Source organism: Streptomyces sp. NPDC006368 (genome assembly GCF_040612535.1).
Taxonomy (GTDB): domain Bacteria; phylum Actinomycetota; class Actinomycetes; order Streptomycetales; family Streptomycetaceae; genus Streptomyces.
The window spans coordinates 1-54,883 of sequence record NZ_JBEXQK010000028.1; the positions used below are offsets into that span (position 1 = coordinate 1).

The 54,883-nt window shown below is 72.8% G+C and carries 56 protein-coding genes and 1 pseudogene (1 of these 57 cut by a window edge); 25 read left to right on the plus strand and 32 right to left on the minus strand.

The genetic code is table 11. The features are described from left to right. Positions 1 to 289 precede the first annotated feature (289 nt). Complete coding sequence (locus tag ABZZ38_RS20380; protein WP_356741721.1) at positions 290 to 1,510, minus strand: phospholipase D-like domain-containing protein; 1,221 nt, start codon at positions 1,508 to 1,510, stop codon at positions 290 to 292. Between the two features lie 266 nt (positions 1,511 to 1,776). After that, positions 1,777 to 2,289 (minus strand): ATP-binding protein, encoded by a 513-nt coding sequence (locus tag ABZZ38_RS20385; protein WP_356741723.1) that lies wholly within the window; start codon positions 2,287 to 2,289, stop codon positions 1,777 to 1,779. A 255-nt stretch (positions 2,290 to 2,544) separates the two neighbouring features. On the opposite strand from ABZZ38_RS20385, the gene ABZZ38_RS20390 reads away from it, so the two are divergent. Beyond that, positions 2,545 to 2,991, plus strand: coding sequence for a PRC-barrel domain-containing protein (locus tag ABZZ38_RS20390; protein ID WP_356741726.1), 447 nt, complete (start codon positions 2,545 to 2,547; stop codon positions 2,989 to 2,991). Positions 2,992 to 3,215: 224 nt separating this feature from the next. Here ABZZ38_RS20390 and ABZZ38_RS20395 read toward each other — a convergent pair whose 3' ends face one another. Then, positions 3,216 to 3,530: a cupin domain-containing protein gene (locus ABZZ38_RS20395; RefSeq protein ID WP_356741728.1), complete on the minus strand. Its 315-nt coding sequence runs from the start codon at positions 3,528 to 3,530 to the stop codon at positions 3,216 to 3,218. 228 nt (positions 3,531 to 3,758) lie between these two features. On the opposite strand from ABZZ38_RS20395, the gene ABZZ38_RS20400 reads away from it, so the two are divergent. The 3 genes from ABZZ38_RS20400 (at position 3,759) to ABZZ38_RS20410 (ending at position 6,335) form a co-directional block, all read left to right on the plus strand. Continuing rightward, positions 3,759 to 4,076, plus strand: a complete 318-nt coding sequence (locus ABZZ38_RS20400) for a hypothetical protein (protein WP_356741730.1) — start codon at positions 3,759 to 3,761, stop codon at positions 4,074 to 4,076. A gap of 412 nt (positions 4,077 to 4,488) precedes the next feature. Beyond that, positions 4,489 to 5,673 carry a globin domain-containing protein gene (locus ABZZ38_RS20405; protein WP_356741732.1) on the plus strand — a complete coding sequence of 395 codons (1,185 nt, stop codon included), beginning with the start codon at positions 4,489 to 4,491 and terminating at the stop codon, positions 5,671 to 5,673. Further along, the gene (locus tag ABZZ38_RS20410) at positions 5,670 to 6,335 is read left to right on the plus strand and encodes a pyridoxamine 5'-phosphate oxidase family protein (RefSeq protein ID WP_356741736.1); all 666 of its coding nucleotides are present in this window, start codon (positions 5,670 to 5,672) and stop codon (positions 6,333 to 6,335) included. The genes ABZZ38_RS20405 and ABZZ38_RS20410 overlap by 4 nt, the downstream gene beginning before the upstream one ends. Before the next feature lie 303 nt (positions 6,336 to 6,638). Here the strand turns inward: ABZZ38_RS20410 and ABZZ38_RS20415 are convergent, their stop codons facing one another. Continuing rightward, a complete protein-coding gene (locus ABZZ38_RS20415; RefSeq protein WP_356741740.1) occupies positions 6,639 to 6,821 on the minus strand; it encodes a hypothetical protein in 183 nt (60 codons plus the stop codon). A 121-nt stretch (positions 6,822 to 6,942) separates the two neighbouring features. Then, positions 6,943 to 7,452, minus strand: a complete 510-nt coding sequence (locus tag ABZZ38_RS20420; RefSeq protein ID WP_356741742.1) for a hemerythrin domain-containing protein — start codon at positions 7,450 to 7,452, stop codon at positions 6,943 to 6,945. A gap of 612 nt (positions 7,453 to 8,064) precedes the next feature. Between ABZZ38_RS20420 and ABZZ38_RS20425 the strand changes: the two genes are divergently transcribed. From ABZZ38_RS20425 to ABZZ38_RS20440, 4 genes are read left to right on the plus strand one after another with little or no spacing between them, the layout of a single operon-like run. Beyond that, a complete protein-coding gene (locus tag ABZZ38_RS20425) occupies positions 8,065 to 9,570 on the plus strand; it encodes an ABC transporter substrate-binding protein (protein WP_356741744.1) in 1,506 nt (501 codons plus the stop codon). After that, complete coding sequence (locus ABZZ38_RS20430) at positions 9,567 to 11,285, plus strand: ABC transporter permease subunit (protein WP_356741746.1); 1,719 nt, start codon at positions 9,567 to 9,569, stop codon at positions 11,283 to 11,285. Before ABZZ38_RS20425 ends, ABZZ38_RS20430 begins: the two co-directional genes overlap by 4 nt. After that, positions 11,275 to 12,324 (plus strand): ABC transporter ATP-binding protein, encoded by a 1,050-nt coding sequence (locus tag ABZZ38_RS20435; protein ID WP_356741748.1) that lies wholly within the window; start codon positions 11,275 to 11,277, stop codon positions 12,322 to 12,324. Before ABZZ38_RS20430 ends, ABZZ38_RS20435 begins: the two co-directional genes overlap by 11 nt. Then, positions 12,321 to 13,010 (plus strand): dipeptide/oligopeptide/nickel ABC transporter ATP-binding protein, encoded by a 690-nt coding sequence (locus ABZZ38_RS20440; RefSeq protein WP_356741751.1) that lies wholly within the window; start codon positions 12,321 to 12,323, stop codon positions 13,008 to 13,010. The genes ABZZ38_RS20435 and ABZZ38_RS20440 overlap by 4 nt, the downstream gene beginning before the upstream one ends. A 24-nt stretch (positions 13,011 to 13,034) precedes the next feature. On the opposite strand, the gene ABZZ38_RS20445 is transcribed toward ABZZ38_RS20440, so the two are convergent. Then, positions 13,035 to 14,003, minus strand: coding sequence for a Rieske 2Fe-2S domain-containing protein (locus tag ABZZ38_RS20445; protein ID WP_356741753.1), 969 nt, complete (start codon positions 14,001 to 14,003; stop codon positions 13,035 to 13,037). 979 nt (positions 14,004 to 14,982) lie between these two features. On the opposite strand from ABZZ38_RS20445, the gene ABZZ38_RS20450 reads away from it, so the two are divergent. Beyond that, entirely contained in the window at positions 14,983 to 15,495 is a 513-nt protein-coding gene (locus tag ABZZ38_RS20450) for an SRPBCC family protein (RefSeq protein ID WP_356741756.1), read from the plus strand. A gap of 124 nt (positions 15,496 to 15,619) precedes the next feature. After that, positions 15,620 to 17,038, plus strand: a complete 1,419-nt coding sequence (locus ABZZ38_RS20455; protein WP_356741759.1) for a hypothetical protein — start codon at positions 15,620 to 15,622, stop codon at positions 17,036 to 17,038. Between the two features lie 137 nt (positions 17,039 to 17,175). Here ABZZ38_RS20455 and ABZZ38_RS20460 read toward each other — a convergent pair whose 3' ends face one another. Continuing rightward, a complete protein-coding gene (locus tag ABZZ38_RS20460) occupies positions 17,176 to 17,379 on the minus strand; it encodes a hypothetical protein (RefSeq protein WP_356741761.1) in 204 nt (67 codons plus the stop codon). 658 nt (positions 17,380 to 18,037) lie between these two features. Here ABZZ38_RS20460 and ABZZ38_RS20465 point away from each other — a divergent pair. Beyond that, positions 18,038 to 18,208, plus strand: coding sequence for a hydrophobic protein (locus ABZZ38_RS20465; protein ID WP_356741763.1), 171 nt, complete (start codon positions 18,038 to 18,040; stop codon positions 18,206 to 18,208). A 190-nt stretch (positions 18,209 to 18,398) separates the two neighbouring features. Beyond that, positions 18,399 to 20,111 (plus strand): sigma-70 family RNA polymerase sigma factor, encoded by a 1,713-nt coding sequence (locus ABZZ38_RS20470; protein WP_356741765.1) that lies wholly within the window; start codon positions 18,399 to 18,401, stop codon positions 20,109 to 20,111. 198 nt (positions 20,112 to 20,309) lie between these two features. On the opposite strand, the gene ABZZ38_RS20475 is transcribed toward ABZZ38_RS20470, so the two are convergent. The 4 genes from ABZZ38_RS20475 to ABZZ38_RS20490 form a co-directional block, all read right to left on the minus strand. Then, positions 20,310 to 20,813 (minus strand): hypothetical protein, encoded by a 504-nt coding sequence (locus ABZZ38_RS20475; RefSeq protein WP_356741767.1) that lies wholly within the window; start codon positions 20,811 to 20,813, stop codon positions 20,310 to 20,312. Between the two features lie 108 nt (positions 20,814 to 20,921). Then, the gene (locus ABZZ38_RS20480) at positions 20,922 to 22,430 is read right to left on the minus strand and encodes an FAD-dependent monooxygenase (protein WP_356741770.1); all 1,509 of its coding nucleotides are present in this window, start codon (positions 22,428 to 22,430) and stop codon (positions 20,922 to 20,924) included. A 268-nt stretch (positions 22,431 to 22,698) separates the two neighbouring features. After that, entirely contained in the window at positions 22,699 to 23,298 is a 600-nt protein-coding gene (locus tag ABZZ38_RS20485; RefSeq protein ID WP_356741772.1) for a hypothetical protein, read from the minus strand. Positions 23,299 to 23,479: 181 nt separating this feature from the next. Continuing rightward, a complete protein-coding gene (locus ABZZ38_RS20490; RefSeq protein ID WP_356741774.1) occupies positions 23,480 to 24,088 on the minus strand; it encodes a hypothetical protein in 609 nt (202 codons plus the stop codon). Positions 24,089 to 24,256: 168 nt separating this feature from the next. Here ABZZ38_RS20490 and ABZZ38_RS20495 point away from each other — a divergent pair, with 168 nt between their 5' ends. Continuing rightward, complete coding sequence (locus ABZZ38_RS20495; protein ID WP_356741776.1) at positions 24,257 to 25,492, plus strand: cytochrome P450; 1,236 nt, start codon at positions 24,257 to 24,259, stop codon at positions 25,490 to 25,492. 33 nt (positions 25,493 to 25,525) lie between these two features. Here ABZZ38_RS20495 and ABZZ38_RS20500 read toward each other — a convergent pair whose 3' ends face one another. From ABZZ38_RS20500 to ABZZ38_RS20510, 3 genes are all read right to left on the minus strand, one after another. Next, positions 25,526 to 26,017, minus strand: a complete 492-nt coding sequence (locus ABZZ38_RS20500; RefSeq protein WP_356741778.1) for a GNAT family N-acetyltransferase — start codon at positions 26,015 to 26,017, stop codon at positions 25,526 to 25,528. A 65-nt stretch (positions 26,018 to 26,082) separates the two neighbouring features. Further along, complete coding sequence (locus ABZZ38_RS20505; RefSeq protein WP_356741781.1) at positions 26,083 to 26,424, minus strand: STAS domain-containing protein; 342 nt, start codon at positions 26,422 to 26,424, stop codon at positions 26,083 to 26,085. A 468-nt stretch (positions 26,425 to 26,892) separates the two neighbouring features. After that, positions 26,893 to 27,744: an RNA polymerase sigma factor SigF gene (locus tag ABZZ38_RS20510; RefSeq protein ID WP_356741785.1), complete on the minus strand. Its 852-nt coding sequence runs from the start codon at positions 27,742 to 27,744 to the stop codon at positions 26,893 to 26,895. A 469-nt stretch (positions 27,745 to 28,213) separates the two neighbouring features. Here ABZZ38_RS20510 and ABZZ38_RS20515 point away from each other — a divergent pair, with 469 nt between their 5' ends. Further along, positions 28,214 to 28,777, plus strand: a complete 564-nt coding sequence (locus ABZZ38_RS20515; protein WP_356741787.1) for a hemerythrin domain-containing protein — start codon at positions 28,214 to 28,216, stop codon at positions 28,775 to 28,777. 224 nt (positions 28,778 to 29,001) lie between these two features. After that, complete coding sequence (locus tag ABZZ38_RS20520) at positions 29,002 to 29,565, plus strand: DUF6328 family protein (protein WP_356741790.1); 564 nt, start codon at positions 29,002 to 29,004, stop codon at positions 29,563 to 29,565. Positions 29,566 to 29,643: 78 nt separating this feature from the next. On the opposite strand, the gene ABZZ38_RS20525 is transcribed toward ABZZ38_RS20520, so the two are convergent. Together ABZZ38_RS20525 and ABZZ38_RS20530 are read right to left on the minus strand one after the other, a co-directional pair. Further along, positions 29,644 to 30,150, minus strand: coding sequence for a DUF6624 domain-containing protein (locus tag ABZZ38_RS20525; protein WP_356741792.1), 507 nt, complete (start codon positions 30,148 to 30,150; stop codon positions 29,644 to 29,646). A gap of 90 nt (positions 30,151 to 30,240) precedes the next feature. Continuing rightward, positions 30,241 to 30,765 (minus strand): annotated as a pseudogene (locus ABZZ38_RS20530) (transposase); the annotation flags it as partial. Positions 30,766 to 30,998: 233 nt separating this feature from the next. Here ABZZ38_RS20530 and ABZZ38_RS20535 point away from each other — a divergent pair. Both ABZZ38_RS20535 and ABZZ38_RS20540 read left to right on the plus strand, forming a co-directional pair. Beyond that, entirely contained in the window at positions 30,999 to 31,253 is a 255-nt protein-coding gene (locus ABZZ38_RS20535) for a DUF5133 domain-containing protein (RefSeq protein WP_356741794.1), read from the plus strand. Between the two features lie 203 nt (positions 31,254 to 31,456). After that, on the plus strand, positions 31,457 to 31,888 hold the full coding sequence (locus ABZZ38_RS20540) for a DUF6003 family protein (RefSeq protein WP_356741796.1): 432 nt from the start codon (positions 31,457 to 31,459) through the stop codon (positions 31,886 to 31,888). A gap of 131 nt (positions 31,889 to 32,019) precedes the next feature. Here ABZZ38_RS20540 and ABZZ38_RS20545 read toward each other — a convergent pair whose 3' ends face one another. From ABZZ38_RS20545 to ABZZ38_RS20555, 3 genes are all read right to left on the minus strand, one after another. Beyond that, complete coding sequence (locus ABZZ38_RS20545; protein ID WP_356741799.1) at positions 32,020 to 32,196, minus strand: hypothetical protein; 177 nt, start codon at positions 32,194 to 32,196, stop codon at positions 32,020 to 32,022. A gap of 207 nt (positions 32,197 to 32,403) precedes the next feature. After that, positions 32,404 to 34,020: a glycerol-3-phosphate dehydrogenase/oxidase gene (locus ABZZ38_RS20550; protein ID WP_356741803.1), complete on the minus strand. Its 1,617-nt coding sequence runs from the start codon at positions 34,018 to 34,020 to the stop codon at positions 32,404 to 32,406. Then, positions 34,017 to 34,616: a TetR/AcrR family transcriptional regulator gene (locus ABZZ38_RS20555; protein WP_356741805.1), complete on the minus strand. Its 600-nt coding sequence runs from the start codon at positions 34,614 to 34,616 to the stop codon at positions 34,017 to 34,019. Before ABZZ38_RS20555 ends, ABZZ38_RS20550 begins: the two co-directional genes overlap by 4 nt. 72 nt (positions 34,617 to 34,688) lie before the next feature. Here ABZZ38_RS20555 and ABZZ38_RS20560 point away from each other — a divergent pair, with 72 nt between their 5' ends. From ABZZ38_RS20560 to ABZZ38_RS20570, 3 genes are all read left to right on the plus strand, one after another. Continuing rightward, positions 34,689 to 36,299 (plus strand): FAD-binding oxidoreductase, encoded by a 1,611-nt coding sequence (locus ABZZ38_RS20560; protein ID WP_356741807.1) that lies wholly within the window; start codon positions 34,689 to 34,691, stop codon positions 36,297 to 36,299. Positions 36,300 to 36,363: 64 nt separating this feature from the next. Continuing rightward, positions 36,364 to 37,248 (plus strand): YegS/Rv2252/BmrU family lipid kinase, encoded by an 885-nt coding sequence (locus tag ABZZ38_RS20565; protein WP_356741809.1) that lies wholly within the window; start codon positions 36,364 to 36,366, stop codon positions 37,246 to 37,248. Between the two features lie 128 nt (positions 37,249 to 37,376). Then, entirely contained in the window at positions 37,377 to 37,685 is a 309-nt protein-coding gene (locus ABZZ38_RS20570) for a hypothetical protein (RefSeq protein ID WP_356741811.1), read from the plus strand. A gap of 262 nt (positions 37,686 to 37,947) precedes the next feature. Here ABZZ38_RS20570 and ABZZ38_RS20575 read toward each other — a convergent pair whose 3' ends face one another. From ABZZ38_RS20575 to ABZZ38_RS20600, 6 genes are all read right to left on the minus strand, one after another. Next, positions 37,948 to 39,177, minus strand: coding sequence for a cation:proton antiporter (locus ABZZ38_RS20575; protein ID WP_356741813.1), 1,230 nt, complete (start codon positions 39,175 to 39,177; stop codon positions 37,948 to 37,950). Positions 39,178 to 39,344: 167 nt separating this feature from the next. Further along, positions 39,345 to 39,854, minus strand: a complete 510-nt coding sequence (locus ABZZ38_RS20580; protein WP_356741815.1) for an ATP-binding protein — start codon at positions 39,852 to 39,854, stop codon at positions 39,345 to 39,347. A gap of 654 nt (positions 39,855 to 40,508) precedes the next feature. Continuing rightward, positions 40,509 to 40,736, minus strand: a complete 228-nt coding sequence (locus tag ABZZ38_RS20585) for a DUF5133 domain-containing protein (RefSeq protein ID WP_356741817.1) — start codon at positions 40,734 to 40,736, stop codon at positions 40,509 to 40,511. 532 nt (positions 40,737 to 41,268) lie between these two features. Then, entirely contained in the window at positions 41,269 to 41,685 is a 417-nt protein-coding gene (locus ABZZ38_RS20590) for a CBS domain-containing protein (RefSeq protein ID WP_356741819.1), read from the minus strand. A gap of 75 nt (positions 41,686 to 41,760) precedes the next feature. Beyond that, positions 41,761 to 42,267 (minus strand): hypothetical protein, encoded by a 507-nt coding sequence (locus ABZZ38_RS20595; RefSeq protein WP_356741821.1) that lies wholly within the window; start codon positions 42,265 to 42,267, stop codon positions 41,761 to 41,763. A gap of 295 nt (positions 42,268 to 42,562) precedes the next feature. Next, complete coding sequence (locus ABZZ38_RS20600) at positions 42,563 to 43,150, minus strand: hypothetical protein (RefSeq protein WP_356741823.1); 588 nt, start codon at positions 43,148 to 43,150, stop codon at positions 42,563 to 42,565. 341 nt (positions 43,151 to 43,491) lie between these two features. Between ABZZ38_RS20600 and ABZZ38_RS20605 the strand changes: the two genes are divergently transcribed. Continuing rightward, complete coding sequence (locus ABZZ38_RS20605) at positions 43,492 to 44,757, plus strand: MFS transporter (protein ID WP_356741827.1); 1,266 nt, start codon at positions 43,492 to 43,494, stop codon at positions 44,755 to 44,757. A gap of 60 nt (positions 44,758 to 44,817) precedes the next feature. On the opposite strand, the gene ABZZ38_RS20610 is transcribed toward ABZZ38_RS20605, so the two are convergent. The 4 genes from ABZZ38_RS20610 to ABZZ38_RS20625 all read right to left on the minus strand — a co-directional run bounded on the left by ABZZ38_RS20610 (position 44,818) and on the right by ABZZ38_RS20625 (position 48,329). Next, the gene (locus tag ABZZ38_RS20610; protein WP_356741830.1) at positions 44,818 to 45,261 is read right to left on the minus strand and encodes a DUF2267 domain-containing protein; all 444 of its coding nucleotides are present in this window, start codon (positions 45,259 to 45,261) and stop codon (positions 44,818 to 44,820) included. 808 nt (positions 45,262 to 46,069) lie between these two features. Continuing rightward, entirely contained in the window at positions 46,070 to 47,047 is a 978-nt protein-coding gene (locus tag ABZZ38_RS20615) for a TIGR03557 family F420-dependent LLM class oxidoreductase (RefSeq protein WP_356741897.1), read from the minus strand. A gap of 211 nt (positions 47,048 to 47,258) precedes the next feature. Continuing rightward, positions 47,259 to 47,450: a hypothetical protein gene (locus ABZZ38_RS20620; RefSeq protein ID WP_356741832.1), complete on the minus strand. Its 192-nt coding sequence runs from the start codon at positions 47,448 to 47,450 to the stop codon at positions 47,259 to 47,261. Positions 47,451 to 48,044: 594 nt separating this feature from the next. Next, complete coding sequence (locus ABZZ38_RS20625; protein ID WP_356741833.1) at positions 48,045 to 48,329, minus strand: hypothetical protein; 285 nt, start codon at positions 48,327 to 48,329, stop codon at positions 48,045 to 48,047. 355 nt (positions 48,330 to 48,684) lie between these two features. Here ABZZ38_RS20625 and ABZZ38_RS20630 point away from each other — a divergent pair, with 355 nt between their 5' ends. Further along, the gene (locus ABZZ38_RS20630; RefSeq protein WP_356741899.1) at positions 48,685 to 49,692 is read left to right on the plus strand and encodes a YihY/virulence factor BrkB family protein; all 1,008 of its coding nucleotides are present in this window, start codon (positions 48,685 to 48,687) and stop codon (positions 49,690 to 49,692) included. Positions 49,693 to 49,740: 48 nt separating this feature from the next. On the opposite strand, the gene ABZZ38_RS20635 is transcribed toward ABZZ38_RS20630, so the two are convergent. Next, positions 49,741 to 50,736 (minus strand): DUF3048 domain-containing protein, encoded by a 996-nt coding sequence (locus ABZZ38_RS20635; RefSeq protein WP_356741835.1) that lies wholly within the window; start codon positions 50,734 to 50,736, stop codon positions 49,741 to 49,743. A 127-nt stretch (positions 50,737 to 50,863) separates the two neighbouring features. Here ABZZ38_RS20635 and ABZZ38_RS20640 point away from each other — a divergent pair, with 127 nt between their 5' ends. Next, positions 50,864 to 51,730 (plus strand): ribonuclease BN, encoded by an 867-nt coding sequence (locus ABZZ38_RS20640; protein WP_356741838.1) that lies wholly within the window; start codon positions 50,864 to 50,866, stop codon positions 51,728 to 51,730. A gap of 65 nt (positions 51,731 to 51,795) precedes the next feature. Here ABZZ38_RS20640 and ABZZ38_RS20645 read toward each other — a convergent pair whose 3' ends face one another. Continuing rightward, the gene (locus ABZZ38_RS20645) at positions 51,796 to 52,275 is read right to left on the minus strand and encodes a hypothetical protein (protein WP_356741842.1); all 480 of its coding nucleotides are present in this window, start codon (positions 52,273 to 52,275) and stop codon (positions 51,796 to 51,798) included. Positions 52,276 to 52,527: 252 nt separating this feature from the next. Here ABZZ38_RS20645 and ABZZ38_RS20650 point away from each other — a divergent pair, with 252 nt between their 5' ends. Together ABZZ38_RS20650 and ABZZ38_RS20655 are read left to right on the plus strand one after the other, a co-directional pair. Then, a complete protein-coding gene (locus tag ABZZ38_RS20650; RefSeq protein WP_356741844.1) occupies positions 52,528 to 53,328 on the plus strand; it encodes a VOC family protein in 801 nt (266 codons plus the stop codon). Between the two features lie 52 nt (positions 53,329 to 53,380). Further along, positions 53,381 to 54,646, plus strand: coding sequence for a cation:proton antiporter (locus ABZZ38_RS20655; RefSeq protein WP_356741846.1), 1,266 nt, complete (start codon positions 53,381 to 53,383; stop codon positions 54,644 to 54,646). 202 nt (positions 54,647 to 54,848) lie between these two features. Here the strand turns inward: ABZZ38_RS20655 and ABZZ38_RS20660 are convergent, their stop codons facing one another. Beyond that, on the minus strand, positions 54,849 to 54,883 hold the final stretch of the coding sequence (locus ABZZ38_RS20660) for a hypothetical protein (RefSeq protein WP_356741848.1). The gene runs 811 nt beyond the window's last position; the window shows 35 of its 846 coding nt (coding positions 812-846); the start codon falls outside the window, past its right edge; its stop codon occupies positions 54,849 to 54,851.

The following is a 54,883-nucleotide window of genomic DNA, read 5'->3' on the forward strand; positions in this document are numbered from 1 at the left end:
CGCACTGCTCGACGTCATCTCCGCCATGCCACCCGCACAGCGCGCCGCCCTCGCCACCGGCCTGACCGGCTTCCGCCTCGCCATCGAGGACACCGAGCCGGAGCCGTGCGCGCCCGACGGCGGTGCGACCGCGTCCGTCGGGTCCGCCTGAGTGGGTGCGGCGCTCACGGCGGCCGCGCACGGGCCCGGACCGGGGCGGGAAGGCTGTTCTCCGAGGGCCGCTCGGCTGCCGGAGCCCCGGTAGCCCAGTAGCCCAGTGGTGTCCGAAGCCCCGTGATCACGGGGGTCGTCAGAGGAAGCGCCGGATGGGGCTGGTTGCCGCTTCGAGGGCGCGCTGGAGGGCGGGACGGTTCCTCCACCGGGTGAGGGTGACGGGCTCGCTGCGGGTGAGGTCTTCGTCGAAGTGCTGGTCGAGGGTGGCGGTGAAGGCCTCGTCGAGTACGGCGAGCATGACTTCTTCGTCGTGGTCCATGGACCGGCGGTTGAAGTTGGTCGAGCCGATCAGGGAGGCGACCTCGTCCACGGTAATGATCTTGGCGTGCATCATCGTCGGCTGGTACTGGCGGATGTCGACGCCTGCCGCGAGCAGATCGCTGTAGTGGCGCTGGCCGGCCAGTTGGCTGGCCCGCTGGTCGGTGTGCCGACCGGGCAGCAGTATTTCGACGGTGACGCCGCGGCGGGCGGTGGCGCACAGCAGCTCGACGAAGTACTTGTCCGGAGCGAAGTAGGCGGTGGCCAGGCGGAAGCGCTTCTCCGCGGAGGTGAGCATGATGCGGATGAGAGTCTGCATGTCCTGCCAGCCGATGCTGGCGGAGCCGCGCACGACCTGGACGATGGCGTTGCCGTGCTGGGCGTGTTCGGTGAACCGGTCCCGCTCGTCGAAGAGCTCGGAGTGGCATTCGGCCCAGTTCTGGGCGAACGCCGCGGCTATCCCGTCGACGGCGGGCCCGCGGACCTGGACGTGGGTGTCGCGCCACTCGCCCGGGTTCGCCGCGTTACCGCACCACTCCCGGGCAATGCCGACACCGCCGGTGAAGGCGGTGTGCTCGTCGATGATCAGAGCTTTGCGATGGCAGCGGTGGTTCTGCTTGAAGGGGGAGAGCCACAACGGCTTGCGGAACCAGGCCACGTGCACGCCTGCTGCGTCCATCGACTCAAGAAGATCGGTCTCTATCCGCCGGGCACCGAAGCCATCGAGCAACAGCCGCACGCGCACGCCGGCCCGCGCCCGGTCGGCGAGGGCGGTGGCGAACTCACGGGCTATCTCCCCACGCCAGTAGACGAAGGTCATCATGTCGATGGTGTGCTCGGCGCTGCGGATGGCGCTCAGCATCGCGGGGAAGATCTCATCGCCGTTGCGCAGGGGGAGCAGGGCGTTGCCTTCGGTGGCCGCAACCCCGATCAGCCGCTCCAGCCGACGCCGCAGGCGCTGCTTGCGCTGGTGGCCGGTCGGGGTCGCCGCCTCGGCGAGCGCCACGGCACCGGGTCTTTCGGGTTCGCTGACACTCATGCTGGCTCTCCGGGCTCCGGGGTGCTGTACGGTCCTCGGCCACCGGGCTGGGCGGCCTCGGGATACGCGTCGCGTACTGACGAGGCTCCACGTTCCCCGGGCGAAGCGTTCCACACCGCCGGGACGCGTCGCGGGCCGGGGCGGTCCCGAGCCGCTCGGCCCGCCACGCGGTCGAGCGTGCAGAGTGCCCCGTCACCGATGCGTGTGAGGAGCGCCACCGTCACCGGCGACTCCAGCGGTCGCGTCCCCGCCGTCGGCGCCGCGTGTCACCGCAGGGCGAGGCGGGCCCGCACCCGCTTACCCGAGGGCAACGGCTCGATGTCCACGCCGACGCATAGGGCCAGGACGATTTCCAGCCCATGCTGCCCGACGCGCCGCGGGTCGGGGGGCCGGGGGATGGGGGCGAACTCCGAAGCGTCGGATACGGCGATCTCGAGTATCCCGCCCGCGATCCGCAGGTCGACCCGGCAGGGGCCCGAGGCATGCCTGACAGCGTTCGTGACGAGTTCGCTGACCACCAGCCGGGCGTCGTCGACCGTGCGCGGCCCGATCTCCATCCCCTCGGCGGCCTTCGTCCGCAGAAACGTTGCCGCGAAATCCCTCGCCGGGCCGATGGCGTCCTCGAGTTCGACGTAGACCCTGGACGCCGACCGCCCACTCGCCGACCCGGCCGGCGCGGGAATGCCCTGTCCTGCCCTCCCCTGCCCTGCCTTCCCCTGTGCTGCTTTCGGCTGTCCCGCCTTCGGCTCGACGGCCCGGCGTGATCTTGCCGTCTCCATGGGAGCCGCACTGTCACCACGCACCCAAGCCACCCCCCATCGCGCTCATCGGCTCTTCGCCCGCTTCCCGTATACCCATATCCCGATTCGGGCCGGCGACACCGCCACCCCGGCACGATCACGCAACCGACCGGCCCGGCGCGACCGCTGACGCCCGCGGTCACCCGTGGTCGCCCGTGGTCGCCCGTGCGCTGTTTACCGGGGGAGGCTCGGGAAACGCGCAGGAGGACAGGCGCGGCAGGGCAGTGAGGAGCAATGGTGATTCCGCAGGAGCAGTTGGCTGCCCTGGACGGGCGGACGGTGTGGTCGGCGGACGGCGTCGATGTCGGGACCGTGGCCTACGTGTTGGTGGATGACACCACCGGCAGGCCTGAGTGGGTGCGCGTACGGGGCAATTCCGCCGGTTTCGGCGACGCGTTTGTCCCCTTGCAGGATGCCGTGGTGTCCGGCGGTCGCCTGCAGGTCCCGTTCGCTGCGACCAAAATCAAGCAGGCGCCCGGTGTCGGCGGTGAAACGCTGTCCGTGGCCGAAGAGCGGGAGCTGTTCCGGCACTTCGGCCTGGACGGGGCGCGCGAGCCGGTGAACGCCTCTGCTGGTGCCGGATGGGCTGAAATGGACAGGGTCCAGGACATCCGCGCCGGCACGGAGGGTCGAGAGACCACCCGCGGTCGCCTGCGGGTCTTCAGCCGACGCACGGCGTAAGGGAACAACAGGGCACAGCGGCAGGGCGCGGCAGGCACCTGCTTGCGGGATCCCCGGGCCTCGCGGCCCGGGGATCTCCCTCGTTCCGGCCGCGGATACGCGGTCCGCGGCCTGCGGTCCGCCGCTCACGATCCCGCAGGGCGCCCGCCGGGTTCCGGGACGGCGCTCGGAAGGCCCTGCCCTGCGGGATCGGCGCCCGCCCTGCCATTCGGCGTGTGCGTACGTCAGGAGGCGGCCGGTGCCTGCGCCGCGGGCTCCTTGAGCTCGATCTCGACGAACGCCAGCCGGGAGTCGCCCGCGTTGATGACCTCGTGCTCCGCGCCTGCGGGGCGCGCGTACGACTCCCCCGCCCTCAGCCGGGACAGGTTCTCCGTCCCGTCGGGAGTCACGATCTTGGTCAGGCCGTCGGTGAGCGGCACGACGACGTAGTCGTGTCCGTGGACGTGGCGGCCTGTGCCGGTTCCCGGCTCGAAGTCCCAGCGTGTGACCCGCACGCGCGCGTCTTCATGCTGCACCGTGGCACGAGCCGTGATCGTCATCGGGTTGCTCCCTTGCAGGCCGCCGCATCGGTAGGTGGCGAACGGTACCCGCTCGGCGTGACGGAGGCGCGCACGGGGCCGGGCCTCCGGCGCTGTCGCCGTCACGAACGGGCGGGGCTTCGCCGGACCGGTGGTGCGCGTGTTCGTCGCGCCGTGGGTGGGGCAGGTCACTGTATGCAAGACACGAAGCAGGTATCCGTCATCCGTCCGCTGAACCGAGGAGAGCATGTGACCACCTACGTCATCACGATTCCGGGCACGTTCCTGCGTGAGCTGGACGACAGCGCGCGCTCCACCCTGGTGCGGCACCTGCGCCCCGCCGACCCGCGGCATACGTCGTTGGGGCGGGCCGAGGACCTCGATGTGCTGACCGTCAACGACAATGGCACCTTCAGTGTCCGACTGGAGGTGGAGGCTGATGACAGCCACGGCGCGGAGGAGATCGCCAGGCGGGCGGCGACCGCCGCGCTGCGCGAAGCCGGCTACACGGAGGACGAGGCGCCCACCGGGCCGGCAGCGGTCACCGGTATCGACACGGAGTTCTGACGTGCGCGAACCGTCCTGACCTCCGGGACAGCCGCACATCGATGCACGCGCTGCGGCGTGGGGAGCTCAGTTCGCTCGCCGGGCGCGCGAGGCGTGCTCCCTGGCCGGCATCCCTTGCCAGGGCCGCCACGATGGATTATCAATATAAAGTATTGCCAGCGCGCAATAGTTTAATTCGCCCCATTCGCGGGCCATCCGGTACAGCAGTCGAGCCACCACAGAGGACGAACGGCATGAACAGGCGCGCGGGGTTCCGGCGTAGAGGGTTTCCTGCGCACATAGGGGCCGGCAAGCGGGTCGCGCGGTGAGGTTCCGGGCACGAAGATCCGGCCCTGCGCCGTCACCGCACTCCCCGCGGGCAGCCGAAGCCGTCGAGTCCCCCTTCGGCGGCCGCTATCCCCCCGGCCCTGCGTTGCCCGGCGCGCTGGCTCCCGAGGACGCCGCGCTGATACGCGCCGGCCTCACGGTCATCGAAGCGCAGGCGGAAGAGATGGCGGTGTACTTCTACGCCATCCTCTTCATGCGCCATCCGGAGGTTCGTGGCCTCTTCCCCCGCGACATGGACGTCCAGCGTGACCGTCTGCTGCGTGCGCTGCTGCGCATCGTCGACCTCGTCGACCACCCCGACCACCTCGTGCGATTCTGCTCGAGGCTGGGCCGCGACCACCGCAAGTTCGGCACCCATCACACGCACTACGCGGCTGTCGGGGAATGCCTCCTCGATGCCCTGGCCCGATTCGCCGGCCCGGCCTGGAGTGCGGAGCTCGCCGGTGCCTGGCAGCGCGCGTACGCCGCTGCCTCCCGCACCATGATGCTCGCCGCCGACGACGACGCCCGGCTGCGCCCCGCCGTGTGGACCGCGCGGGTGACCGGACACCGCCTCCTGGGGCGCCGGCTGGCCGCGATCACCGTGAGCCCCGACCGCCCCTATCCCTACGCCGCCGGCCAGTACGTGAGCGTGGAGACCCCACGGCGGCCCAAGATGTGGCGGCACTACTCCCCCGCCCACGCGCCGCGGCCGGACTCCACGCTCACCTTCCACGTACGGGCCGTGCCCGGTGGTCAGGTCAGCGACGCACTGGTCCACGAGGCGAAGGTGGGCGACCTGCTGCACCTCGGTCCGCCCGAGGGCGAGATGGTGGTGGACCCGCAGTCGCCTCTCGACGTGCTGTGTGTGGCCGGGGGCACGGGCCTGGCGCCCATCAAGGCACTGATCGAGCAGCTCGCCCGTACGCGTACCGAGCGCTGCGTGGATCTGTTCATCGGCGCCCGCACCGCGCAAGAGCTCTACGGACTGGATGACATGCTGCGCATGTCGCAGCGGCACCACTGGCTCACGGTGCGGGCCGCCGTGTCCCATCAGCACATCGCCGGCACCGAGGGGTCGCTGCCCGAGGTCATCGCACAGTACGGTCCCTGGGACAGACACGAGGTGTTCCTCAGCGGTCCCTCGCCCATGGTCACTGCCGCGGCCCGGGTGCTGGCCGCACGCGGCGTCCCGCCGTCGAGGATTCACCACGATCCCCTGGACGTTCCCGTCCTGAGCTCCTTTGCGGAGCCCTCGTACGCCCGACAGGAAGAGACCGGCCCGAAGTGAACCCTCACCCCATCTCGGCGACCCACGGTGAACGCCTTCTGCAAGAGCGCCTCGGCACCGCACAGAGGGCCGCGGGATTCTACGACCGCCAGGTGCGGACGTTCCTCACTCCTGAGATGCGTCACTTCATACGCCGCCAGGCCATGGTCTTCCTCTCCACGGCGGGTGCCGACGGCACCTGCGACGTCAGCTTCCGGTCAGGTCCGCCAGGGTTCGTCGTCGACCTGGACGACCGCACGGTCTCCTACCCCGAGTACCGCGGGAACGGCGTCATGGCGAGCGCGGGCAACATCATGGAGAATCCGCATCTCGGCCTGCTGTTCATCGACTTCACCGACCATCACATAGGCCTCCACGTCAACGGGGCGGCCCGGCTGCACACCGACGCCGAGCAGCGGCGGATGTACCCGCACCTCCCCCATGACCCCGCTCCCGGTCGACGCCCGGAGTTGTGGGTCCACCTCACGGTGGAGGAGGCCTATGTGCACTGCTCGAAGCACATCCCCCACCTGGAACCCGCCTCACGGCCCCGGACGGGCGCTCAGGGCCGTCCCCGGGACGCCGACTACTTCGTCACCGACCGGGCAGGGCGGCCGGAGCATCTGCCCGCTCAGGAAGCCACCGCCGAGCAGGCGCATGCCCATGCTCCCGACGTGCCCTGAACACCGCCCACGGCCCGCTCGTCTCCCGAGCCACCGAGCGGCAGCGCGCGCAGGACGGGCCCCCACGGTCGTGGGCAAGCGGAAAGCGAGTCGGCCCGCTTCGTCGGCCCCTGCGACGCGGCCGTGAGGCGCCGCTGTGGCGGGGCCGTTCGTGTCGGGTGGCGTGGCGTCCGCCGCGATCCGGATGCGATCGCCTGCGGCTGCGTGTGCCGGGTGCCGGCGCGGCGGCCGTACGAGGACGGTGTCCGCGGTCGCGAGCGCGTCGTTGGCCGTCCGGGCAGGCCGCCCCCGCGCCGGCCGTACTCAGGCCGCGGTTTCCGCTGTGTCCTGTTCCGCGACCACCACCAGGAAGGCATCCAGCCGCAGGTCCATGACGACCTGGGCCGGCTGCCCTTCCTCCCGGCGCCGGGCCGCGTACTCCTCGGCGGGCCGGCTTCCGCGCGGCCCGCCGGCCGGGAACCGTTCGAGAACTGTCGCGCCTGTCATGGGGCACCCCCCTGTCTCGTCGGCTCCACGCCGTGGGAGCCGCCTGCTACGGAAGTACCGTTCGGATGCCCGCGACCGCCGGGGGCATGCACCCGTCATCCGCGTCGCCGGGTCGGAGCGGTCAGCGGGACTCCACCAGCCGGCGCACATTGGCCAGGCTGCCGCAGTCGGCGGCCAGTTGCTTCGCCCGGGCCTCCTCGAACGCGGCGCCGAGTTCGGCGCGGCGTTCGGCCGCGACGTTCTCCCGCGCGTCGTTGAGCAGCGTCCGCTCTTCCTCGTCGGCGTGGTGGTTGACCGCCGTGACGAGCTCTTCGAGCTTCTCGTCCCACTCCTCGGAGGTGGTGTCCTCCACTTCGAGCAGGGCGAGGAGTGCCTCGTTGCCCTCGGTGTGTTCGTGCACGCTGTGCTCGACGTCCTCGTTGTCCACGTTCTTGTAGCGCCTCAGCGCCGGGTAGACCTCGCTCTCCTCGGCCGTGGCGTGGGCCACGAGAAGTGCGGCGAATTCCCGGAGCGCACCGGATCGGTCCGCCTGGACGTTGCGCATCGTCCGGAACAGCTCCTCCATCTTGCGGTGGTCCCGCAGGATGATCTCGACGACATCCGTGGTCGTGGTGGCGGCGCCGGTCTTCATGGTGGCTCCTTCTGGGAGTGCGGGAAACTGATTCGGGTCCACCGGATACCCCGCTTCTCCTCCCTCAGGCGCAGGCATGAGGGTGACGTGCGCGCCGGTCGGAGCGGGAGGCGGGCCGCACATGGCCGGCACCGGACGGAGCCGTGCGCCCTGTGCCGTATGCCGTGAGAAGACGGCGTGGTCGGCAATGAGGGCGGGCCCCGCCGTCCCAGGGGGATGGGGACGGCGGGGCCCGAAGGGCTCGGTGTGGGCCGGGGGGACAGCCGTCCGAGCAGGTCACTGGTGCCCGGCATCCGCCACAACATGCCTGCGATCGAAGAACGGTGCCGACTCGCACGGGCCGAGGTCATGAAACCGGCCGCCGGGGGCGGTGACGGCCCCGAGCAGCCGGCGCGGCGACCTGGCGACCTGGCGACCTGACCGGCGGTCGGGAGGACCGGCTGCGGCGCTGCGGGCAACAGCGGCTCCACCGGCGCCGCAGCCATCCGGGCCGTGCCGTGCCCGCAGTGCGGGTCCGAGTGATCGGCATCCAATTATTGAACACGATTGTCATTATGTTACGGTCAGCCCGCATCCTCCCCCACCTGCTCCCGTCCGCCCGGAAGGGTTCCCGTGCGCCTGCCCACCCGCTTCCTGCCGATCGCCGCCCTGGTCTCGGCGTCCGTCCTGCTCACCGGCTGTTTCACCTCGCCCGGCGGCACTGCCGGAACCGGTTTTGACGACGGCCCGGGGGCGGGAAAGCGCATACGCGTCGCCATGATGAACCCGCCGCGCTCCGGGCTCTCCCCGCTCTCCGACGACGCCTTCAAGCTGTCGCGCTGGTCCACCGCCGAAACCCTCGTCACCCTCGACGCCGACGGCGACGCCCGGCCGTCCCTGGCGACCGCGTGGCGGCAGACCGGGCGGACGTGGACGTTCACCATCCGCGACGGTGTCACCTTCCACGACGGCAGCGCGCTCACCCCCCGGGCCGTCGCGCACTCCCTCACCAAGGCCGCCACCGCCTCGCCCAAGCCGCGCATCCTCGACGGCGTCGACCTCGGCGTGAGCGCATCCGGCAACAGCGTCGCCGTCACCACCGCCGCCCCCGACCCGCTCCTCCCCCAGCGGCTCAGCTCACCCCAGTTGTCGATCCTGTCGGCGGGGGCGTACCGGGGAAGAACCGTCAGCCCCGTCGGCACCGGCACCGGCGCCTTCCGGCTCACCAAGGTCAACGGCGCCTCGTCGGCCTCCCTCGACCGGTACGACGGCTACTGGGGTACGAAGGCCAAGGCGCCCGGCATCGACGTGACGTTCGTGCCGGACGGCACCGCCCGCGCCGCCGCGCTGCGCAGCGGCGAGGCCGACATCGTGGAGGCCGTCCCGGTCTCGCAGGCCGCGCTCCTCGACCAAAGGCTGATCACCGAGGTGCCGATGCCGCGCACCAACACGCTGTACCTCAACACCGCCAAGGGCCCTTTCAAGGACGCCGGGCTCCGCGCCGCCGCCCGCCGGGCCATCGACGCGAAGGAGATCGTCGAGGGCGTGTACGAGGGGCGGGCCGACGTGGCCGAGGGGCTCCTCGGACCGGCCCTCCCCTGGGCCGCGTCCCTGCGCCCCGAACCGGCGCGGGCCAGGGCCGGCGACCCGGACGGCGCCGCGCTCACCATCGGCACCTTCACCGACCGGGCCGAGCTCCCCGAGGTCGCCCAGACCCTCCAGCAGCAGCTTGGGAAGGCCGGGTTCAGGGTGAAGCTGGAGGTGCGCGAGTACGCGAACATCGAATCCGACGCGCTGGCCGGCGAGTTCGACGCGTTCATCCTGTCCCGGGCGACCGTCCTCGACTCCGGCGACCCCGCCGCGTACCTCTACAGCGACTTCGCCTCCCAGGGCTCCTTCAACATCTCCCAGCTCGCCGACCCCGGCGTCGACAAGGCCCTGACCGAGGCCGCCGCGACGAAGGCCGGCAACGCGCGCCGGAAGGCCGTCATGGCGGCCGAGGCCGCCGTACTCGCCACCGACGCCGCGATCCCGATGCTGCACGAGCGGGTCGTCCAGGGCCACGCCGTCGGTGTCGTGGGCGCCGAGCACGACCCGCGCGAGCGGCTGCTGGTCACCCCCGCCACGTACGTCAAGTGAGGGCGCGTCTGACGCGAGGCGCCGGGCTGACCGGCGCGCTCGCCGCCGTCCTCGCGGTCGTCGGGCTGCTGCCCTGGCTGTCCGGCCGGGATCCGGCGCTCACCGTGCTGCGCGCCCGGTCCGCCGAACAGGAGGCCACGCCCGAGGCGCTGGACGCCATCCGCGCCGACCTCGGGCTGGGCGCCGGGCCCCTGTCGCTGCTGGGCGGCTGGGCCGCCGGACTGGCCAGGGGCGACCTCGGCACCTCGTGGGTGTCCGGCACCGACGTCCTGCCCTCCGTGAGCGCCGGGCTCCAGGTGTCCCTGGGCCTGATGGGCGCCGCGCTCACCGTCGCCCTGCTCGTGGCGGTCGCCCTCGCCGCGCCGGTCCTGGTGCGCGGGCGGGGCACCTCCGGCGCGTTCGCCGCGATGCTGGCCGCCGTGCCCGAATTCCTGCTGGCCACGGTGGTGTTGATCGTCGCCGGGGTGTGGCTGGACTGGCTGCCCACGTCCGGCTGGCAGGGGCCCGCGCATCTGGTGCTGCCCGCCGTCGCGCTGGGCGTGCCGGCGGGCGGACTGCTCGGGCGGCTGGTCGCCGACGCGCTGCCCGCCGTGCTCGACGAGCGCTGGGTGGAGCTGTGGCGCGGCGCCGGCGTCTCGCGCGTACGCGTCGCGCGGACGGCGCTCCGACGCGTTCTGCCACCGCTGGTCCCGCAGTTCGGGATGGTCGCGGTGGGGCTCACGGGCGGCGCGGTCGCCGTCGAGACGGTCTTCGCGGTGCCGGGTATCGGGCGTACGTCGCTGGGCGCGGCCAAGTCCCAGGACCTGCCGCTGCTCCAGGGCTCCGTGCTGGCGCTGCTCGCGCTGGGCCTGGCCGTCGGCGCGGTCGCGGCGCTGGTACGCGGGCGGCTGCTCGGGCCGGGGCTGCGGGACGCGGGCCTGACGCTGCCCGCCGTGCGGCCGGCGCGGGTGGCCCCCGCCGTACCGGTGGTCCTGGCGGTGGTGCTGCCGGCCGTCATCGGGTGGGGGCTGCTGCGCGACCCGTACACCGTGGACACGGCCGCCCGGCTCGCCCCGCCGTCGCCGGCGCACCCGCTGGGCGCGGACGGCCTCGGGCGGGACGTACTGGCCCGGCTCGGGCACGGGGCGGCGGCCACGGTCGGCACGGCGGTCGCCGTGTGCGCGGTCAGCTGGCTGGCGGCGGTGGTGCTCGGCTTCGTACCGAACGTGACGTCCGGCCTGGCCGACATCGCCAACGCACTGCCGCCGGTGGTCGCCGGCATCCTCGTCGCCGCCGTCCTCGGCCCCGGGACGGGCGGCGCCGCGCTCGCCGTGGCGCTGATCTCCTGGCCGCCGCTGGCAGCGCATGCGGCGGCCCTGGTCCAGGAGGTACGGGCGTCGGGCTTCCTGCTCGCGCAGAAGGCGATGGGGGCGACCCCCGGCTGGATCCTGTGCCGGCATGTCCTCCCCTCGGTCGCGGCCCCGGTCGCCCGCCATGCCGTACTGCGTCTGCCCGGCATGACCCTCGCCCTCGCCTCGCTGGGTTTCCTGGGGCTCGGCGCGCAGCCGCCCGCGCCGGAGTGGGGGCTGCTGCTGGACGAGTCGCGCGCCTATGTGGAGCGCGCGCCCTGGGCGGCGCTGACCCCCGCGCTGGCGCTGGCTCTGCTGGCAGGCCTGGCGGTGTCGTTGTCCGCGTACACGAGGACGAGCCGGAAGGCGCTTACCCATGGCCGCTGAGCAACAGCCGCTGCTGCCACCACGACCACAGCCGCCGTCACGGGCACAACCACTGCCGCTGCTGTCCGTGCGCGGCCTGCGGGTGGCCATCGGGGGCGCGGAGGCCGTGCGCGGGCTCTCCTTCGACGTGTCCGAGGGTGACGTCCTCGCCCTCGTCGGCGAGTCCGGGGCCGGCAAGTCCCTGACCGCGCGGGCCCTGCTGGGCATGGGCCCGCGCGGCGCGACCGTGGGCGGCGGCATCCGGTTGCGGACGGCCGGTGGGGCCACGGAGCTGGTCGGCGCCCGGCCGGACACCCTGCGGGCCCTGTGGGGACGGCGGATGGCGCTCGTACCGCAGGACGCGCTGTCCGCGCTGTCGCCCGTGCACCCGGTGGGTGACCAACTGGCCGCGGCCGTCCGCTCCGTACAGCGGCTGTCCCGGAAGGACGCGCGCGCCAAGGCCGCCCTGGCCCTGGAGCGCGTCGGCATCCCGGCGGCCAGGACCGGCGCGTATCCGCACGAGCTGTCGGGCGGGATGCGGCAGCGCGCCGTGATCGCCATGGCGACGGTCAACGATCCCGAGCTCGTCGTCGCCGACGAGCCCACCACCGCCCTCGACCCGGACCTGCGCCACCAGGTACTGCACGCGCTGGGTGAACACCGGGAGGCCACGGGCGCTGCGCTCGTCCTCGTCACCCATGACCTGGAGGCGGTCCGCGAGCACGCCGACCGGGTGCTGGTGATGTACGCCGGTGGCCATGTCGAGTCGGGACCGGTGGCCCGGGTGTTCGACCGGCCCCGCGCCCCGTACACCGCCGGGCTCCTCGCCTCGCTGACCCCGACGGAGCGCGGCCGGCGCCTCCCCGCGATCAGCGGCGCGCCACCCCCGCTGGGCGCCCTGCCCGCCGGGTGCGCCTTCGCGCCCCGCTGCCCGCTCACCGAGGGCCGATGCCGCACCGAGCGTCCGGCGCCGCGGTCCGTGGACGGCCGGGAGGTCTCCTGTCACCGGTGGGACGCGGTGCCCGCGTCCGCCGCCGAGCTGTTCCGGGAGCGCGTATGACCGACGCCCTGCTCGACGTCCGCGACCTCGTCGTGCGGTACGGGCCGACCGTCGCCGTCGACCACGTCTCCTTCGATGTGCGGGCCGGGGAGACCCTCGCCCTCGTCGGCCCGTCGGGGTGCGGCAAGTCGTCCACCGCCGCCGCCGTGCTCCGGCTGCGGCGCCCCGACAGCGGTGAGGTCTGGTTCGACGGCCGGGAGCTGACCGGGCTCCGCGAGCGCGAGCTGCGGCCACTGCGCCCGGCGATGCAGCCCGTGTTCCAGGACCCGTACGGTTCGCTCAGCCCGCGCCGCACGATCCGCCACGCCGTCGCGGAACCCCTGCGCGTCCAGCGCCGCTGGGACTCCGTCACCGGTCCCGCCCGGGTCGCCGAGCTGCTCACCATGGTCGGCCTCGACGACGCCGCACACGGCGACCGGCTGCCGCACGAACTGTCCGGCGGCCAGTGCCAGCGCGCCGGGATCGCCCGCGCGCTGGCGAGCGAGCCCACCCTGCTGGTCCTCGACGAGCCGGTCTCCGCGCTGGATCCGTCCGTCCGCGCCGGGATCCTCAACCTCCTCGCCGGTCTTCAGGAACGACTCCGGCTCGGCTACCTCTTCATCTGCCACGACATGGCCGTGGTACGGCACTTCGCCGACCGGACCGCCGAGATGCGGGCGGGCCGGATCGAGCGGATCACCGCATGAGCCCTCTCGCCCAGGCGTCACGACTCAGGCGGCCTCGCTGCCCTCCCCCGTCCCTTCCTTCCCCGCCCCCGCGTCGCGCCGGAGCCGTACGTCCACACGGCCGTCGGTGATCCGGGTGTCGAAGGCCGGCTGGGGCGCCGTGGCGGGTCCCCGTACGTTCCAGCCGTCGGCCAGCCGGAACACACTGCCGTGCCACGGACAGCGCACACACCCGTCCGCGATCTCGCCCTCCGACAGCGGTCCGGCCATATGGCTGCACCGGTCGGCCAGGACATGGACGGCGTTGTCCGACTCACGGACCACCATGACCGCCACCTCGCCCACATGGCGCCGCACCGCCTGACCGACGGGGAAGTCGGCGACGTCGCCGACGCTGTGCCATCCGGGCTCGACCACATGCGGCACCTGTTCGGCGTGGTTGGCTCCGGACGCCTGCCGATAGGCGAGGTGACCGCCCAGCGCCCCACCCACGGCGACCGCGGACAGCCCTGCCATACCCAGCGCCTTGCCCCGCCACTCCCGTCCGCGCGACCTGGCGGCGAAGGAAGCCGCGTACAGGGCGACGGCCGTCACGTTGGTGGCCGCGTGGACCAGCCCGACACGCTGTTGCTCCCGGGGCAGCGCTGCCCAGTCGATCCACCCGGCCACGGCTGCGGGGCCGGCCGTCAGCAGGCCCGCGCCGATCAGGGTCCGCGCGCCACGGCGGTTTCCGGGCAGCATGTCGAGTACGGCGGCCGACAGCCACGTCCCGACGGGTACCTGCACCATCAGGGGATGCACCGGATGCCCCAGCCAGCGGCCGTGCAGCACGTCACGGCCCGCTCCCAGAGGAGCCGCGTGGACCGCCGACTGCACCGCGCTGATCAGCCGGTCGGCGCCGGGCCACCGCTCCAGGCGGTCCAGGCCCCTGAGGACACGGCCGGGCCCGGCCGCCGACGGCAGCAGCCGACGTGCCGCCACGCTCGTGCGATAACGCTTCGATGATCGGTCCATGCCGGACCGAGTAACCTCCCGCGCGCCGGACAAACGGCGACCGGCGGACACGTCGGCCGCACCCACGGTGAGCGGCCGACACGGGGACTCGCGATTCGTGGGGTGACCGAGGTGCGGCACCGGCGCGGCTGACGGCCGGCACGGCCGAGCGTGTGCCACATCAGGACCACGTCGGGACCGCGTCGGGACCGCGTCGGGCGGCGATTGCCGGTCGGCGAAGAGGCGGCACCACGCAGCGGCTCCCACCAGGGTCTCGACGCGCCTGCCGATTCCGCCGACGCGGCGCGGTCGGCCGGCTGCACGCGCTGTGACCGGCGAACCCGACGGCCTTGCCGGTGGAACGGGGCGTTGGTGCGCGCGGCTGCGGCGGGGTCCGCCGCGCGGGGGGGGCCGACGGCTCACCGGCCGCTGCTCTTCGGGAAGACGATGGGGTAGGAAACCGTCGGCGTCGGCTTGGGCAACGGCTTGTCCCAGCCCGGCCACTCGACCGGATAGACGGCGGACGGCCGCGGCTGGGGTAACCGGCCCGGCCCCGGTTCCGCGCGTGGGGTCGCGGCGGGCTTACTGCCGAACGCCATCAGCGCGAGGACAATCGCGCCGAACACCGCCAACTCGCGGCCTGCGCCTGCGGCGTTACGCCAATGCCCCCGCACTCTCGTACCGTCCGACCTGAAGTACTCCCTGACAGCGGGCACGTACCCCTCCCTTCATCGACCCTTCATCGACCGAAGTGCCCCTCCCCTGGGTGGCCGGTCAATGAAACCAACCGGACACTGACACATCGTCAGCGAAGCACTGCGCCGCCGTGTGCCCGTCACGATGCGCAGGCCCCTGTTGTGACCGGTCTCGTGCCCTTGTCGGTGGTGCCCCGGCCTGCGTGGGGTCCCGCCCGCCGCCGCGGCGGAGGTGCCTCGGGGAGGGGCGGGGGCTGCGGGGCGGAAGGCGGGCGCTACCGTCGTACGCCGAGGATCGGAGTCCCATGGTTCGTACGTTCAGCGTTTCCGACAGCATCACCATCGCGACGAGCCCGTCGAGGGCGTACCACCATGTCTGCGACCCGACCCTGATGGGCCGCTGGAGCCCGGAGAACCTGGGCGCCACCCTGGGTGAGGGGCACGGTCCTGCGCATGTCGGCATGGTCTTCGACGGCCACAACAAGCGGGGCCCGTTCCGCTGGACCACGCGGTGCACGGTGACCGCGGCCGATCCGGGTGAGCTGTTCCGGTTCCGGGTCCACGCCATCGGCCTGAAGCGGCCACGGCTGCGGGGACCCATCGCCACATGGGAGTACCGGTTCGACCCGGTGCCCGAAGGTACGAAGGTCACGGAGACCTGGACGGACGACCGGCGCGCCTGGCCCGACTTCGTGGCCCACGCCTTCGACAGGGTCGCCACGCGCGGACACACCTTCGCCGACTTCCAGCGCCGGAACATCCGGACAACCCTGCGCAATCTCAAAGCGGGGCTCGAAGCCCCCTCCAGCACGGTGTGACGGCGTTGCGACGAACGCCGGGCCCGCAGCAGGCCTGTTCCTGGCGGGCGGCGCGGAAGAAACGATTCGAGGGGGCGGTATGAAGGTGCCGGGCAGAACGGGATCACGTCTGCACCGTGCGGGGGTGCGCTACTTCCACGCCGTGGAGCAGGGCTTGACCGGCGTGTCGGGCCCCGGGGTTCCGGCCGACAACGAGGCGGGGGTGATCGGCTGGGGCACGTCGTGGCGGATGCAGGGATACTTGATGCTCGCGGAGCGCACCGGCGATCCCCGGTACGCCGAGCGTCTCGCCGAGCTGGTCGACCAGGTCATGGAAGCCCGCGACGATGTCCGGAACACCGAGGATCACCGGGGCCGCAGCCGCCCTGTGTGGAGCACCTCCGGCAAGTTCACTGTCTCTTCTGTCGTCATCCCGGACACCGAGGGCCACCCGGCCCTTGAAGTGAGGGTGTGTCCGCCGCACACACGTCACCTGCGGGTGACCGTGGAGCCGGAGCCGGAAGGCCGGTTCGCGCTGACGGTCGCCGGGCCCAAGCGCACCCACGCCTTCACGGTCAACGGGCTGAGCCTCGATCCCGCGGATTCCCGTCGTGCGGACCGCGCGCTCTACGCGGCGTACGAGCAGCGCAGCGGCGTCACCGCCCGCCTCCTCCCGACGCCTCATCCGCACATACGCTCCGGCACCTACACCCCGCGCCCCGCGATGGTGGCGCTGGCCGCGCAAACCGGGATGATCACCTATCCGATGGCGGGCTTGGTCCGCCTCGCCCGGGAGCACCCCGCCGCGGTACCACCATCCGTCCGGGCCCGGCTGGACGGTTACCTCGACGCCGCCGTCGCAGCCGTCCGCGCCCATGACGAGCAGTGGGCGACCACCGGCGACGGGCGCGGCCACTACCGCTGGCTGCCCGACGAACCTGTCTCCTTCGCGGGTGCCGAACTGCCGACCAACGAGTTCTTGGCCATGGGCCGCACTCTCGTCCAACTGGCCGTCGTGACACGCGATGAGGAGTTCACGCAGAGGGCAGCCGCGATGGCGAGGGCGCTGCGCGGTGATCTGACCGTGCGGAACGGTGTGGCGACATGGCCGTACTGGCCGAGTTTCGGGCGGGTGTACAAGGGCTGGTCGGCCACGGGTTCACCGGACGACGACGGCTCCCTCTACCGGCCCTCCTACACTCCCGTCACGGTCCCCGAGGACGTCACCCACGCCCTGATCGACATCGACTTCCTGCGCCTCTACCACAACACCCCGACGCTGCCCCCGGTGTTCACCAGTGGCGACATGCGTGCGGTGGCGGCCACGTTCACCAGCCACGTCGTCCGGCGCCACCGCCTGCGTTCCCGCGTCCGCCACGACGTCGGCGGCAACGGCCGCGCGGGCACCGACCGCGAGCAGGCGCATGTCGCCGCCTGGCTTCCGCTGCGAGAATGGTCCCCGGCCGTGGCCCGCAAGGTGCGCGCCGTCCAGCCGGACTTCCCACCGCCGCCGCTGATGGGCGTCGACACCTACTGCGGCGCCCTGCTCGCCCTATGGGGCTGAACCGGCCGCCACCGCAGGACGCCCTGGTCGCGGCGGAGCCGTAACCAGGGGGGTGGCTACCGACAACCTCGCGGAACCCTGCTGGTGGGCCGACAGGTCCCGAGCCGGCCCCAGGGCCGGGGCCGGCTCGGTCGGCGTCAGCAGTTGCGGATGGACCAGACGGGGTTCCAGTCCACGCGACTGCCGCTCATGGCCGGGTGAGCTGCCGGAACCTGGCCGCTCGCACCGTAGAAGTACGCGGTGGCGCCGCCGGTCTGGACATTGGTGTGGTAGCCCTCGCCGCTCCAGTTGTACAGCGCGTACCTGTTGCAGGTGTAGAAGAAGACCTTGCTCTTGCCCACCGTGGGATCCCAGACCCCGGCACAGAGGTACCCGGTGGGGCAATGGGCTTGCTCGCCGCGCGGAACGTACACGTGGCTCACGGCCGGCGAGACTGTCGGTGACGCCGCGGCCATGGACCGGGCCGAGACCGTCTCGGCGGTCTTCTGCGGCGCGATGCGAACGTGGCCGCCGCTGCCGCCGTTCGAGGGGGACGCGGCCTGGGCCGGGCGGCGGAGAGAGCGGCCAGCAGCAGCCAGGCCAGGACGCTGATGGTGCTGAGGACTGAGCGCTGGGCGCGCATGGATGGATACCTCCTGTCGGGACGACGCGGGCGGTGCCGGCTCGTCCGGCTTCCTGCCGGACAGCACCGGGAGTTCGCGTCGCGCCGCGTCGTCATGCGTACCGGATGGGGGGTGGGGCGCCGGGCCGTGCCTCCGCACGCAGACGCCGTTCCCGCTCGTCGCACCCTGGTGACGCAGTGGAGGCCGTCGTCCCTGACATCTGTCAGGAGCCGCTCACCGCCGGGACCGGGTAGCGGCCCGGCCGGGTACCCGGTGCGCCGACCTGCCGGCCCGCCGAGTGGGCGGCAACTTCCCCGGACCGCGGATAAGAAACGCATAAATTCGAACGTGTGGCTGCGTTGGGGCGGGGCAGACGCCGGAGCGGAGGTTGATAACAATGGTTCCCCTGCTTCTCGTTCTTCTGCTCGCCCTGATCCTGTTCGGCGCGGGCTTCGCGCTCAAGGCACTGTGGTGGATCGCCGTCATCGTGCTGGTGGTGTGGCTTCTGGGCTTCGTCATGCGCTCGGCCGACGCCGGCGGCAAGCGTGGCCGCTGGTACCGCTGGTAGACGACACCCCGGCATTCAACACTGACGCGGGCCGCACTCGACGCTTCGAGTGCGGCCCGCTTTGTCACGTCGAGAGCGGCCCCGCAACCGAAGTGAGCCGCGTCTCCGGTGAGTTTTCGTTATCCCCGGCTCTTCCCCCGGTCTCCCAGGTGTCGGACAGACAGCTGTTCGAGGGAGAGAAGGGCGAGACGTGAGCGACGAACGTACAGTGCGGGTGGTCAAGGCGGCCCAGTCCGGGGACCAGCGGGCGCAGGACGAACTGGTCTCTGCGTACCTGCCGCTCGTCTACAACATCGTCGGGCGGGCGTTGAGCGGGCACGCGGATGTGGACGACGTCGTCCAGGAGACGATGATCCGGGCGCTGGGCGGACTCGGCTCGCTGCGGGATCCGCGGCAGTTCCGGTCCTGGTTGGTGGCGATCACCATGAACCGGATACGCGACCACCGGTTCGCCCCCGCGTCCGTCGCCGCCCTCCACGACGGGTACGACGTCGCCGATCCGGGGGCCGACTTCGTGGACCTCACGATCCTGCGGTTGGGGCTCTCCGGGCAGCGGCGGGAGGTCGCCGATGCCACCCGCTGGCTGGACGACGGCGACCGGTCGTTGCTGTCGCTGTGGTGGCTGGAGGCGGCGGGCGAGCTGACCCGTGCGGAGGTGGCCGCCGCCATGGAGCTGTCACCGCAGCACACCGCCGTACGCGTGCAGCGCATGAAGGCCCAGCTGGAGACGGCGCGGATCGTCGTACGTGCGCTGGCGGCGGTCCCGCGCTGTGTGCTGCTGGACGACGCGCTGGCCGGCTGGGACGGGATGCCGTCCCCGCTGTGGCGCAAGCGGATCGCCCGGCACGTCCGCGCGTGCACCGTCTGCTCCGGTCTCGGAGCGGGGCTGGTGCCGGCGGAGAGCCTGCTGGTCGGCCTGGGCCTGGTGCCGGTGGGCGCCGCGCTCACCGGGGCCGTTGCGGGGCTGCCGGCCGGTGCCGGGGACGCGTTCGTCCTCACGGGGGCCGGATCCGCGCCGGGAGCCGCGACCTCGGCGGAAGCCAGGAACGGGGCCGGTGCCGGGGCCGGGATCGGGACGACGAACGGTGCCGGGGCCGGGGCCGGGGTCGGCGGCCGAGACGTCGCGGGCGGTCGGCGGCAGGAGAGGCACACCCGGCGCAGGCGGCAGCGCAGGGTGACGGCCGCCGCGGCGGTGGCGGTGCTGGCCGCCGGGGCTGGGGTGGCCGGGCTGAAACTGCTGGGCCCCGGCGACGGCGCCCAGGAGGTGCGCAGCCAGTCCGCCGCCGAGGAGCCGTCCGGCACGCCGCTCGCGCCTTCGGCCGCGCCCGCCACCTCGTCGAAGGGGAAGCCTTCCGCTTCCGCGAGCCCGTCGGCATCGGCGTCCGCCACACCGGGCAAGAAGGCGGCGCCGAAGCCGTCACCCAGCCGGACGGCGCCCGCCGAGCGCCCGAAGCCGGCGAAGCCCCGCCCACGCCCCGAGCCGGAACCCGCGCCGGCGCGGACCGAGGAGGCTCCGGCCGGGTCGTTCGCCCAGCAGGTGACCGCGCTCGTGAACTCCGAGCGTGGCCGGAACGGTTGCGGACCGGTCGGCCAGAACGGCCTGCTGGACACGGCTGCCCGGCGCCACTCCGACGACATGGCGGCGCGCGGCTACTTCGACCACACCAGCCCGGACGGCAAGGGCCCGGGCGACCGCGTCACGGCCGCGGGCTACGACTGGACCACGTACGGCGAGAACATAGCCCGCGGCCAGCAGACGCCCGCCTCGGTGATGAAGTCCTGGATGGACAGCCCGGGGCACCGTGCCAACATCCTCAACTGCTCGTTCAAGGAGATCGGGGTCGGCATCCACGAGGGTCCGGGCGGACCGTGGTGGACCCAGGTGTTCGGCGCGCGCGGCTGACGGGGGCGTAGGGAGCGGGTGGCCGGCCGAGGCAGCGGCTGCGCGCTCGGGCGGTACGGGACGTGCCGATGCTCGCCGGGCGTTTCCCGGTGGGCGCCGGCGAGGTGGGGCGGGCAGGCGGACCATGGGCGCCCTGCCCCGCCCACACCGGGGCCGCATCGGCCCGACGCTCCGTGGTCCTCGGGCCCGTCGGCGGGGTCAGCGGCGGGTGTGCTGCCGGTACACGGTGGTGGCGAGTGCCGTCATCGCCTTGCGGGTGCGCTCGGCGTCCTGCGCGTGATCGATCGCCTCGAGGGCGGCGGCGGCCGAGGTGCGCACGGTGTGGGAGAGGCCTTCGTACGCGGCGATCCGGTAGGCGACGGTGCGGCGGGCGTCGCGTTCGTCGTCGGAGACGCTGTCGGGGCCGGTCAGGGGAAAGACGGCGGCCTCATAGGCCGCGATGCCCACGAGTACGGCGTGGGCGAGGCCCGTGGCGTAGCCGTCGGCGGTGGCGGCGTCCCGGTCGTGCTTCAGGCCGGCGAGCACACGGCGGCGGGCGAGGAACGATCCGGTGCAGGCGCCGACTCCGGCGGCTGTACCGGTGAAGGCGGCCATGGCGGGGCCGTTGAGGAGGTACCCGCAGCAGGCCCCCATGCCGACCGCGGCGATCGTCAGCAGCGCGGTGATGAGGTGTGGCGCACGCGCGGCGGCTCGGGTCTGCATGACCGGCAGTATGCCGGGCGCCCCCGAGTGCCGCCGCCCCAGGTGTGACGCCATCCGCTGGGCCCGTGCCGCGCACGTGGCCTGTGGTGCACGCGCCGAGTCTCGGGACTACGTTCGGCGGAGCCCGTCGAGGTAGGCGAGCACGGCGTGGTCGTCCGTGCCGTCAGCGATGACGGCCGTGTGGGTGTCGGGCCGTACGAGCACGAGCGCGTCGCCGTCGATGCCGTACGCGCGTCGGGCCTGGCCGTCGGTGTCCCGCAGTCCCGACGGCTCCGCGTCGATGCCGTGGGCGCGGACGAGGTCCCCCCGTTTCTCGCGCACCTCTCGCAGGGCCACCGAGGCGCCGGGGCCGAAACCCAGCAGCGTGAAGTGCGGCCCGGCGAAGAGCTCGAACAGCCGGACCCGGTCACCCGCCGCGTCCTGGCACAGTGCGTCGGGAGCACGATCCCCGGGGCGCAGAGCCGCGTTTCCGGCGCCCGGGGCCAGGGAGCTCCACCGGTATCCCTGCGGGACGGCCGCCGGAAGGGCGGCCTCGGTGCCGGTGCCGGGCTCCTTGACGGCCTCCAGTACGTGTCGCAGCCGCTCTGTGGTGATGCGCAGGGTCCGGGCGGCGATGGGGAGCCGCTCCTCCTCGTAGGTGTCGAGCAGTGGGGAACCCGCCTGGCCGGTCACGGCGAGTGCCAGTTTCCAGCCGAGGTTGTAGGCGTCCTGGATGCCGGTGTTCATGCCGAGGCCGCCGGCGATCGGGTGCACATGCGCGGCGTCTCCGGCGAGGAAGACCCGGCCGACCCGGAACCGCTCGGCCATGCGCACGTTGACCCGCCAGGTCGACAGCCAGGTGGCGTTGCGCAGCCGGACCCCGGCGACCCGGGCGTGGCGGTCGAGGAGCCGCTGGAAGCCGTCGAGCGTCGGCGGCAGGGGCTCACCGCGCTCGTCGAGTTCGGGGCTCGCCTGCACCTGGAAGGAGTACGTTCCCGGGACGGGCCACAGCATGATCCCGCCCTCCGGGGTGAACCACTGGTGCCAGTGGTCACGGTCGACCCCTTCGGCCTCCACATCCCCGCACACCATGGACTGCGTGTCGGCGGTTCGGCCCTCGAAGGCCACGCCGAGTGTCCTGCGGACCGCGCTGTGTCCTCCGTCGCAGCCGACCAGGTAGGCGGCCTCGACGGTACGTCCGCCGGTGAGCGTGGCGGTCACGCCGTCCTCGTCCTGGGTGAAGCCGGCTATCTCCGTGCCCGGTTCGACCTGTACGCCGAGGTCGGCGAGGCGGTCGCGAAGGATGCCCTCGACGCGCCACTGGCCGATGGAAACGGCGCTGTCGAACGGGGTGCCGGGAAGAGGCGCGTCGTTCGCGAAGGGGTCGGTGTCACTGACGTGCACGCCGTCGAAGTACTTGCGGAGGACTTGGTGCGTGGTGCCGTCGGTGAGCAGCCGGTGGGCGACGCCGAGGTCTTCGAGCACTTCCATGCTGCGCGGGTGGAGGCTCTTGCCTCGGGATTCCCGGTGGTGGAAGGCGCTCTTGTCGATGATGCGCACGGCGACGCCACGGCGGGCGAGGTCGCAGGCCAGGGTGAGGCCGGTGGGGCCGGCGCCCACGATCAGCACGTCGGTCATGGAGATCCTCTCGTTGTCCGGTCACACGACTCAACCGGACCGGAGAGGAAAACGCAACCTGGTTACAATCTATACTTGGTTTCTCCAACGGCCGCGACCGTGGAACTCCGGGGCTTCGGGCTTCCGACCTCGGGTCAGGGCGCGGGACGTCGCGCACCGGGGCGGGCGCCCCGAGGATCCGGCGAATCGGCACGCGCCTTCGCCGGACCCGCGCTCACCGTGGGGCCCACGACCGACCGCAGCCGTGGCTGACCGGCCCCGGCCGTGGTCAGTGCATGCCGTGCCAGTGCGGAACGGACGGCATCATGCCCGGGGCCATCGAACGGGCGCGCTGCCACATCCCCCGGGCCTGTTCGGCCGGACGCTGCTGCTCGCCGTGCAGGGCGTTGAGGAGCAGCAGGCCGCCGGTGAGCGCGGGGACGGCCCACTGGGCACACGCCAGTTGCCGCTGTGCCTTGTCGGTGTCGATCGGGTGCTTGGCCGCCTTCTCGGCGTCCTGGGGGTCGGACGAGGCAGCCAGTTCGATCTTCTTGCCCAGTACCCGGCTGTAGGCGGTGACGGCCAGCGCGACGCCGGTCAGGACGGTCTTGGCCAGCGTCGAGGCGGCGACGCCCTGCTGCGCGGGGATCCGGGCGGCGTTCACCGCCAGCAGACCACTGCTCCCGACCAGGTGCACGGCGATCGCCGCCGCGTTGACGGGCGTCCACTTCGCCCACCCCGAGGAGGCGATCCGGGCGGTCGTCTCCCAGGTACCGCCTTCGTCGCGGGCGGCGCCGTTCAGCCCGACCGCTCCCATCAGGGAGCCGCCGAACCAGGCGGCCAGCCCCACGTCGTGCATACCGCGCAGCAGCGTGTTGCGTTCGGACATATCGGCTCCCTTGCGACCAGGCGGAAGAAGCGCCGACGAGGACGGCCGGCGCCTCCCCCACCGTGGCCCACGCCGCGGCGGGCCGCCATCTGTACTGGTACGAACGCGTCGCTCCGCCGGATCAGGCACCGCGGCCGGGGTGCGGGGACGCGGCGCACGCGGGGCTCAGGGGCGCCCGGGGTCAGGAGGAGAAGCCGACGATGCCGTAACCGGGCCGGGCCTCCGCGTGCCGAAGCCAGCCGATGCAGTCCATGACGGCCTCCACCACCTCCGGCTCGAGCGGTGGGGCGTGCCCCTTCCTCTTCGTCTCCTCGAACTGCTCCAGCGCCCGCGCGCACTGCTCGGGCGTCCACTCGCCACAGCCCGGTACATACGTCCACGGCAACGGATCGGGCAGGTTGCCGAAGCTGAACGCCTCCACGGACACCGCGGTGATCCCGAGCGCCTTCAGGCCCTGGTCCACCACGGACAGCCAATCGCCCCGGTACGGGCAGAAGCTGGAGTTGTCGAGGAAGGAGCCGGTGAGCGAGCAGAGCCGTTTGTAGGCGTAGCCGTACTGGAAGGCGTGGTCCTTGTTCTCGTGAAAGGGCCCTCCGTGCACCACCGCGTGGAGCGCTTCGTACGCGGTGGGGGCGCCCCTCTCCACCTCGGACCGGAAGTAGTCGTCGTCGCGGGCCAGGTCGTCCCCGAAGCGGGCCCGGATGGTTTCCAGCAACTGATCGTCCCCGGAGCCGATCAGAGCGCGCGTCGCGGACAGGTCGAGCAGATGGACGCTCAGCGAAGAACTCATGCGAGGAACCTACCGGGGGCCACTGACAGTGCGCCTGACGGCCCTGATGTCGGGATCCAACCCCTCCCCACCCAGGCGTACTTGACCGAGTGGCACGCCGCGTTCCACCGTGCCTGGTAGCCGTACCGTCCCGCGTCAGCCGCTCCCGCCTCCCGAGGGGTTCCACCCGTGGCCCAGCGAACCGCCCCCATCGTCCTCGATCCCACCGGCGCCGACCGGCACACCGAACACCGCCTGCTCCGCGCCCAGGGTCCTGCGGCTCGGGTCGACATCCTCGGCGTACCCGCGTGGGCCGTCACGGACCCCGCCCTGCTGAAGGAGCTGCTGACCAGCCCGGACGTGTCGAAGGACGCGCGTCGGCACTGGCCGGCGTACGACAGCTTCGTCCCGCACTGGCCGCTGTCGTTGTGGATCGCCGTGGACAACATGTTCACCGCGTACGGCAGCGACCACCGCAAGCTGCGCCGGCTCGTCGCCCCCGCGTTCAGCGCCCGACGCGTCGCCGCGCTGAAGTCGACCGTCGACGACATCGTCGGCCGGCTCCTCGACGGCCTGGAGGCCACCCCGCCCGGTGAGCCCGCCGATCTGCGCGAGGCCCTCGCCGTTCCGCTGCCCATCGCCGTCATCGGTCACCTCATGGGCGTTCCGGAGAACCGGAGGGAGGGCTTCCGTACGGTGGTCGACGGGGTCTTCGACACCACGCTCACCTCCGACGAGTCAGCCGCGAACACCGTGCGCCTCTACGGCGTCCTGGACGACCTCATCGCCGCGAAGCGGGCCGAGCCCGGCGACGACATGACCTCCCTCCTCATCGCGGCACGCGACGCGGAAGGCGACGGGTCGGCCCTCACCGAGCACGAGTTGCGCGACACGCTCCTGCTGATGATCGCCGCCGGGTACGAGACCACGGTCAACGTCATCGACCAGGCCATCACCGCGCTGCTCACCCACCCCGAACAGCTGGCCCACGTCCGCTCGGGCCGCGCCGACTGGTCCGCCGTCGTCGAGGAGACGCTGCGCCACGAGCCGGCCGTCAAACACCTCCCCCTGCGCTACGCCCTCGCCGACCTCCCCCTGCCGGACGGCCGGACCATCGCGAAGGGCGAGGCCATCCTCGCCTCGTACGCCGCGGCCAACCGCCACCCCGACTGGCACGGCCCGGACGCGGACGTCTTCGACGTCACCCGGATCACCAAGGACCACCTGGCCTTCGGCCACGGCGTCCACTTCTGTCTCGGCGCGCCCCTCGCACGGCTCGAGGTCGCCGCCGTCCTCGAAGGGTTCTTCCGCCGGTTCCCCCAAGCTCAGCCGGCGGTCGACGCCGCCCAGTGGGAACCCATCGCGTCCCTGATCAGCAACGGGCACCGGGCGCTCCCGGTCCACCTGCGCCCGCGTACCGGCTGAATGCGCCGGCCGGCTGCGTACGCCCGCGGGCGGTCACCCCGTGGCGGCGAGCCGGCGCCGGTAGCGCACACCGGGCTGTCCGTCGATGCTGACGTCCTCCACGATGGTGAATCCGTTGCGTTCGAGCACCGCTCTGGACGACGCGTGGTCGAGCGTGGTGATCGCGGTGAGAACGGACAGCCGGTACGCCCCGGTGGCCAGGCGGCACACGTCCTCGACCGCGGCGGTCGCCACGCCCCGGCCGGCGGCGCGCTCGCCGATGCGGTAGCCGAGCTCGGCGGTTCCGTCCCGGACGTCGACGAGGTTGACGCGGCCGATCAGTTCCCCTTGGTCGCCCACGACGACATGGAAGTGACACAGGCCTGTCTCCTGCTCGGCGAGCAGGGCACGGTGGCGGGAAGCGAAGTCCGCGAAGTACGCGTCCCCGCGGTCGGGCACGAACCGTGCGAAGTAACCCCGGTTCTCCCGCTCGAAGACGAGCAGGGCATCGGCGTGTTCGGCCCGGAGCCGCTCCAGTTTCGGCATGGCCGGCAGCATACGTACTCGGCTCTCCGCCGACATCCCGCGGAACGGGCCGGTCCGGGACCACGTCAGTGTGCGGAGTGGCTCGGCGCGGGAGCGGGGACGATGTCGAACAGCTGGTACGCCTCGGTGAGGTGCAGCACACCCAGGGGCTGGTCCTGAAGCCCGGTCACGGCCATCCGGCCCCCCTCGGAACGGAGGCGCCGGCGCAGGCGGAGCAGCAGATTGAGACCGGCCGAGTCCATGAAGGAGACGCCGGTCAGATCGAGCAGCAGAGTCTTCCCACCGAGCGGGATGATGACGGCGGCCGCTTCGACGTCGGGGCAGGTGGTGATGTCCATTTCGCCGCTGACGGCGATGACGGTCTCGTCGGGACGGTGGGTGACGGTGACGGCAAACGCGTCGGTCATGGTTCACCCCAGTGGGGATCGAGCCCATCACAGCCGCCCTGTGCGAGGGCGGGCCATCATGTGCGCGGCGTCGGACCGCGCGCAGCCAAGCAAGACAACCCGCACCGGGCCCCGGCCACGAAGTGGCCCTGGGACAGCGCGGGGGCTCCCGCCAGACCAGGGCTGGCTTCCTCGAAGCGTTGCACACCCACCCCCGGCGGGACCAGCCCATGCCCATTGTGGGCGAATTCTTGACCGTCCGGATACGAACCGGGGAAGACGCCGGCCGGCCGGAGGTCGGCACCGGCCGACCCGATACGAACACGGACCCGGAGACGAACACGGACCCGGGCACGGACGAGCTCGGGCACTGGGCCGGGACCTGAACGTGGGCACGGGCTTGGCTCGGGCGCGGGCACCGGTTGCGGACGTGACACCGGCCCCCAGCCCGTGGGGGCTGGGGGCCGGTGCCGCAAGGAGTGTGGCGGCTCAGCGGGTCGTGAGCAGGCCCTCGCGCAGACGGGCCAGCGTGCGCGACAGCAGGCGGGAGACGTGCATCTGCGAGCAGCCGAGGCGTTCACCGATCTGGGACTGGGTGAGTTCCTCGACGAACCGGAGGTGGATGATCTGCCGGTCGCGCTCGTTCAGCTCGGCGATCAGCGGGGCCAGGGAGTGGAAGTCCTCGACCAGCTCCATGGCGGGGTCTTCGGCGCCGATGAAGTCGGCCAGGGCCGCCTCCCCGTCCTCGTCGCCGTTGATGGCGGCGTCCAGGGAGGAGGAGTTGTAGCCGTTGGAGGCCAGCCGGGCCTCGATGACCTCCTCCTCGGTCAGGCTCATCAGCTCGGCCAGCTCCTTGACCGTCGGTGTGCGTCCCAGGCGGGTGCGCAGCTCCTCGGTGGCCCGGGCGAGCTCGACGCGCGCTTCCTGGAGGCGGCGCGGCACGTGGACGGCCCAGGACGTGTCGCGGAAGAACCGCTTGATCTCGCCGACGATGTAGGGCACGGCGAAGGTGGTGAACTCGACCTCGCGGGTCAGCTCGAAGCGGTCGATGGCCTTGATGAGGCCGATCATGCCGACCTGGACGATGTCCTCCATCTCGTCCGCGCCGCGGCTCCGGAAGCGGCCGGCCGCGTACCGCACGAGGGACATGTTCATCTCAATGAGCGTGTTGCGCACGTACTGGTACCGGTGCGTGCCCTCTTCGAGAACGGCCAGCTGGTCGAAGAACTGCCTCGACATCGCCCGCGCGTCCTTCGGCGTGACCTTCCGCGGATCGACGATCTCAGGCAGCTCAGCGGAACCGTGGTCAACATGTGTGCGCGAAATCGTCGTCGCAGTCATGCCTCATCCCTCCCTCGCAGTAAACCGGCCCGTTTCTCCTGCTGCGGACCGACGTCAGCCCGCCTACCCAGCTCTAATCGAAGTATGTGCAAGTTTTTTTCCGACTGCTGCGAACCGGCGCCGTAACGCGTTTTTCCAGCGTTCGGCGTCAGGAGAAACAGGCCGTCCGCCCTCTCGGCCGCTCGCCCTTGCCGGGGCCCGCCACATGGGTGATAGGGCCGGACCCGTGTTCTTTTCCGGTGTGCCGCGTGGGATCGATGCCAGGCGGGTGCCGAGGCATCTGCTCGTCTGTTCGGCCCCGTGGCCGTGCGCGGTGGGCATGGAGGCGCATACGAGGAAGCGGTCCGTCCGGCGTGTGCCGCCACTGCTCAGGGGCACACGCGGGGCGCGACGGCCGCCCACGCCGGGCACGCCGGGCACGGCCACCGGACACACGAACAGGCCACGAGACGAGAAGGAGCAGCTGATCATGGGACACGGCGGGAACGTCATCCAGGAACTGACCACGGACCACCGTGAGGTGGACTCTCTCTTCGCGCAGATCGAAGCACTGCCCGCCGGGGACGAGAAGCGGCGTGATCTCGCGGACGAGCTGACCATTGAGCTGATCCGCCACGCGGTGGCCGAGGAGGAGTATTTGTACCCGACGGTGCGCCGCTACGTCGACGGCGGTGACGACCTCGCCGACAAGGAGATCGCCGACCACGGCGAAGTGGAGCGCATGCTCAAGGAGCTGGAAGGCTGCGAGGCCGGTGACGCCCGCTTCGACACGTTGATCACGCAGCTGAGGACGACCGTCTCCGCGCACGTCACGGACGAGGAGAACCGGCTGTTCCCCCTGCTGGCCGAGTCGTGCTCCGCCGAGGCGCTGGAGAAGCTGGGCGAGAAGGTGCGCTCCGCCAAGAAGACCGCACCCACCCGCCCGCACCCCTCCGCGCCGGACACCCCGCCGGCGAACAAACTCCTCGCCCCGGGCGCCGGCCTGGTCGACCGGATGCGCGACATGCTCACCGGCCGCGGCAAGCAGGGCTGACCGGCCGCTTCGCCCCAGCATGGCCCCGGCACCGCGTGCCGGGGCCATCGCGCTGTCCACGGCGGGGCGGCCGGCCGCGTGCGCTCCTCCGTACCGCTTCGGGGCCTCTCCGACTCCAGGACCCCTCCGGGCCCGGGACCCCTCCCGGCCCGGGGCCGCTCGGCTCCGTGCCGCATGCGAGCGGGCTGAGCGGGCATATGGACGTCCCGAAGGGGAGGACCGCCATGACCATGACCAAGCAGCCGGTGGACCCGGCGGGGGCAGACCGGTGCCCCACCTGCGCCGACAGAGACACGTCAGCAGAGGAGAAGCAGCCGGAATCCGCGCGGGAGCGCGTCAACCGCAGGTGGAACGAGATCCTTCAGGAGACGCGGGTCGCCCAGACCGGCGTGCAGATCCTTTTCGGCTTCCTGCTGAGTGTCGCCTTCACGCCGCAGTTCCGGACCCTGGACACGTTCGACCACGTCGTCTACGTCATCACCGTGGTTCTCGGGGCGTCGGCCACCGCCGCGCTGATAGCCCCGGTGTCCATCCACCGCATCCTGTCCGGCCAGCGCATGAAGGACGATCTGGTGGAGACCGCGCACCGGCTGATGATGTGCGGCATGGTGCTGCTCGCCCTGACCATCGGCTGCGCTCTGCTGCTCATCCTCCACGTCGTGGTGTCGGACCTCCTGGCCGAGCTACTGGTCGGTGGGGTGATGCTCTGGTTCGGGCTGTGCTGGTACGCCCTGCCTTTGTGGCTCCGTCGGCGCTCCACGCGACGCCTGGGCCGGGAACAGGACTAAGGCGTGTCGGGCGGATCATTGCCCCATGGCAGGTGCGCCTTGGGCAATGATCCACGGGACGCGACTGAGGACTGGGTGTCAGGTCATCGCGAACTTGGCAACGTACTCGTCGAAGGGCTCGATGCCGACTTCCGCACGAAGTTCGTCCATGCGCTCGGGCTCTTCACAGGGCCACGGAATCGGCGACCCATCCTTCACGCCGGCGATCTGGGTGCCGTAGATCTGTTTGCGGCCCTCATTGACCAGCGTGCGGTCGCGAAGAAAGGCCAGCTCGCGCGGACTGGCCGAGCCTGCCGACACCGCCTGCTCCATCAGTTGGAGGGCGCGCCGCTGGACGTCGAGCTGCCGGTCAGCGTGCTGGGCGACCAGCCATGCCGCGCGGGCGGCTTCCTCGCCGACCAGTTCCGCAGTCGGCCAGCCGTACCGGTCCATGATCTCGCCGAGTCGGTCACCGTGCCGTGCGGTCAGCCGGCGCCACGCCAACTGCTCGGCTGGGTCATCGCTGTTCGCGTGGACTGAGGACTGGTGATCCGCCACGGCCATGTCGGTGAGTTCAACCGCCAGCGCGGCAACGTCGTGCGTCACTCTCGACTCCCTGGTCACGTCGGTGCGTTGTGCTCGTCGACGGCAACCTTAAAGGCGCAAACCAGGCGTAAAGATCATTCCGGAGAACGGTTACAGGCACCTCTCCGTACCTGGATAATGGATCCATGCCCGGAGCCAGAGCCGGATCGCTGCAACGGTGTCGCGGCAGACGCAGGCACGCTTATCGAATCTCGTGGCCACGGCGCGGAAGTTCTTGAGGGCGTTGATCGTCCGCTCGTCTTCGTTCCTGCGCTTGTAGATCGTCTTGTCGAAACCGGTGGGCCGCCCGCCATGGCTCCCGCGGCGCTTTCGGTCGGCCCGCCGGCTCTTCGGCTCGGGGATGGTGTGCATGAACTGCCGTCGCCAGGTAGCGGCGGTTGCGGCGGGAGGAATACGCCTTGTCGCCGCCGAGATGGCCCGGCCGGGGCGCGAGCGTCCACCGCCGAGCCGGCCTACCCGGATGCGTTCCATGACAGGGATGAGCTGCGGGGCATCGCCCCACTGGCCCGGGGTGATCAGCAGGCCCAGGGGCCGGCGTCCGCCTTCCCCGGCAAGGTGGATCTTGCAGGTCAGGCCGCCCCGGGAGCGTCCCAGCCCCTCGTCGGGGCGGTGCTGTTCGCGTCGAAGAACAGACGCGAGCGGCCCCAGCGCTCGGCGGCCGTGCCGAACTCGGCACGTGTCGCTCACGGGCTTCCCTCATCTCTCGGACGGTTCGCCCGCCACGACGACACGCGGTGGGTGAGGATTCCACGGCCCCCCCTCCAGGAGAACGGACCGGTTTGAGGGGAATGGATGCGGGAGGACGGGGAAGGCGCACCTCGCATGTGACCAGGGGAGGATGTGACACCGTGCTGCTGCCGGATCCGCGTGAGCTGAGGACGCTTCTCGCACGCTTCGCCGACGTGAGGATCACGCTCGTGCACCGCCATGACCCCGCTCTCCAGCGAGAGCTGGACGACATCAGCTACTCGTTGTGCGTCATGACCGGCACACGGGAGCTCGCCGACGCGCTCGCCGCGGCGGACGCGATACTGGCCGAGCCGCGACGGGCCCACCCGGCGCGCGAAGCGGCCGTCCAGGACGACATCACCGTCGTCGCCTGACCGTCCCGGACAGGTCCGGCCCGTCGGGTCCCGGTTCGCGCGGTCCCGAGCGGCCGATTGCAGCTCGACGGGCTCCGATCGGCCGGGGTCCGGCCGACTGGATCCCCCGGTTGGCTCACTCCCCGCGGGGCGCTGTGGTGGTCCGACGGCGGCGGGGTAAACGGACGGCGTTCAGCCCGACCACCCCCCTCAAGGAGCCGAGCATGACCGATGACGCCTACCTGTTCCTCCTGGACGACGCCGCCGCGCCGCTCGGCGTGCCGCCGGCCACGATCGGGGACCTCGCCTGCCTGGAGACTCCCGCGGTACGGGCCTGGCTCGACGCGCACGGCGCCACGGTGACCTCTCCCGAGCTGCGGGTGCTCCCGCCCGAGGAGACGGCCGCCATCCCCGAGCGGGCGGAGCGGCTGCCGGTGCCGCTGAGTGAAGAGGAGCTCAGCCTCGTGCGTCACGCCGTCGTGCCGGAGGCCGTCGCGCGGGTCGAGGAGGAGCTGCTGGCCTACCGTGACTGCGCGGAGGGACGGGACGCGCTCCTCGGGCGGGCGCTGGCCGCCGGTGTACCGCCCCACCGCATCGTGGAGTTGACCGGCGAGGACCCGGCGACCGTGACCGCCGTCGCCGGCAGCGGCGCCTGACGACGGCGCCGCACCTCGCGCGCGGCCCGCGCACGTCCACGAAACGCGGAGCGGCGCTGTGAGGAGGTTCCCGCCCCCACAGCGCCGCTCCGTTCAGCCCTGGGTGACCGCACCCGGGGCTGCCGCGCCGGTCACCGTCTGCCGGGCCGGCGGGCCCAGCCGCTTCCGATCCCGGCGATGTGCAGGGCCAGCAGCGTCAGGCCGAGGAGCATGACGTTGCCGGACGAGAAGACGTCGTTCGTCGTGATGTCGGCGGCGTTGATCAGGAACGCGATGAAGAACAACACCGCCGCGGCCATACCGAGCATGGAGTGCTCCCTTCGAGTGGTGACACCCGTGTGCCCGCCCTGCGCTCCGTCAGACACCGGCGGGACAAAGCCGCATGAGGACGTCGGCGCCCCACTCCCCCACTCACCCCGCTCCCCCGCACCGGCAGCGCGCCACACACCGGTATCCGGTCGCGGTGGCCCATGGCCGGTCGCCGGTCACCTGTCGCCTGTCGCCTGTCGCCGGCGCTACGACGTGAGCTGCCCGGCCGGGCGTTCCAACGCGTCCCGGGCGGCGGCCCGCGCCGCCTCGCGGTCGTGCGGGACCAGGCCGATCCGGGTCCGGCGGTCGAGGACGTCCGACTCGTCGAGGGCGCCCTCGTGGCGTACCGCCCACAGGAGTTCGGCCCCGGTGACCGGGTGGCCGGGTACGACCGGGCGGGCGAGGGCCGGGTCGGCGAGCCCGAGTGCGTGGACGGCCGGGGCCTCGGTGCCGTAGCGGCGTACCAGACGCCGGGGCGCGTCGAGTGAGGCGAGCGTCCCGGGGCGGGCGGCGCCGACCAGCGGCAGGGAGGCGGTGCGGCAGGCTCCCGCGGTGAGGCCGCGGGCGGTGACGGCCGCGTCCACGGCGTCCTGCGCCATGCGCCGGTAGGTGGTGAGCTTGCCGCCGACGACGGTGGTGACGCCCTCGGCCGACGTCAGCACCGCGTGCCTGCGGGAGATGTCGGCGGTCCGGCCCGTGCCGCCCGGCCCGGAGGTGTCGAGCAGGGGGCGGAGTCCGGCGAAGGCGCCGATCACGTCGTCCCGGCCGAGGGAGACGTCGAGGGCGGAGCCGAGGACGTCGAGGAGGAACCCGATGTCGGTCTCGGGCACGTCGGGAACGTCCGGGATGTCGCCGTCGACCGGTTCGTCGGTCAGGCCCACGTACACCCGGCCGTCGCCCTGCGGCAGGACGAGGACGAACCGGTTGGCCTCGCCGGGGATGGGGATGTGCATGCCGGCGGTGAGGCCGCCGAGGTCCTGGGAGCGCAGCACGAGGTGGGTGCCCCGGGAGGGCCTGAGCCGGATGTCGTCGACGAGGCCGCCCGCCCAGACCCCGGTCGCGTTGATGACGGCGCGGGCCGTGACACGCAGTTCCTCGCCGGTGAGTTCGTCGCGGACGCGGGCGCCGCCTCCGTCGAGGGCGAGGGCCCGGGTGCGGGTGAGGACGCGGGCGCCGTGCGCCGCCGCCGTACGGGCGATGGCGGTCACCAGCCGTGCGTCGTCGGCGAGTTGACCGTCCCAGGAGAGGAGCCCCCCGCGCAGGCCGGTCGACCGGAGCGCGGGTGCCATGTGCCGGGTCTCCACCGCGGAGAGGGTGCGCGGGGCGGGCAGGGTGGAGCGGGAGGTACGGGCTGAGGCCCGCAGGAGGTCGCCCGCGCGGAAGCCGGCCCGGGCGAGAGCCGCCTGGGCGCGGGAGACCAGGGGGGTCAGCGGCAGGACGAACGGCTGCGCGGCCACCAGGTGGGGGGCGGTGCGCTCCATGAGGATGCCGCGTTCGACGGCGCTCTCGTGGGCGATGTCGAGCTGTCCGGTGGCGAGGTAGCGCAGGCCTCCATGGATGAGCTTGGAGCTCCAGCGCGAGGTGCCGAACGCCAGGTCGTGGGCGTCGATCGCGGCGACGGTCAGGCCCCGTGACGCGGCGTCGAGCGCGGCGCCGGCCCCGGTCGCGCCGAGGCCGACGACCAGGACGTCGACCTGGGCTCCGTCGGCGAGTTCGGCCAGTTCTCGGCTGCGGCGCGCCGCGTTCAGCGACGACGGCGCACCGCGGGTGGCGGGTGTCTCGCGGACGAAGGGTGCGGCGGGGCCGGGCGGGCGGAGGCTCATGGGGTGAGGGTCCTCTCCAGAAGGGTCCGCAGTTCGCCGAGGAAGGCGGCCTCGCCGAGTTCGGCGTCGGCCTCGTCGGTCATCGTGCGCAGCGAGAGCGTGAAGGACTGGACGACGAGCAGCAGTGAGCGCGCCTGGAGATGGGGGTGCGCGACGCGGACGGAGCCGTCGGCGTGCCCCTCCTCCAGGGCCCCGGTGATGAGGCCCAGCAGCGCGTCCTGGCTGGCGCCGCGGCGGTCGAGCACGTACGGCAGAAGCAGCTCGGGATCCACGTCGACGATCTTGCGGAACAGCGGGTGGTCACGGAAGGCCCGGACGCCGGCGACCAGGCCGTCGACCAGCCTCCGCCGCGTCGGGGCGCCGGGATCGGTGGTCGACATGGTGGTGACGGCGAGTCCGATCCACTCCCGGGTCATCAGGTCGCCGACGAGGGTCCGTACGTCCGGCCAGCGCCGGTAGATCGTCATACGGGAGACGCCGGCGCGGCGGGCCACGTCGGTCAGGGTCGTACGGCGGACGCCGACGGCCAGGACGCAGTCGCGCGCCGCGTCGAGGACGGCGTCTGCGTCCGCATGGTTGTGACGAATGGGCGTCATCTGTCACAGTGTAATGCCAGTGACGGCGGCGTGCCCGTGACCCGCGAATCCGACGGTGAGGAACCAACCCAAGTGGACATGTTGTGGAGCGGCTGGGGGGACCCGGCCAAGGCGGCACCCCTGCCCGACACCGTGATCGGCCTCCTGCGCGACCTGCTCGGCGTCACCCCGCGCGAGGGCGCCGCCGCCTCCCTGGACGCCATCGCGGTCCCCGGCACACCGCTCACCGACGAGACGCTCCGCGCCCTCACCCACTGCCTCGGCGACCCGGCGCACGTGCGTACGGACGCGGAGAGCCGGATCCGGCACACCCGCGGCAAATCCACCCCCGACCTGCTGCGCATCCGCGCCGGCGAGGTCGACGACGTCCCCGCGGCCGTGCTGCTCCCGGGAAGCCACGACGAAGTGCTGGCCCTCCTGCGCGTCTGCGCCGACCACGGGGTCGCCGCCGTCCCGTTCGGCGGGGGCACCTCCGTCGTCGGCGGTCTCGCTCCCGAGCGCGCCCGCTTCGTAGCCCTGGACCTGCGGCGGCTGGACGGACTGCTCGCCGTGGACGAGGTCTCCCGTACCGCGACCCTCCAGCCGGGCCTGCGCGCACCGCGGGCGGAAGCCCTCCTCAACGAGCGGGGCTTCACGCTCGGCCACTTCCCCCAGTCGTACGAGTGGGCCTCCATCGGGGGCTTCGCCGCGGCGCGCTCCAGCGGCCAGGCGTCGGCGGGCTACGGCCGCTTCGACGAGATGGTGCTGGGCCTCACCGTCGCCACCCCGGAGGGCACCTGGGAGACGGGCCGCGCGCCCCGCTCGGCGGCCGGACCCGATCTGCGCCAGCTGCTGCTCGGCTCGGAGGGCGCGTTCGGGGTGATCACCTCGGTGACCGTACGCGTCCGCCCGCTGCCGGAGACCCGGGTCTACGAGGGGTGGCGCTTCCCGTCCTTCGAGGCCGGTACCGCCGCCCTGCGCCGACTCGCCCAGGACGGGCCGCGCCCGACGGTCCTGCGGCTGTCGGACGAGACGGAGACGTTCATCGGCCTCGCCCACCCCGACCGTATCGGCAGCGCCGATGCCCCGGCGGCGGCCGGCTGCATGGCGATCGCCGGGTACGAGGGCACCGCGGTCGAGGTCGCGGACCGCAGGGCCCGCGCCCGTGAGGTGCTCCTCGCGGCGGGCGGCGAGTGCGTGGGCGAGGAGCCGGGAGAGCGCTGGGCGCACGGCCGCTACAACGCCCCCTACCTGCGCGACGCGCTGCTCGACGCGGGCGCGTTCGCCGAGACCCTGGAGACCGCCGCCTTCTGGTCGGCCCTCCCGGGGCTGTACGAGGGCGTACGCCAGGCGCTCACCACCACCCTGTCCGATGCGGGTACGCCCCCGCTGGTCATGTGTCACGTCTCCCACGTCTACGAGAACGGCGCCTCCCTCTACTTCACGGTCGTCTCCGCCCAGGGCGACGACCCGGTCGCGCACTGGGCGCCGGCCAAGCGGGCCGCGAACGACGCCATCCTGGCGGCCGGAGGCACGATCAGCCACCACCACGGCGTCGGCACCGACCACCGCGACTGGTACGCGCGCGAGGCCGGGCCGCTCGGCGTCCGCGCCCTCCAGGCCGTCAAGGCGGAACTCGACCCGACCGGTGTCCTCAACCCCGGCATCCTCATCCCCCTCCCCGCACCGCGACTCCCCCACTGATCACCGACCGGTGACCGCTCCCCGCACCGCTGACCCACAAGCCCTGCCTTACGGAGGCGCGCACATGCGACAGTTCACCGCCGTCGTCAACCCGGCCGCGGGGAGTTCCAGCGGTACGGCGGCCCTGCTGCCGCTGGCCCGCCTCATCCGGGAGGGCGGGGCCAGGCTGGAGACCCGCTACAGCCGCAGCCTCCACCACGCCCGCGAGCTGGCGCGGGAAGCCGGGGCGCAGGGCCGGATCGTGCTCGCCGTCGGCGGTGACGGGATCGCGGGCGGCGTCGGCGGGGCCCTCAGCGGCACGGACGCCGTACTCGGGCTCGTCCCGGCCGGTCGCGGCAACGACTTCGCCCGGGCCCTGGGACTGCCGGCCGACGCCCCGGCCCTCGCGGAGATCCTGCTGCACGGCTCGCCGCGCACGGTCGACACCATCGGGGTCGAGTCGGCCGTGCACGCCGCCGGGACGTCCGTCCTGGGCAGCGTGTACGCGGGCGTCGACGCGGTCGCGAACCGGCACGCCAACGCCTCCCGGCTGCTGCGCGGCGCCGCCTCCTACTACGCGGGCGGCCTGCGGGCCGTCGCGTCGTGGCGGCCCGCCGCGTACCGGATCACCGTCGACGGGGTCGAACACGAACGACGCGGCTACACGGTCGTCGCGGCCAACTCCGGTTTCTACGGGTTCGGCCGCAACATCGCGCCGGGTGCGCGGGTGGACGACGGGGTGCTGGACGTCGTGGTGATCCGGCACGCCCCCAAGCGCCTGTTCTTCGCGATGATGAACGAGCTGAGGAGCGGTGCGCACCTGAAGCGCCCCGAGGTCGAGGTGATGCGGGGCAAGGAGATCCGTATCGAAGCCGACCGTGACATCCCGTACGGCGCGGACGGCGAGGTCGACGCCACGCTGCCCGTCACCCTACGGGTGCAGCCGGGCGCGCTGAAGGTGCTCTGCTGACGCCGGACCGACCGGGCCGCTGCCCGGGCCGCCCGGCGCGTCGGTCGGCGGGTCGGTCGGTCGGAGAGACGGTCACGGTGACGTCGATGGGGCGCATGGCCGGGCGCTGACCGAGGTACCCGCTCACCATGGTTGCGCGCAAGAGCTACGCGGTCGCGGCGTCCGGGCAGTGGACGGACGAGGAGGAAGGGCGGCGCCGGTTGCCCACGGGCGAGGTACACGCCTGGGAGCCCGGCAGGAACGAGACGGTGTGCGGACTCTCCCTCAGCCGCTCGCAGCTCGTGCGCCTGCCCGGAGTGCCCTGGCACGAGGCCATCCCGGAATCCGGCGGGGCGGCGGACCGCGTCCAGCGCCTGTGCCCGCGCTGTGCCTCCGTCGCCGGGCGCCGCGGCAGTGACGCCCGCCCGAAGTGGCACCGCGTCAACCCCCGCCCGTGAGGTGCGGCGCGGGTCCAGCGCCCGGACCTGGGCCCCGCGCCGCGTTCAGCCCCGGCCCTGGTCCGGCCCCGGCTTCCAACCCGGACCTGGGATCCGCCCGACGTGGAGCCCCCGGACCTGGGATGTCGGCGGCGGAGACCATGGGCGCCGGCGCCTGCGCCCTCGGGCTGGGCCCCCGGCCCTCGGGGGGCCTCCGCCCCGCCCGCGCGAACTCAGGGCGCGCCCGTGCGTCCCCGTCCCGCGCGTCCTTGCGCCCGCCGGGTCAGGAAGCCGCTTCGGTGCGGGAGTCGGGGCGGGGCGGGCCCTTGCCCCGGCCGTAGAAGCGGCCGATCGGTTCGGCGCTCAGCCCGTGCAGCACGATGCTGACCATGACGGTCATCGCCATGACCCGCGCGACGAAGTCGCCGCTCCGGTCGGGCAGCTCGACGACCGCGAGCAGTCCGAAGACGATCGACGACACGCCTCTCGGCCCCAGCCAGCCGAGGAACAGCCGGTCGGTCGTCGGCAGCCCGCTGCCCGTGAGCACCAGCATCACGGGGACCATGCGCACCAGGGTGACGGCGACGATCGCGTAGAGGACCACCGAGGTCTGGAATCCGTCCCAGAACTCGTCGTTCACGATCTGGCCGAAGAGGAACCATAGGGCGACGGTCAGGAGGGTGACCAGGTCGTTCGTCGTCTCCACGGCGTCCGCCGGGAGGTGCCGTGCGGCCGGCGCGAAGCAGACACCGGCGACGAAGGCGGCGACGAAGCCGTTGCCGCCCAGGGAGACGGACAGGGCGTAGGCGGTCACGGGGACGGTGAGCACACCGATCCTCGTGGCCGAGTGATGGGCCCAGCCGTGTTCCCAGGACCGGCGCAGCAGCCACCCGGTGGTGCAGCCGACGACGGACCCGGCCGCGACCGCCCAGCCCGCCGCTTCGATCGCTTCGAGAAGGGCCTCGCCGTAGTCGGTGCTCCGGGTGTGCGATTCGACGCCGACGGCGACGCAGAGGAGGAAGACGGGTGAGATGATCCCGTCGTTCAGGCCGCCTTCGACGTTCAGCACGTCGCGCAGGCGCGCCGGGATTCTTCGGTCGCGGACGAGCGCCGCGGTGGGGGCGAGGTCCAGCGGGACGACCACGGTCGCCAGAACGGCGAGGGTCCATCCCGGCTGTTCGGGGAAGAAGGCGAGCCCGGTGAGGAACGCGGCGCCCAGGGTCAGCGGCAGCGCGCCGCCGAGCAGGCGCCCGACGAGGGCCTTCTCCCCGCGGATGACGCCGGCGGGGATCTCGGTCGCGTCGGCGAAGAGGATCAGGGCCAGGACGACCTCCACCGCGTGCTCGAAGGCGGCCCTGTCCAGATCGAAGCGGAGCACGGGGTCCGAGCCGCCGGTGAGCGCGATACCGGCCGCCAGCATGGCGATCGGTGCGGTGATGCTCCACCGCGCCAGGCGGCGCGACAGCAGGACCCAGGTGAGCAGAATGCCCGTGATGACGGTGACGGCCAGCATGGCATCCTGCTCTTTTCGGGCGGGCGTTGCCGAAGGTGTACGCAGCTTAGAGGGGTACACCTCGCCGGAGGGGGTGCCGGAGCCGCCGCCCGGTCCGCCGCGTCAGCCTCTTGGCCGTGTCGCTCACACAGGCGCAGTAGCGCGGGAGTCGCGCGCCGTCCGCCGCGTCACTCGGCGCCGTCGGAGACGGGGCCCTCGGAGACGGGGCCTTCGGAGGTGGCACCGTCGGAGGCGAGGCCGGGGCCGTGAGGACGGAAGCAGGCGGTGATGGTCTTCCCGTCCAGGCAGGGCCGGGCCTCCCACGTGTCGGCCAGGGCGTCGACGATGAACATGCCCCGGCCACCGAGCCGCTCGGTACTCGGGGGCCTGGGCACGGGCAGTTCGCTGGAGGAGTCGTGCACGCTGACGTGCAGGCACCGGTGATCCCAGGTGAGGACGAGCTGCGCCGAACTGCGGGCGTGCACATGCGCGTTGGTGACCAGCTCCGACACGGTGAGCAGAACCGAGTCGACGGTTTCCGGCGCGCTGGTGGTCCAGCCCAACGACTCCAGATGTTCCCGCGCCCACTCCCGGGCCGCCTTCGCTCCGCTGGAGATCGGCAAGGAACGTGCCCAGCCGACCGCCCGTACTGTCGATCGTTCCACCAGTGCCCTCCCTGATCCGGTTCGTCCCCGCATCGCCTACCCGGTGACACGCGGCTCACGACGGTTACGGCCCGCTCATCGGGAGGGTCTTCGGGCGCGGCGCGCGACGAGCACGGCGGCCGCCGACCGCTCGCCGATCGCCGTGCCGCGCTCTGTCGAGTCGTTGACGGGGCTGCGGGTACGCCGTGTCGATCAGCGCCGTCGGGGCCTGACGACCCATCCGGGCAAGGCCCCGCAGGTGGTACTCGGAGTGCGTACGCCCGGCCACGCTGCTGGGGCCGGTGGCGGGTGTTCCCGGAGCGCGGAACAGCTCGGCCGGGGGCCGCCGCTGTGGCCGGCTGATGAACCGTGGCCGGTGTGCCGGGCCCCTCACCGGGTGGCGGTGGGAGAGAAGTTGACCGGTGAGGAGCGGCAGACCTGGCAGCGCGTCCACCATGGCATGCGGGAGCGGCGGCGCCTGAACCCGGGCCGTGGTATGAGGTCACCAACGAGGAAAGGTCCCGCTGGGCGCAGGACGCCTCGGGGCCGGGGCCGATGGCGCCCGTGGTGCAGCTGTACGCCCATGCCGTCTCCGGGGCTGCACGGGTCGCCGGGGCGGCCCGCCCGGTTACCCGCCCGGGAGCTCCGGTCGTGCGGCAAGGGGCCGGGGCAGTTCCGCACCGGGCGGTTGCGCACCGGCCCCGGCGGTCAGGCGGTGAGCAGTGAGTCGTCCTCGGGGCGGGCGCCGGGAAGCCGGTGGCGGGCGGCGATGAGGGCCGTGTCCACGTCCCGCGTGCCGGTGGAGACGCAGAGGGTGTAAGCGACGTCTGCCATGCGCTGACGGACTTCCGGGCTGCCGGCCTCCGCGTGGAGCGCCGTCAGCGACTCGTACTCCTCGATCAACTGGGACAGGACCGCGGGGTGAGCCATCAGCACAACAGGTCTCCTTTCAACCACCAGGCGCCGTACGCCTCGTTGAGACCGCTGCTACCCCCGACCGGTTCTCGCATGCGTCCCGATTCGGAACCTCTCTGGGCGGCCTCGACGGCCCCGGTCCGGACTCGGCACCCGGCCGGGGCAGTACGGCTCCGCAAACCGACCCGGACACCGCCCACCGGCGGCGCATGCACGAGGGAGAACGGGATGTGCGTGGACCGGCGCGCCCGGATGACGGTCATGACGGCGCCGGCGTAGGGCAGCCCCGGGCCGCCCGATCCCGGTCGGGAAGCCGGTGGCACCCGGAGAGGCACATACGACGGCTCCCGCGTCGGGCGGACGGCGGCGCCCCCTCGCTGCGGCGGGTCTTCACCGCGCCGACGAAGCACGGCACGGGAGGCGGCTGTGACGGAACAGCGGACAAAGGCCGCCGCCCCGTGGGCGGGCCCGGCTCGACGGCCTGGAGGAGGGCACGCCAAGGCCCTGGCCGGTCGCAGCCGGCCAGGGCCTGAGTGGATCGGATGGCGGCGGGTCAGTCCGTCGACAGAGCCTCCAGCAGATCGCCCACCTTCGGGTCCGGCACGGCCCTGGCGACGTCGGCCTGGGCCACCATACCGACGAGGGTGTGGCCGTCGATCACCGGCAGGCGGCGCACCTTGTGCTGGGTCATCGTGCGCAGGATCTCGTCCACGTCGTCGTCGGCGCCGATGGTCACCGCTTCGCCCTGGGCCAGCTCGCCGGCCTTACAGCTCGCCGGGTCCTTGCCGGCACCGAGAACCTTCACGACGATGTCCCGGTCGGTGAGCATGCCCTTGAGCTTGTTGTCGTTTCCGCAGATGGGCAGCGCCCCGACACCCAGCTGGGTCATCTTCTTGGCGGCGTCCAGTACGGTGTCGTCCTCACCGATGCACTCGGCGCCCTCGGTCATGATCTCTCGTGCCGTCGTCATCGTGTGACGATCCTCCTTCGAGCTCGGGCCCCCGGGTGATACAGGTTCGTGGTCACCGTCCGGGGCGTTGACGGGTTACGTGTTCCCGGGCCCGGGCTTCGCTAACGCGTCGTTCGTGAGGTCAGCCCGTCCAGCGCAGCGCCCGCCCGCCGGTGCTCGCGCCTGACTACAGGGCCGCCGACCCTGCTCGTGGTCTTCCGCCGTGCCGTACGCATGGCCGATCCGGGCGGCCACCGTGCCGAGCAGCGACGCCGTGGCGAGGAGCGCCACCCGGTAGGCGTCGATGCCGCCGTCCCAAGCCAGTTCGCCCCGCTGGTGGATGACGAATCCATCGTAGAAGAGCCAGCACACCGCCGCGGTGAGCGGCGCCGCCGGGGGGCGCGCGCGCAGCCCGGCGAGGGCCGTGAGCGCGCAGTAAGCGGCCAGGGCGACGGCGGGATGACGCAGCCCCCCGGCCACGCCCAGCACCGGTAGGAGCCCCGCCGCCCCGACGAAGACGAACGCGCACACCACCGGCGTCGAGTACGCCCACGGCTGCGGCCGGTCTCCGGTGCTCATCACGCGCTGTGGGACGCTGACCACGGCCCCTCCTCGCTCTCACCCCGTCTCTTGCCGATCCCCTCAGCGCATCGGATGGACAGGGCCGGGGCAACCCTCTTTCCGGCCTCGCTGAGCCCTCCCGCGGGTCTGCCGGATCACCCGGAGCAGTCCCCTGCCTCCCGCCGGTCCAGGTGTCCTCACGGGTGTACCGGTGGCACCGGAGCGAGCCGGCCGCGCTGATCGTCGTGGCCACGACGCGAAGGCGTTCTCCGTCGAGGCTGTCCCGAGGAGCTGATGACCAGCATGAAAGGGCTTTACGGCACTGTGGGTTGAGGCGTCACCGCACAGCGCGCAGGCAGGAGACGGTGGTGCCGCCGGGGCCGTACTGGAGGTCGGCGTAGTACTCGCCGTCCCCGCACCTGTCGCCGGGCTGTTCCAGGCGCCGGGTCACCTCGTACTGGGCGTCGGGCGCGCCGCAGTCGGTGACCCGGAGGTCCTGCTGCGACCAGTCGCCCTCGTTGTGCACGCACGCGCCGACCGGGAGGGTGCGGGCACCGGCGGAGTCGTCACCGGTCAGAGGACCGGTCACCAGCAGGACGGGGATCACCACGGCCATGAGCACCATGGGCACGAGGAAGAGCATCGCCTCGGGGCGGCGCGTCAGCGGCTTTCCCGGGGCGAGCGGGGGCCGGAATCCCGCGGCGGGGGCGGCGAGTTCACGGAAGGCGCGCCACGGGCCCAGGTTCAGGAGCAGCGTGATCGGCGTGATGACGATGGACAGCGGGCTCCACCAGCCCTGCCACAGGGTCCTGGCCGACATGCCCCGTACGGTGGCCAGCCCGCAGCCACGGCAGAACGGCCCGCGCAGACTCGGGAACCGCATCAGGACCACGATGCCCTGATGACCGCGGACGGTCGCGGCCATGGCGGGCATCGCTCCGCAGATGCGGCAGGCGGGTGCCCCGGGCGGCGGGTACGAACCGCCGGGCTCCCGCGGCACGGGCTGCGGTATGAACTGCGGCGCGTACGGGTTGTCCCCCTGCGATGGTGGCGTGCCGGCCACGAACTCCCCCTCTGTTCCGTGAGCGCCACCGGGCGCGGTGACGCCGGAAGACCCTAACGCGCGGTCCGCCGGCCTTCCGCAGTCGCACCCCGTCCACCGGCCGGGGCGGTCCCGTGGCGCGCGCCTATGCTGCTGGGCATGCCGAGAACAAGATGCGCCCGCCACGCACGTGAGTCCGCGCCCGGTCGCACCACGGGCAGCCGGTGACCGCGGCGCCCGCCGCCGTCCGCCGGCGGATACTCGCCGATCTGACCCCCCTGCGGGCCTCCGCGGACTTCCGGCGGCTGTGGTTCGGCAACACCGTCTCCTGGATCGGCCAGGGCATGACCTCCCTGGCGATCTCGCTCCAGGTGTACGACCTCACCCACTCCACCTTCTCCGTCGGCCTCGTCGGGCTCTGCTCGCTCGTACCCCTGCTGGTCTTCGGCCTGTACGGCGGTGCCGTCGCGGACACCGTCGACCGGCGCAAGCTGGGCCTGGCGAGCGCCTCCGGTTCGGCCGTACTGTCCGCGACGCTCGCCGCGGCCACGTTCGCCGGGTTCCACCACGTCTGGTTCCTGTACGCGATCGTCGCCCTCCAGGCCGTCTGCCAGGCGCTCAACGCGCCCGCGCGCAGCTCGATGATCCCCCGGCTGCTGCCTCCCGAGCAGCTTCCGGCGGCCAACGCGCTCAGCTCGATGACGATGACGTCCGGCACGCTCGTCGGGCCGATGCTCGGCGGGCTCATCGTCGGCCTGTGGGGTTACCAGGCCGCCTACCTCATCGACGCCGTCACCTTCGGCGCCGCCCTGTACGCGATGTGGCGGCTGCCCGCCATGCTCCCGGACCGGAAGCAGGACCCCGCCGGGGGAACCGGGCGCGCGTCCGTCCTCGACGGGTTGCGGTTCCTGGGGACCCGGCCGAACCTGCGGATGACGTTCTTCTCCGACCTCTGCGCGATGGTCCTGGCGCACCCCCGGGCCCTGCTGCCGGCCGTCGCCTCGCTCTGGTACGGCGGTGACGCACGCACCACCGGGCTGCTCGTCGCCGCGCCCGCGCTCGGGGCGCTGCTGGGCGGGGTGTTCTCCGGTTGGCAGGGACGGATCCGCCGTCATGGGCTGGCGGTGCTGCTCGCGGTTGCTTCCTGGGGGACCGCCGTGGCCGTCTTCGGGCTGACCCGCGACCTGTGGCTGGGCGTCGCCTTCCTCGCGCTGGCCGGCTTCTCGGACACGGTGAGCATGGTGTTCCGCAACACCATGCTGCAGGCGGCCGTACCCGACGAGATGCGCGGTCGCCTGCAGGGTGTGTTCATCGTGGTCGTCGCGGGCGGACCACGGCTGGGTGACTTCGTCGCCGGTTCGGTCGCCGACCTGACCACCCCGGCGGTCGCGGTGACCGGCGGCGGTGTCGCCTGTGTCGTCGCGGTGGGCCTGCTGGCCCTGCGCTGGCGGGCGTTCGCGGCGTACGACGCGCGCAACCCGACACCGTGACGTCGAGGGGCGGCCTCCTCGCGCCGCCCCCGGGCCGCCGGTCGGGCCGTGGCCGTGGTGTCAGGCGGCGGCTCGCGGTCGCGTCAGCTGGGCCTGGCCGAACAGCAGGGCGTAGCCGTCGGGGAGTTGGGCCAGGAGACGGTCGAGCAGGTCCGGGCCGGCGACGCGGGCGATGGCGCGGAGGACCGAGCCGGTGTCCCAGCGTGCGGCTCCGAGACTGGTGCCGGTGCGGGCGGCGATCTGCTGGACGAATCCGAATCCGGTGCTGGCTCGCGTGGCGGGGATCTGCGAGGCGAACTCGTGCGCCGCTTCGTCGGGGAGGCGCTGGGCGAGCTCGACTCGTTCGTCCCCCGTCACCTGGCGGCCGAGCTCCGCCAGCACGCTGCGCGTGATGGCGTGTGCCTGTGCGCGCGTGGCGTACAGGCCGTTGCGCTTCACTTGGTCGACCAGCTCGTCGTACGACAGCGGCGAGTGGGAGCGGGTGGCCGGGACGGTGGTGAGCATCGGTGCGGAAGTGGCCTTTCTCGTCGAAGGAGGAACCCGGAAGCCTGGTCAGGCAACGATTCGTCGCGGGGCACCGCCGCCGCTGGTCGTGGGTTTCCCCCGCTTCGCCTTCTCCCGCTCCCTCAGGTGGAGTTCGGCCCCCCGGGTCCGGCCCGGTTCGCGGACGGCGTCGGAACGCATGAGCATCACAGGGTCACTTCCCTTCCTCACACTGCGTGCGATGCCCTACGGCTTTTTTATATAGCTTGCTGACGAGAAAGTTGACAAGCCTGGACTCATGGCGATGGCGTACGCGGATGCGTCGGCCGGCGGCGATGTCCCGGCCTCACGCTGACGCGGTCCTCGGCCGCCCGGAGCAGACGCCAACGCCACCCCGAGCACCACGTGGTGCTCGGGGTGGCGGGCGCGCGTGCCGCGGCAGCAGGTCGCGGGCGGTGGCACCGACGCGGCGTTTCCTCGGGTGCCGCTTCGCGAAGACTCGCTCGCGAGGGCCCCCACGGCGCCGTCCGGCCCCGTCGCGCCCGTCTCCCGCACCGCCGCCCGGGCGGGTTCGTCCGTCGTGGCCGCGTCGAGCACGGCGAGGTGCGCGAGACGGACGGGCGGACGCGCGTCATCGGCGCCCCGGGGAGGTGGCGTGCCGAGCCGACCGAGCGGCGCTCAGGGACGGAGCGTACGGTGCCGGGCGGGGGCGTACCGCCGCGGGCACAGCCCTCGGTGGAGGCGCGCAGCGGCTCCGAGGCCGCCGCGGCCCAGGCGCCGCCGAGCCGTTCCGCCGCCGAGGCCGGTGCGATGGCGCTTCGGCGGAGCGTCAGACGTCGCCGTTCGGCTTGAGTTGCCGCAGTCGGGAGTCCAGCTCGCGCTGGTAGAAGTCGAGGAAGCCGTCGGGGTCGGGGCCGGCGTTCTGCATGACGAGCCGGTCGAATCCCGCGTCGACGAACGGCTGCGTCACCTCCACGAACCGCTCGGGATCGGTGCCGCAGGCGAACTTGCCCAGGATGTCCTCCTCACGGACGGTCGTGGTGGCGGCGTCGAAGTTGACCGGGTTCGGCAGCTCGCTCATCACCTTCCAGCCCGTGACCGCCCACCGTGACGTCTCCAGGGCGGCCCGGGCCCCGGTGTGTTCGTCCGGTGCCCAGGCCATGGGCACTTCGGCGTACCGGGGGCCGGAACCGCCCGCCTCCCGGTACCGGCGGACGATGTCCGGCTTGTCCTCGGTGGCGAACAGACCGTCCCCCAGCTCCGCGGCCACCCTCGCCGACTCCGGCCCGCTCGCGGCCACGGCGATGAGGGGCGGTTCGTCGGGCAGGTCGAAGACGCGGGCGTCCTCCAGGCGCAGGTGCTTGCCCTCGTACGAGCGGTATCCGCCGCGCCACAGCAGCCGGATGATGTCCAGCGCCTCCCGGAGCATCTCGTGGCGGGTGCTCACGGCGTCCGGGAAGCCCATGCCGACCACGTGCTCGTTGAGCCGCTCGCCGGAGCCGACGCCGAGGACGAACCGGCCGTCCGACAGCAGCGCGAGGGTCGCGGCGGCCTGGGCGATGATCGCCGGGTGGTAGCGCACGGTCGGGCAGGTCACGCCGGTCGCCAGGCCGATCCGGGTGGTCCTCGCCGCGATGCCGCCCAGCACGGTCCAGGCGAACGGTGAATGCCCCTGGTTGTCCAGCCAGGGGTGGAAGTGGTCGCTGATCTCGACGAAGTCGAAGCCCGCCTCTTCGGCCAGGACGGCCTGCCTCACCAGTTCGGAGGGCCCGAAAGCCTCCGCCGCCAGCTTGTAACCGATCTCCATGTGTCCCTCGCCCGCCGTCATCCCATCCGTTCCGGTCCGCGCAGGGGTACCCCCCGGGGCGCGGGTGTAACGGGGCTGCGGGCCCGAACGGGTGGCGGGGGCGGGTGAGCGCCGCCCTTGTCCGGCCCGGGCGGAGCGCCTGCGGCGACCGCGACAGCGGCGTACGTCGGCGTGCGACGGACAGGGTGTGTCGCGCGTGTGACGCGCCCGGTCAGCCGGTGGCGCCGGGCGGGAAGGGCATGCGGGCGTACGCCGGTGATCCGCGCAGGCCGCTGAAGTCCATCGCGCGCGTCACCTGGGTGAGGGTCTCCTCGGCCACCCGGCGGACGTCGGTGGGGACATCGCCTCGTTCCGCTATCAGCCTGTCGTAGATCGGGGCGTCTCCTCGCACAGCGGAGTCCATGTCGAAACACCTTTCCGAAGAACCATGTTGGTCGCTCGCCCCGCCGCTGCGGGAGCAGGGGACGAGTGTACGGGCCATGATCGGACAGGTCTTCCCCCGACCGGTCATCGGATGGTCCCGGGACGCCCCGGCGGGCACCGGCGGGCCGTCATACGGGCAGGGTGGCCTCAGGGCCTCCCAGGTGTTACGGAGTCGTGCGTGCGCATGCCTGCGCCGCGCAGAGCCGCAGCGCCCCCGTCTCGTTGCGCGTGTCCGCGTTCAGCTCAAGCGGGTCGCGGCCCGGGGCGGCGTACGTCCCGAAGGCGTGCCGCAGCAGATGGCCGCCCGGCCCGCGGCCGGGCGGCCTCCCGTACGCCGAGGTTCCCGATCCGCGCCATGCCGGCGCGGTCGTGGCGGGTGAGGAGCACGGCGACGTCGCCGGCGCCCTCCAGGGTGGCGACCCGGACGCGGGACCGGTCCAGGTGCGCGGCGTCGATGTCGTCGGGCCACCGCTCGTACGCGCGGTGCTGGTCGTCGCAGTGCCCGGTGGAGGTCTCCTCGAGCAGGGCGTGGGCGCGGCGCCGGTCCGCGCCTCGTCGGTGCCGTCCCGCAGCGTCACCCCGGCGGGCGGCCCGGGCGCGGGTCGGCCTCCGGCGACAGCGCGCGGATCATCACTGTGGCGCCGCGCCACCTCCACCGCCGGGCGTGGAGGAGGGCGGCATCCGTGGTGGGCTTCCGGTTGAGCCGGAGGTGGACGACGGCGCGCCGTGCTCCGCCAACGGCTGCCCGTGCCCGGGCGCGCTCCTCGGCCGACTCCGGCAGGCCCTCTCCGGCCGCCTGGTGGTCGGGCAGCAGCCAGTGGCCCGATGTCGAGGTACTCAGCGCCGGAGTCGCGCCCACAGCGCGTCCGCGATGAGACGGTCGGCGGCGAAGGCCGGTCACGCGTCGTGGGCGAGGTCCACGCCGGGGTGCGCCGGATCGGCCTCGACGCCGTACGGATCCCGTCTCGGGAGCGCCGATCTCGATCTCGTCGATGGCGTGGAGCAGCTCGCGTATCCGCGGCGCGTCGTCCGTCCGGGCGGGCCGGACGGTCCGTAGGGGTTCTGCCTGTATCGTCACCGTCCTGGCCCGGCGTCTTCGATCGCCACCGGTTCGGCCGCCGGGGGGCGCCCGGACAGGAACCGGAGGCCGCGGAGTGTGTTCGCGGTTGGGGTTGAAGGGCCACCCGTGCGGTTACCCGTGCGCCATGGCACCGATGTCACACCGGCATGACCAGGACGAACCCACCCCAGGCCCCGGCCCGGAGGTCGAGCGGAGCGCTCCGGACCAGCTCTCCGACCTGCCGAAGCGGTCGTGGTGGGCGGTCCTGCGGCGGACGTTCGCCGAGTTCAAGGACGACGAGCTCGCCGACCGGGCCGCGGCCCTGACGTACTACGCGGTGCTCTCGCTCTTCCCGGCGCTGCTGGTCCTCGTCTCGCTGCTGGGCATCGCGGGCAAGTCCGCCACCCAGCAGGTCCTCGACAACCTCCAGAACTTCGCCCCGGGCGCGGCGCGCGACGTCATCGGCAACGCGGTGCAGCAGCTGCAGGGTGCCGGCGGGGTCGGCTCGGTCATGGCCGTCGTCGGTCTGCTGGCCGCGGTGTGGTCGGCTTCGGGGTACATCGCGGCGTTCATCCGCTCCTCGAACGCCGTCTACGACATGCCCGAGGGGCGGCCGGTGTGGAAGGTGATGCCGCTGCGGCTGGTGCTCACCGTCGTGCTGATGGTCCTGGCGTGCGTGAGCGCGCTGATCGTGGTGTTCACCGGCACGCTGGCCCGGCAGGCCGGCACCGCGCTGGGCCTCGGGGACACCGCGATGTCGGTCTGGTCGATCGCGAAGTGGCCGGTGCTCGTCCTGCTGGTCACCATCATGATCGCGATCCTGTACTGGGCGGCGCCCAACGCCAAGGGCCGCGGCTTCCGGTGGGTCACGCCCGGGAGCTTCCTGGCGCTGCTGATCTGGATGGCGGCCTCGGCCGGCTTCGCGCTGTACGTGGCGAACTTCGGCTCGTACAACAAGACGTACGGCACGCTCGCGGGCGTGATCATCTTTCTGGTGTGGCTGTGGATCACGAACCTGGCGGTGCTGCTGGGCCTTGAGTTCGACGCGGAGCTGTCGCGCCAGCGGGCGATCGACGGCGGTTTCCCCGAGGACGAGGAGCCGTACGTGGAGCCGCGCGACACCTCCAAGTGGACCGAGGAGGACCACAAGCGGCTGGACTGAGGAACGCCCGCCCCCGGCCCCACGGGCGGCGGGGCCCTCGGGCGGCGGTCAGCGGCCGGTCAGCACCACCCACACCGGGCCGGGCGCGAAGGGGAGCGGCCGGCCCGACGCGGTGGTGAAGGTGGTGCCGCTCTGCGGCGAGGGCCGGCTCCAGCGGGCGTCGTGGGCTCTGCCGTCGCGCAGCACCAGCGCGGTGCCCGCGCCCACGGTCTCGGTGTACGGCGAGACGCTGCCCGACCGGTCCCGGAAGGCCGACGAACGCACCTCGACGTGCTGCACCACGACGGTCGCGGCGCCCATCCGGCCGCCGTCCGTGGTGCGCGCGGGGGTGCCGTCCATGGCGACCCGCCACCGCTTGTCGCTGTCGGACCAGGTGAAGGTGAAGCGCGCCGCGGGGAAGCGCACCGTGTGCTCGTTGAGCTGCCTGCCGCCTTCGGGAGCGGCGCCGAACCGGAAGCCGATGTCGCGGGCCTTGTCCGCCCGCGGTGCGGCGGCCAGCGCCCGCTCGGGGCGCAGGTAGAGGTTGTGCGGAGCCGGGCGGTCGCCGCCGCGGAAGAACGCCCCGGGCGCGTCGGGCGGTGCGAGCGGGAAGAGCGGGGCGGCGTCGATGAGCGGCTTGAGCTTCGACTGCGAGCCCGAGTACGCCAGCGCCGGGCGGCCGAACTGGCGCAGGAGCTCCATGTCGGACTCGCGGACGCTGCGCACCGGCCCGACCGTCGTCGGCTGACGTGACGAGAAGACAGCGAGCATCCGGCTCTGGCCGGCCTCGACCCGCTCGACGTAGACGATGTCCGCCGCGCCGAGGCCCGTGTGCGGCCGGGCCGGGGGGACGTTGTCGATCTTGACGGCGAGCACCGGCGTACCGGAACGGGCGGGGAGCCCGGTGAAGGGCGAGAAGCCCGCGCGGGTGGGGGTGGACGACGGGGACTCCGGCCGCTGTCCGGAGGTCGGCGAGGAGCAGCCGGTCAGGCCTGCGACCAGGGAGGCGCACGCCGCCACGGCGACCGCCGCTCCGGCCCGTCCCGATCCGCGCTTCACACCCATCGGCCCAGCTCCCTGGCTCAAGTGGACCACGAAACGGGGCCGCGGAACAGGCCGGGCGGAAGCGTCCATTCGGGGACTCCTCCGCCACGCGCCGCAGCGGTCGGCGCCACCGGGGTATGCGACTTGCATGCCCGAGAAGTCTTCCGGCGTCGAGGGCCGGCAATGGTGGTTCGTCCGGCTGTACGGCGCCTTCCACGGTTCGGCCGCCGGGCGGGGGTGGCGGCGGGGCAACCAGCTGGAGCTCATGCACCGCTCCATGGGGTTCGCCGCGCTCGGGCTGCTGACCCTGATGCCGCTGCTCATCGTGGTCGCGGCGGCCGATCCGGCGAACGGGCAGGGATTCGCGGAGTGGATCTCCGACGGGCTGGGGGTGGCGGCGGCCTCGGAGGACGAGGTACGGCGGCTCTTCGCGCCGCCCGGGAAGGCGCTGGAGACCACGACCGGGTTCGGTATCGCGGCGCTGGCGGTATTCGGGCTGACCTTCGGCGGTGTCGTACAGACGGGGTACGAGAAGGTGTGGGAGCTGCCCGCCGCCCGCTGGCACACGATGTGGCGCCACCTGGTGTGGCTGGCCATTCTCATCGGGTATCTGCTGCTCTCCGCGCACATCGCCACCCGGCCGAGGGACGTGGGCGACCTGGCCTGGCGGGCCGCGGTCGCCGTGGTGAGCGCGGTGCTGTTCTTCTGGTGGTCGCAGCGGCTGCTGCTGGGCGGTCGGCTGCCGTGGAGCGCCCTGCTGCCGGGCGCCGTGGCGACCGTGATCGGGCTGGCGGGGCTGCGCGGGTTCTCCCGGCTGGTGTTCTCCCCCTTGATCGCGTCCAACACGGTGACGTACGGCCCCGTCGGCACCATGCTGGTCGTCCAGTCCTGGCTCGTCGGGGTCGGCTTCGTGGTCTTCGGCGGCGCGCTCGTGGGGCGTCTGCTCTACGAGGAGCGCTGGCATCTGGCGCGGGTGATGCGGCGGTGGCGGAGCGGCTTCCGGGCCCGGCGCTGAGCCCGGCTCCGCGCCCCGCGGGGGCGGGGCTCGCGCACCCGCCGCCCCGGTGACGTGCGCGCTCCTCAGTACGCGAACAGTCCGATGCCGTACAGGTGGTACGCGACGACGGCGCCCACGCAGAGCAGGACCAGCCATGAGGCGAAGCCCGTGTGTCGGCGTCTGCCGGCGGCGGACCCGCGCGACCGGGCCGGCTTGCCGGGCCTCCGGGGGCGGCGGGTGCGGGCCCCGGCGCGCGGCGTGCGGGGGGTCACGTCCGCGGCGGCCTCGGCGAGCAGGCGACGGCAGGTGGCGGCGAGTTCTCCCGTACCGGCCGCAAGCGGCATGATCGCCTCGGAGCGCGCGGGGGCGGTGGTGCCGCCGTCGAGGATGCGGCCGGCGCGGACGAGTATCTCGTCGCGGCCTCCGGCGGGGGCCAGACTGATCCAGCGCTGCACGTGCTCGCCGCGTATGACCACTCCCCCGGACCGGTCGCGGTACACGGTGTGCTCGCGCCACAGCACCGCGGCCAATTCCCCGGCTCGCTCCTTCAGTTGCGCGCTCATGACCCTCCCCATCACCGAACGCCTGATCGAGCAACGCACTCTAGCGGCAGGTACATGGCAACGTGATTGCCGGGGGCCGGAGGGGGTACCGGCGAGGCGATGACCAGGAACAGCCCCCTCACCACACACTCTCGCCCCCACGGACACCGCGCGGGCCGGCGCCGACGGCGGGACGAAACAGGACCCACCTACGCAAACAGTGCAAGGATGGACATCCGGGCAGAGCGGCACGGTGACAGCAGGGCGGTTCGCATGAATACACAACCGGCAGCGACCAAGGGCGTGACCTCCAGCGACGCCGTCTTCGGCGCTCCGTGCTGGGTCAGCCTGATGACGCGCGACCTTCGTGCCGCACAGGCGTTCTACGGTGCGGTATTCGGGTGGAAGTTCCGCCCCGCGCGGCTCGGTGAGGAGTTCAGCGTCGCGCTCGCCGCCGGGAAACCGGTCGCCGGGATCGGTGCCCTGGCCACCGCCCTGCAGGTGGCCGTCGCCTGGACCCCGTACTTCGCCGTCCGGAACGCCGACGAGACGGCGGCCCGCATCAGGGAGCGCAGCGGCACCGTCGCCGTCGGCCCGGTGAGTCTCGTGCTGGGGCGCGGGGCGCTCGCGGCCGACCGGGACGGAGCCGTCTTCGGCATCTGGGAAGGCCAGCTCCTGTCGGGCTGGGAGAACTGGCGTGACGCGGCCCCCGCCTGGGTGCGGCTGCAGACCCGGGACGCCTTCGAGGCCGCGATCTTCTACGGGGAGGTTCTGGAGTGGGCGAGCGGCCGGCCGGGCTGCTGCGATGTGGAGTACGAGGAGGACGACGTCGTGCTGCGCAGTGGCGGCCACGTCGTCGCGCGGCTCAGCTCGGGAGCCCTGGAGGCCGCGCCGGATCCGACGATCCGGCCGCGCTGGCAGGTCCACTTCTCGGTGGCGGACGTCGACGCCTGCGTCCGCACGGCGCTGGAGCACGGCGGCAGCGTCGTCGACCATCAGCCGGGCGTGCGGGCCACACTCCGCGACCCCGACGGGGGCCTGTTCACCGTGACCACGCTCACCCTGGCGGAGTGAGCCGCCCGGAGAGGGACGCGCACGCCGCGCCGGCACCGCGAGGGCCGCGCGGGTGACGCTGTCCGATGCCCTGTACGCCGCCGTGGGGGTGGGTGCCCTGGCGGCGGCCGTCCTGCCGCGCGTGGTGGCGAAGCGGCCCTTTTCCATGCCGATGGTGTTCCTCGCCATGGGCGCCCTCGTCCACTTCCTGCCCGTGGGGATGCCCACGGTGGACCCGGTCCACGACCGGGTGTGGGTGGAACACGTCACCGAGGTCTGCGTCATCGTGTCCCTCATGGGCGCCGGGCTGGCGATCAACCGCCCGGTGGGGTGGCGGAGGTGGGCCGGCACCTGGCGCCTCCTGGGCATCACCATGCCCCTGACGATCCTGCTGACCGCCGTGCTCGCCGGGACCCTCCTGGGCTGGCCGCCCGCCGCCGCCCTGCTGCTGGCCGCCGTCCTGGCGCCCACCGACCCGGTACTGGCGGCCGAGGTACGGGTGGGCGAGCCGACGGACGCGGAGCACGACGAGGACGAGGTGCGGCTCACACTGACCAGCGAGGCGGGGCTCAACGACGGGCTGGCGTTTCCGTTCGTCCTCGCCGCCGTCGCGCTGGCCGCGTCGGCCGGACCGTCCGGCTGGTCGGCCGGGTGGCTCGGTGGCTGGGCGCTGGTGGACGTGCTCGGCAAGGTGGCGACGGGCCTGGTCGCCGGCATCGCCGTCGGCCGGCTGCTGGGGTGGATGTTCTTCCGCGCCAGGGCCGCGGCGCTCCGGCTGTCCGAGCACATGGAGGGCTTCGTGGCGCTGGCCGCGACGTTCCTGTCGTACGGGGTCACCGAGCTGCTGCACGGGTACGGCTTCCTGGCGGTGTTCGTCACCGCCTGTACGCTGCGCGCGGCCGAGCGCAGCCACGGCTACCACAAGGTGCTGCACGAGTTCACGGAACAGGTCGAGCGCCTGCTGACCGCCTTCCTGCTGTTCCTCCTCGGCGGTTACATCGCCGCCGGCGGCCTCGCGGCGCTCACCTGGCAGGCGGCCGTGCTGGCGCTGCTGCTCCTGCTGGGCATCCGGCCGCTCACCGGCTGGGTGGCACAGCTCGGTCTCCGTACGGCGGGCCGCGAACGGCTGGTGGCCGCGGTGTTCGGGCTGCGCGGCATCGGGTCGCTCTACTACCTCGCCCACGCGTTGGGGCAGGACGACTTCGGTGGACTGGACCGGCAGCTGTGGGCGGCGGTGGCGTTCACCGTGCTGGCCTCGGTGATGCTGCACGGGGTGACGGCCACACCCGTGATCACACGGATCGACCGCCGCCGCGCGGCGAAGCCGGACACGACCTGAAGGCCGAGGCCGCTTGTCCAGGGCCGGGGGGCGGCGGCCTCACGGACCCGTAGGTCGAGCCCTCGACGTCCCTTCGGGTACCGCTGCGAGGTTCCTCCGCCGTCGACGCGCGGCACGCACTCCCCCGGAGCTTCGCCCGGGGGGCCCGCCGACGCCCCCAGGGCCGCCCCGCGGCCGGGCGCCGCTCCTTCGAGGACACGTCCTACAGGCCGCGCTGCAGGCGGAGGCCGTTCAGGA

Bases quoted from the DNA above. Each gene is read 5' to 3' on its own strand.
- ABZZ38_RS20500 (WP_356741778.1), bottom strand. From the start codon at position 26,017: ATGCCGAAACTGGAGCGGCTCCGGGCCGAACACGCCGATGCCCTGCTC.
- ABZZ38_RS20630 (WP_356741899.1), top strand. From the start codon at position 48,685: ATGTCACACCGGCATGACCAGGACGAACCCACCCCAGGCCCCGGCCCG.
- ABZZ38_RS20580 (WP_356741815.1), bottom strand. From the start codon at position 39,854: ATGCGGGGACGAACCGGATCAGGGAGGGCACTGGTGGAACGATCGACA.
- ABZZ38_RS20650 (WP_356741844.1), top strand. From the start codon at position 52,528: ATGAATACACAACCGGCAGCGACCAAGGGCGTGACCTCCAGCGACGCC.
- ABZZ38_RS20545 (WP_356741799.1), bottom strand. From the start codon at position 32,196: ATGCTCGGTATGGCCGCGGCGGTGTTGTTCTTCATCGCGTTCCTGATC.
- ABZZ38_RS20620 (WP_356741832.1), bottom strand. From the start codon at position 47,450: ATGGACTCCGCTGTGCGAGGAGACGCCCCGATCTACGACAGGCTGATA.
- ABZZ38_RS20590 (WP_356741819.1), bottom strand. From the start codon at position 41,685: ATGACGACGGCACGAGAGATCATGACCGAGGGCGCCGAGTGCATCGGT.
- ABZZ38_RS20555 (WP_356741805.1), bottom strand. From the start codon at position 34,616: ATGACGCCCATTCGTCACAACCATGCGGACGCAGACGCCGTCCTCGAC.
- ABZZ38_RS20570 (WP_356741811.1), top strand. From the start codon at position 37,377: ATGGTTGCGCGCAAGAGCTACGCGGTCGCGGCGTCCGGGCAGTGGACG.
- ABZZ38_RS20645 (WP_356741842.1), bottom strand. From the start codon at position 52,275: ATGAGCGCGCAACTGAAGGAGCGAGCCGGGGAATTGGCCGCGGTGCTG.
- ABZZ38_RS20635 (WP_356741835.1), bottom strand. From the start codon at position 50,736: ATGGGTGTGAAGCGCGGATCGGGACGGGCCGGAGCGGCGGTCGCCGTG.
- ABZZ38_RS20415 (WP_356741740.1), bottom strand. From the start codon at position 6,821: ATGACAGGCGCGACAGTTCTCGAACGGTTCCCGGCCGGCGGGCCGCGC.
- ABZZ38_RS20565 (WP_356741809.1), top strand. From the start codon at position 36,364: ATGCGACAGTTCACCGCCGTCGTCAACCCGGCCGCGGGGAGTTCCAGC.
- ABZZ38_RS20575 (WP_356741813.1), bottom strand. From the start codon at position 39,177: ATGCTGGCCGTCACCGTCATCACGGGCATTCTGCTCACCTGGGTCCTG.
- ABZZ38_RS20420 (WP_356741742.1), bottom strand. From the start codon at position 7,452: ATGAAGACCGGCGCCGCCACCACGACCACGGATGTCGTCGAGATCATC.
- ABZZ38_RS20445 (WP_356741753.1), bottom strand. From the start codon at position 14,003: ATGGACCGATCATCGAAGCGTTATCGCACGAGCGTGGCGGCACGTCGG.
- ABZZ38_RS20520 (WP_356741790.1), top strand. From the start codon at position 29,002: ATGACCATGACCAAGCAGCCGGTGGACCCGGCGGGGGCAGACCGGTGC.
- ABZZ38_RS20450 (WP_356741756.1), top strand. From the start codon at position 14,983: ATGGTTCGTACGTTCAGCGTTTCCGACAGCATCACCATCGCGACGAGC.
- ABZZ38_RS20610 (WP_356741830.1), bottom strand. From the start codon at position 45,261: ATGCTCACCACCGTCCCGGCCACCCGCTCCCACTCGCCGCTGTCGTAC.
- ABZZ38_RS20390 (WP_356741726.1), top strand. From the start codon at position 2,545: ATGGTGATTCCGCAGGAGCAGTTGGCTGCCCTGGACGGGCGGACGGTG.
- ABZZ38_RS20435 (WP_356741748.1), top strand. From the start codon at position 11,275: ATGGCCGCTGAGCAACAGCCGCTGCTGCCACCACGACCACAGCCGCCG.
- ABZZ38_RS20600 (WP_356741823.1), bottom strand. From the start codon at position 43,150: ATGGCCGCGACCGTCCGCGGTCATCAGGGCATCGTGGTCCTGATGCGG.
- ABZZ38_RS20490 (WP_356741774.1), bottom strand. From the start codon at position 24,088: ATGAGTTCTTCGCTGAGCGTCCATCTGCTCGACCTGTCCGCGACGCGC.
- ABZZ38_RS20505 (WP_356741781.1), bottom strand. From the start codon at position 26,424: ATGACCGACGCGTTTGCCGTCACCGTCACCCACCGTCCCGACGAGACC.
- ABZZ38_RS20540 (WP_356741796.1), top strand. From the start codon at position 31,457: ATGACCGATGACGCCTACCTGTTCCTCCTGGACGACGCCGCCGCGCCG.
- ABZZ38_RS20385 (WP_356741723.1), bottom strand. From the start codon at position 2,289: ATGGAGACGGCAAGATCACGCCGGGCCGTCGAGCCGAAGGCGGGACAG.
- ABZZ38_RS20485 (WP_356741772.1), bottom strand. From the start codon at position 23,298: ATGTCCGAACGCAACACGCTGCTGCGCGGTATGCACGACGTGGGGCTG.
- ABZZ38_RS20475 (WP_356741767.1), bottom strand. From the start codon at position 20,813: ATGCAGACCCGAGCCGCCGCGCGTGCGCCACACCTCATCACCGCGCTG.
- ABZZ38_RS20510 (WP_356741785.1), bottom strand. From the start codon at position 27,744: ATGACTGCGACGACGATTTCGCGCACACATGTTGACCACGGTTCCGCT.
- ABZZ38_RS20640 (WP_356741838.1), top strand. From the start codon at position 50,864: ATGCCCGAGAAGTCTTCCGGCGTCGAGGGCCGGCAATGGTGGTTCGTC.
- ABZZ38_RS20480 (WP_356741770.1), bottom strand. From the start codon at position 22,430: ATGACCGACGTGCTGATCGTGGGCGCCGGCCCCACCGGCCTCACCCTG.
- ABZZ38_RS20380 (WP_356741721.1), bottom strand. From the start codon at position 1,510: ATGAGTGTCAGCGAACCCGAAAGACCCGGTGCCGTGGCGCTCGCCGAG.
- ABZZ38_RS20395 (WP_356741728.1), bottom strand. From the start codon at position 3,530: ATGACGATCACGGCTCGTGCCACGGTGCAGCATGAAGACGCGCGCGTG.
- ABZZ38_RS20515 (WP_356741787.1), top strand. From the start codon at position 28,214: ATGGGACACGGCGGGAACGTCATCCAGGAACTGACCACGGACCACCGT.
- ABZZ38_RS20440 (WP_356741751.1), top strand. From the start codon at position 12,321: ATGACCGACGCCCTGCTCGACGTCCGCGACCTCGTCGTGCGGTACGGG.
- ABZZ38_RS20615 (WP_356741897.1), bottom strand. From the start codon at position 47,047: ATGGAGATCGGTTACAAGCTGGCGGCGGAGGCTTTCGGGCCCTCCGAA.
- ABZZ38_RS20465 (WP_356741763.1), top strand. From the start codon at position 18,038: ATGGTTCCCCTGCTTCTCGTTCTTCTGCTCGCCCTGATCCTGTTCGGC.
- ABZZ38_RS20550 (WP_356741803.1), bottom strand. From the start codon at position 34,020: ATGAGCCTCCGCCCGCCCGGCCCCGCCGCACCCTTCGTCCGCGAGACA.